The sequence below is a fragment of the Alphaproteobacteria bacterium genome (assembly GCA_016124955.1).
In the GTDB taxonomy this organism is placed as follows: Bacteria; Pseudomonadota; Alphaproteobacteria; order UBA9219; family RFNS01; genus RI-461.
On sequence record WGMR01000005.1, the window covers coordinates 223,489 to 281,159 of the forward strand.

The window sequence follows — 57,671 nt, forward strand, 5'->3', positions numbered from 1 at the left end:
CCGGGTGCTGGAACGCGAAAAGCCGGATGCGTTGTTGCCCACCATGGGCGGCCAGACGGCGCTCAACACCGCCATGGCGCTTGCAAAGGACGGCACGCTTGAACGGCTGGGGATCGAGCTGATCGGTGCAAACCGCGCCGCGATTGAAATGGCGGAAGACAGGCTGCTGTTCCGGGAAGCGATGGACCGCATCGGTCTCAGTTCCCCGAAAAGCCGCCTGATCAAATCCTTGCCCGAAGCGCAGGAAGCGCTGGCCGATATCGGCTTGCCTGCGATCATTCGCCCCAGCTTTACGCTCGCGGGCACCGGCGGCGGCATCGCCTACAACCGCGACGAATATATCGATATCGTCGCCAGCGGCATTGAAGCCAGCCCGGTAAACGAAGTGTTGGTCGAGGAGTCCGTGCTCGGGTGGAAAGAGTACGAAATGGAAGTGGTGCGCGATTGCAAGGACAACAGCATCATTATCTGTTCGATCGAAAACGTCGATCCCATGGGCATTCATACCGGTGACAGTGTGACGGTCGCGCCCGCGCTGACGCTGACGGACAAGGAATATCAGGTGATGCGCGACGCTTCGATCGCGGTGTTGCGCGAAATCGGCGTCGATACCGGCGGATCGAACGTGCAGTTTGCGGTCAACCCGGAAGACGGGCGCATGGTCGTGATCGAAATGAACCCGCGCGTCAGCCGCTCAAGTGCGCTCGCGAGCAAGGCAACAGGCTTTCCAATCGCCAAGGTCGCTGCGCGGCTGGCCGTGGGCTATACGCTCGACGAACTTGATAACGATATCACTGGCGTGACGCCGGCTTCGTTCGAGCCGACAATCGATTATGTCGTTACCAAAATTCCGCGCTTCACGTTCGAAAAATTCCCCGGCACCGATCCGGTGCTTAGCACCGCCATGAAATCGGTCGGCGAGGCGATGGCCATCGGCCGCACGTTCCAGGAATCCGTGCAAAAAGCGCTGCGCTCCATGGAAACCGGCCTGACCGGCTTCGATGATATCAAGGTCGGCAATCCGGATGACAAAAAGGCGCTGCATGCCGCGCTGGCCAAGCCGGCGCCGGACCGCATGCTGGTGATCGCGCAGGCGCTGCGTCACGGCATGACGGTCGAGCAGATTCACGGTATCTGCAAGTTCGATAAATGGTTTATCGAACGGATTGCCGAAGTTGTGGCTGCGGAAAACGAAGTGAAGGCCAAGGGGCTGCCAAACGATCCGCAAGGCTGGCAGCATTTGAAGCAAACCGGCCTTTCCGATGCCCGGCTTGCGCAACTTACAGGCAAGAGGGAGCGCGAAATCGCGGAGGCGCGGCGCAAGCACGGCATCAAGCCGGTTTACAAGCGCATTGATACATGCGCGGCGGAATTCAAATCGCTGACCCCTTATCTGTATTCGACCTATGAAGGCAACGGGCTGCAGCCCGCCAGTTGCGAGGCCGAGGTTTCCGACCGTAACAAGGTGATCATTCTGGGCGGCGGTCCGAACCGGATCGGGCAGGGGATTGAGTTCGATTATTGCTGCGTCCATGCCGCTTATGCCCTGCGCGAAGCGGGGATCGAGACCATCATGGTCAATTGCAACCCTGAAACCGTTTCGACCGATTATGACACGTCGGACCGTTTATATTTCGAACCGCTGACCGCCGAAGACGTGATCGAGCTTGTGCGCATCGAGCAAGCGAAAGGCAAATTGCTTGGCTTGATCGTCCAGTTCGGGGGGCAAACGCCGCTCAAGCTTGCGAATGCATTGCTGAATGCCGAAATTCCCATTCTTGGCACCTCGCCTGACGCCATTGATCTTGCCGAAGATCGTGAGCGGTTCCAGAAATTGTTGCAGAAGCTGAACCTGAAGCAACCGGCCAACGGCATTGCCCGCAGCGTCGCGGAAGCGGAAAAGATCGCCGCCGAAATCGGCTATCCGGTCGTAATACGCCCGTCCTATGTGCTGGGCGGCCGGGCGATGGAGATTGTACACGACCAGGCATCACTGCATCGTTATATGGGCAGCGCCGTGCAGGTTTCGGGCAAGAATCCCGTGCTGATAGATCTGTACCTGCAGAATGCCACCGAGGTCGATGTCGATGTGCTGGCCGACAAGAACGATGTTTTTGTCGCGGGTATCATGGAACATATCGAGGAGGCGGGCATCCATTCCGGTGACAGTTCGTGCACGCTGCCGCCACATTCGCTGCCGCAAAAGATTATTCAGGAAATCACCCGCCAAAGCGAGATGCTGGCCCGCGCTATCGGTGTTGTCGGTTTGATGAACGTGCAGTTCGCGGTGAAGGGGGAAGATATCTATATCCTTGAGGTCAACCCGCGTGCCAGCCGCACTGTGCCGTTCGTGGCGAAGGCAACCGGCAACCCCATCGCCAAGATTGCGGCGCGGGTGATGGCGGGCGAAGCGCTTAAATCCTTCAAGCTCTGCAAGCTTGCCTCGAAGCATGTTGCGGTGAAGACGCCTGTATTCCCGTTCGCACGTTTCACCGGCGTTGACGTATTGCTTGGCCCGGAAATGAAATCGACCGGCGAAGTGATGGGTATCGATAACGATTTCGCCCTGGCCTTTGCCAAGGCGCAGATAGGCGCGGGGACAATGTTGCCGACCTCCGGCACTTGCTTCATCTCGGTGCGTAACGCGGACAAGGAAAGCGGCGTGGAGCTGGCGCGTAAGTTGACAGCGGGCGGCTTTAGCCTCGTGGCCACCAGCGGGACGGCAAAATACCTTACAGAACAAGGCGTAAAGGTTAAGCGCATCAACAAGGTGTATGAGGGGCAGCCGCATATTGTCGATGCGATCATCAATGATGAGATTGATCTGATTATCAATACAACCGAAGGAAATCAGGCGCTTGCTGACAGTTTCAGCCTTCGCCGCAATGCCCTGATGTGCAAAGTTCCTTATTTTACAACCATGTCGGCAGCCAAGGCTGCCGTGGGAGCGATTTTGGCGCTGCAAACCGGAACCCTTGCACCCCAGCCGCTACAGGCGTACCTTAAGGGTTCCTACTGACAGTGTCTTATGTGGTTGACGCACGTTGCTGCGCCAATGTCGGTCTTTGCTATTTTTCCGCTAAGGCCGGGTAGGAATCAACTGAAACCGAAGCAAGAGCACGTCGATGATCGATAAAGTTCCTATGACCCTTTCGGGCCATACCCGTCTTGAAGAAGAATTGAAGCACCTCAAGAGCGTCGAGCGCCCCTCTATCGTCAAGGCGATTGCCGAGGCACGCGAACATGGCGACCTTTCGGAAAACGCCGAATATCATGCCGCGCGCGAACGCCAGAGCTTCGTTGAAGGCCGTATCGAAGAGCTTGAAGACAAGATCAGCCGTGCCGAAGTGATTGACGTTTCCAGCCTGAATGGAAAGTCGGTGAAGTTCGGGGCCTGGGTGACGCTGGTCGATGAGGATACCGACGAGGAAGTAAAATACCAGATCGTTGGCGAGGATGAGAGCGACATCAAGGACAAGCGCATTTCCGTTGGCTCGCCGCTCGCGCGCGCGTTGATCGGAAAAAGCGTGAATGATTCGGTCGAGGTCACGACTCCCGGCGGCACCAAGTCATACGAAATAACAAAAGTCGCCTTTAAATAACCGCTTTTTCTGCACATATTTTTTAGGAAGCAAAGCTGGGCGAACCGCGCGCGGTTTACCTTAAGCCTTTGCTAACCCTTCGCCCGGTATACCGTAACGGTAGCCCCACCAAGTGTGCATTCATGGACCCAACGCAGGCCGTTACCGTAGTCGATGAGGTCATGACGCTGGGCGTGCCCGAACTTGTTCGTCTGCATGGCGACTGGTTCTACCTGATCACCTTCATATGGACCATGCTGGAAGGCGAAACCTTCGTCATCTTCGCCGGCATGGCGGCGTTTCACGGCTATCTCGAGCCGCATTGGCTGGTTCTTTCTGCCTGGCTCGGCAGCTTTGCCGGCGACCAGGTTTGCTTCTATCTCGGGCGCCGGTATGGGGCGCGTGCCCTGGATAAATTTCCCAAATTGCAAAAGCCCCGTCACGCCCTCATCAAATGGATAGAAAAACATACCACCGCATTTATCCTGAGCTACCGGTTCATGTATGGGCTGAGAAATATAAGCGCCATTATGCTCGGTATGACATCCATATCATGGGCGCGTTTTGCCGCGCTCAATTTCGCGGCTGCGTTCCTTTGGTCGGTTTCATTCGTGGCTATGGGCTATATTTTCGCCGATACCGCCAAGGATATTGTCGAGAGTTCGGCGGTCGGCATTACGATTGCCATCGTTCTGGTTTTTGCCTTTGCGCTGACAGTGCGTGCGGTAACGCGCCATGTCATGGACAAGGTAATTAGCAAATCAGACGGCGCTGGCTAGCACCTGCGGCCTTTGTTTTTCATGCTGCTCGAATTGCAGCGTCGCCAGCCTGGCGTACAACCCGTTTTGTCCGATCAGTTCATGGTGCGTGCCCGTGGCCACGAGCTTGCCCTGATCGATGACCGCAATTCTGTCGGCATTCATCACGGTCGCGAGCCGGTGGGCGATGATCATGGTCGTGCGGCCCTCCATGAGCTTGGCCAGCGCTTCTTGCACATAGCGCTCGCTTTCCGCATCGAGCGCTGAGGTCGCTTCATCCAGCAACAGCAGGGGGGGGTCGCGCAGGATCGCGCGGGCAATAGCAATACGCTGGCGCTGGCCGCCCGAAAGTCGCACACCTTTTTCGCCAAGAAAACTATCGAGCCCTTGCGGCAATTGTTCAAGGAATTCGAGCGCGTGCGCGGCGCGGGCCGCTTCCAGTATCTTTTCCTTGCTGGCGCCGGGCATGCCGTAGGCGATGTTGTCCCACGCATTGGCCGAGAAAATGACAGGGTCTTGCGCCACAAGGCCTATGCGCAGCCTGATCTGTGCCGGGCTGGTCATACGCAAATCGATGTCATCGAAAGAAATGCTGCCTTGCTGGGGGTCGTAGAAACGCAATAGCAACTGGAATAATGTAGTTTTTCCGCCTCCGCTTGGCCCCACAATCGCGAGCTTCTCGCCCGGCTTTACGTCAAGCGAAAGCCCGCGGATTGTCGGGTGATCCGGCCGGGAAGGGTAAGCGAAGGTGACATTGCTGAAGCTGACATGCCCGGTGGCGGGACGCGGGAGATCAGCCGGGTTTTCCGGCGCCTTGATGTGTGGCGTGGTCACAAGCAGATCAAAAATGCGCTCAACCGCGCCCGCCGCGCGCTGCACATCGCCAATCACCTCGCTGAGGGCGCCGACGGCGCCGGCAACAAGCACGGCATAGAAAACGAAGGCGGAAAGCTGGCCTGCGCTTATCTGCCCGTTCAAAACATCATGCCCGCCGACCCAAAGGATCAGGCTGATAGCGCTGAACACAAGCGTGATTACGATCATGGTCAGCAACGCGCGCGCGCGGATGCGCTTGATTGCGGCCGTCACGGCGGCAAGGACATGCTTGCCGAAATTTTCCCGTGCGACATCTTCATAGGTATAGGCCTGTATGGTTTTGATGCCGTGCAGCGTTTCATCGGCATAGGCGTTGATGTCGGATATGCGGTCCTGGCTGATGCGGGAAAGGGCGCGAACCTTGCGGCCGAATATGATGATCGGCACGATTACAAGCGGCACCACCAGAAGCACCATGCCGGTCAGCTTAAAGCTGGTTACGGCAAGCATGACCAGCCCGCCGATCAGCAAAAGCGTGTTGCGTAGCGCCATGGAAATGGATGAGCCGACAACATGTTGCAACAGCGTCGTGTCTGTTGTGAGGCGGGCGAGTATGTCGCCGGTGCGGGCGGTTTCGAAATAGGCGGGGCTAAGCCGCAAGATGTGGCCGTAAACCGCCGTGCGCAGATCGGCGACCACCCGTTCGCCTATCCATGACACGAACGAAAAACGCGCGAAGGTTGCGATCGCAAGCACGATGATGACACCCATGAGCGTAAGCAAGGTCTGGTTCAGCATATCGGCGTTGCCGGCGATCAACCCTTGATCGATCACCGCCTTGAGTACGGAGCCGATCGCAAGCACTGTCCCGGCCGCGACAATAAGCGCGAGCGAAGCCAAGGCGATCTGGCGCCAATAGGGGAGCAGATAGGGCATAAGCTGCCGCAGAGCCCCCATGCCGGGTTCGGAGGTATTTGGGGCCTGATTTTGTTGCGTTGATGTCATGGGGCCATGTTCTAGCAGAAGGGCAGGGAATATTACTAATATATTGAAATATAACAACTAATATCAAAAGTTATAGTATGTGTAACATTTTCTGGTAGCAAATATCTAATATTTAGGCTGTTATGCCGCGCCTGTAGGGGCTGGACAGGCAGGGGCGCAAATAATACAGAAGTGCCTCCGTCCCGGCGGCTGATTCCCGCTTCTGGTCGAAGGCCCCGATAGTGCCGGTCACAACCGGTATATGTCATCAATTTAGGAAAGGTTTCTCGCATGAGTGATGTTGCTGAACGCGTTAAAAAGATTGTCGTCGAACATCTCGGTGTCGAAGCGGCAAAGGTAACCGAAAACGCCAGCTTTATTGATGACCTGGGCGCAGACAGCCTCGACACCGTCGAGCTGGTCATGGCGTTTGAAGAAGAATTCGGCGTTGAGATCCCTGACGATGCGGCGGAAAAGATCCTGACCGTCAAGGATGCGATCGACTTCATCAATCAGCGCAAGGCCGCTTAACAGCCCGCCGTTTTTCTGCTTTTTTTGAAACGCGACCGCTTGGCTGCTATGATGGCCAGATGACGGTGTGCGTTAGAGGGGCATTGGAGAGCACATGTTAAGGCGTGTGGTCGTTACAGGCATGGGGATCGTTTCGCCGCTTGGCAGCGGCGTCGATCATAACTGGCGTCGTCTGATCGCCGGCGAAAGCGGTATCGACCGGATCAAGGGTTTTGAAGCAGAAGATCTTGCTTGCAAGGTCGCGGGGCAAGTGCCGCGCGGTACCGGTGCTGGCGAAATGGACCTCGATTCCATCATTCCTCCCAAAGACCAGAAGAAGATGGACGCCTTTATCCATTTTGCGGTCGCGGCGGCGGCCGAAGCGGTTCGGGACAGCGGCTATGTTCCGGCCAATGACGAACAGAAGGAACGCACGGGCGTTCTGATCGGTTCCGGCATTGGCGGGCTGCCGGAAATATACGATACATCGGTGACGCTTAAGGATCGCGGCCCGCGCCGCGTCTCGCCGTTCTTTATCCCGGCCAGCCTGATCAACCTCGCGTCCGGGCAGGTTTCGATTGTTTACGATTACCGTGGTCCCAACCATTCTGTCGTCACCGCCTGCGCCAGCGGCGCGCACGCGATCGGCGATGCCGCGCGGCTGATCGGCCTCGGGGATGCCGATGTGATGGTCGCGGGCGGGGCTGAATCCGCAGTATGCCGGATCGGGATTGCCGGATTTTGCGCGGTGCGCGCGCTTTCCACATCCTTCAACGACCAGCCGACCAAGGCTTCGCGCCCCTATGACAAGGACCGCGATGGTTTCGTCATGGGCGAAGGCGCGGGCATCGTGATGCTTGAGGAATATGAGCATGCCAAGAAGCGCGGCGCGCGTATCTATGCGGAACTAATCGGCTACGGCATGTCGGGCGACGCCTACCACATGACGGCCCCGGCTGAAGACGGCAATGGCGGTTTCCGTGCCATGCGCTCCGCCCTGCAGTGGGCCAAGATTGCCCCCGCCGATATCGATTACATCAATGCTCACGGCACATCGACGCCACGCGGCGATGAAATTGAAGTCAAGGCGGTCAAGCGTCTGCTTGGCGATGCGGTTGGCAAGGTTTCAATGTCTTCAACCAAATCTTCGATAGGCCATCTGCTTGGCGCCGCCGGCGCGGTGGAGGCCATCTATTCAATCAAGGCCATCAATGACGGCATAATCCCGCCCACGCTGAACCTTGAAAACCCGTCGGAAGGCGTGGAAGGCATCGACCTCGTGCCCCATAAGGCCAAGGAAAAGAAGATGCGCATCGCGCTTTCCAATTCGTTCGGTTTCGGCGGCACCAATGCCAGTCTGGTTTTCAGGGAAGTTCAGTAGCGCCCTTGGTGCGGCGGCGGCACGGGCTTCAGCATAGTGCCTGATGCGTCATATTTCGCCAATATGCGGTCTATCACACCATCGAGCATCAGTTCGTCCAGCGCGGTGTTGACCATATTTTGCAAACGATATTCCCCGGCGGGAATGGAGAAGGTAAGCGGCACGAGCCGGACGGGCTTGTTTGTTAGCGCCCTTAGCTTTCCTGGATTGGTTTTCTCGAACGTCGTGAAAGAAGGCATGTCGGTGAAGGTTACATCAGCCTTGCCGGTCATGACATTCATAAGAAGGTCGCTGGCGTTGCTGGAAGCGGGTAGCTCAACCGCAGCGGCCTTGGGATAGCGGCGCGCCTGGATCATGGCCGAGGTTTCGCCATCAATGACGGCTACCTTCACTGCAGGATCGTTGATCCATCCGAGCTCACCTTGCCTGACATCTTCATTGCGGACAACCGCGACGATGGAAAAATAGCCGTAAGGTTTGGAGTATTCGATATATTTACCGCGCTTGGCGTTTGGCCAGCCGCCGGTACATTCGATGTCATAGCGGCCGTTGTTCAGATCCTGCATGTATGTCGCAAGGTTGAATTCCTGCTGCATGACGAGTTTAAGTTCTAGTGCGGCAGCAAGGGCCTGCGACACCTCATATGTGACGCCGCCGAATTCCCTGGTGTTGATATCCTTCGTTACCATGGGCGGCCAAACGATATAGCCGCAGCCCAGCTGGCCGCTGGCGATAACGCGATCATAGGTTTTGTTGGAAGCCGCTTCGCCAGCATGTGCCGGTAAGGTCCAAAACCCGAATGCCAGTAAAAGAATAACGCTGTTGGCTGAATTGAACTTCTTCATGGCGGCCTTCATTATCAGACTTCAAACTGTTCTTGCAGCATGCGCTCTTCCAGGTTGGCTTCCGGGTCGAACAGGACCGTGACGGCCATATCGTCCACCTGTCGCACGTCCACGCACCTGACATCGCGCACTTCGGTAAAATCGGCCACCGCACTGACCGGGCGTTTTTCGGGTTCCAGAATATCGAAGCGCAGCGTGGAGTCCGCCGGCAGCACAGCACCGCGCCAGCGGCGCGGGCGAAAAGCGCTGATCGGCGTCAAGGCCATCACATTGGCAGTAAGCGGCAAGATGGGGCCGTGGGCAGAAAGGTTATAGGCCGTGCTGCCTGCCGGGGTGCTGGCAAGCACGCCGTCACATACCAATTCTTGCAGCCGCGTGACTCCATCGACCGTAATCTTGATGTGCGCGGCTTGCCGCGTTTCGCGCAACAAGGAAACTTCGTTGAAGGCATAGGCTTCGGCCTTACCGCCATCGTTGCTGTGTGCGATCATATGCAGCGGGTGAAGTTCAACCATTTGCGTACGGGTCAGGCGGTCGGGTAAATCGGCCCTATCGTAGGTATTGAGCAAGAAGCCAACCGAACCGTGCCGCATGCCGTAAACCGGCTTTTGCAGTTTATGGGCCTTATGCAGTGTTTCCAGCATGAAGCCATCGCCGCCCAGCGCCACGATAATATCCGCCTTTTCCGGCGTTTGTTGGCCATACAGCTTGGTCAGCTCGTTCAGCGCAACTTGCGCCTTGGGCTGTTCGGCGGCGAGGAAGGCTATTTTTTCTGACATATCCACAGCTTTCATAAGCTCTATGGGCCGAAGCGTTAAAGATTTCGTAACCAGTGTCAACGCAGGATTAATATACAGAGAATTCAGGAGTTTCCATGCAAATCGATATCCGGGTGGTGGAGCTGTTGTCCTCCAAGATATGCCACGACCTGATCAGCCCGGTCGGTGCGATCAACAACGGCGTTGAGCTGGTCAATGATGTCGGCGGTGGCGTGGTGGATGAAGCCATGAAGCTCATCGGCGATAGCGCGGGGCAGGCATCGCGCAAGCTGCGCCTGTTCCGTCTTTGTTATGGCCGCGCCGGAAGCGAAGGTAACCTTACGGTCAAGGACGCACGGAGCGTTGTCGAGGAATACCTCGAGCACGGCAAGATCAAGCTTAGCTGGCCTGCCGGAACACCGAGCGAGATGTTTGTTCAGAATCGCGGCGCGCTGAAGCTGCTGATCAACACAATCATGCTGGCGGAAGAAACGCTGGCCTATGGCGGGTCCATAACCGTGGCCGCGCCGGAAAACCCGGGCGACGTCTCATGCAAAGTGGAAGCGGCGGGCAGGGGCGCGACGGTCCAGCCCGTAACCGTGGCTTGTCTGGACGGCAAGACGCCGGTCGAGGAAGTAACGCCGCGTACGGTCCATGCCTATATCGTTTCCCGCTTCTCCGAACATTTTGGCATTAAGCTGAAATATAATACCGGGGTATCTGAAAAGGTTACGTTTGTATTATCTAAATCGATATAATTCATAAGAATATTGCCTTCCGGTAAGGCCTTATTAATCATTGGTAACCACTATAGGGGGCAAGGATTCCACACCCCCTTCCTTGTGCCTGATTCAGGCGATAGCGTTCCATTGAGGCTGCCATGGATGATCTGCTTAGCGAGTTTCTGACCGAAACCAACGAAGGCGTTGCACAGCTCGACGTGCAGCTTGTCGAATTAGAACAAAATCCTTCGAAGGAATTGCTTAGCAGCATCTTTCGCCTCGTGCACACCATCAAGGGTACTTGCGGGTTTCTCGGATTGCCGCGTCTTGAAAAAGTGGCGCATGCCGGTGAAAACGTGCTTGGAAAATTTCGCGATGGCGAATTGCCGGTTACGCCGGAAGCCGTCAGCCTGATTTTTCGCTCCATGGATACGATCAAGGGTATCCTGAGCGCACTTGAACAAACTGAAAAAGAACCGGAAGGCGATGATACGCAACTGATCGCCGATCTTAATGCGATGGCAGATGGTAAAGCCGCTGCCGCTCCGGCAACGCCTGCCGAACCTGCTGCCGGCCATGCGCCGGTTGTGGAAGAAAGCGCCGAGCCCATGGCCGCTGCGCCTGCGGAAGTAACCGAACAGCAAGAAGCCGCCGTGCCCGCGGTTGCGGAAACTCCGGCAGAAGTGCCGCCGGAAACAGTCAAGGCGGCAGCGCCGCCTGCGGCCGCCGCTGAAGGCGCGGCCAAAGAGTCCAGCCTCGCGCAATCGATCCGCGTGAATGTGGATGTGCTCGAAGATCTGATGACCATGGTGAGCGAGCTTGTGCTGACCCGCAACCAGCTTTTACAGATATCGCGTATGCAAAAGGACAGCGAATTTACGCCGCCGTTGCAGCGCCTTAACCACGTGGTTTCGGAACTGCAGGAAGGCGTTATGAAGACGCGCATGCAGCCCATCGGCAATGCATGGTCGAAGCTGCCGCGTATCGTGCGCGACCTGTCGATCGAATTAAAAAAGAAGATCGACCTTCAGATGCTTGGGGCCGATACCGAACTTGACCGCCAGGTTCTCGAAATGATCAAGGACCCGTTGACGCATATGGTGCGCAATTCGGGGGATCACGGTATCGAAGGGCCCGCCGACCGCATCAAGGCCGGCAAACCGGAAACGGGCCGCATTACGCTGAACGCTTATCACGAAGGCGGCCATATCATCATAGAAATATCGGATGACGGTAAAGGTTTGCCGATCGACATGATCAAGAAAAAGGCGGTCAAGAACGGTCTTGCGACGGAAAGCGAACTTGAAGCGTTGAGCGATCAGCAGATTATGCAATTTATCTTCAAGCCGGGTTTTTCGACAGCAGCGCAGGTCACCAGCGTTTCCGGCCGTGGCGTCGGCATGGACGTGGTAAGAACGAATATCGAAAAAATCGGCGGCACCATAGATATGAATTCTGTCTATGGCAAGGGTTCGCGCTTTTTGATCAAAATTCCGCTGACACTGGCGATCGTTTCGGCGCTTATTGTCGAATGTGCCGGCGAACGTTTCGCCGTGCCGCAGCTTAGCGTGATCGAGCTGGTGCGGACATCTGCACGCAGCGAATACAGGATTGAGCATATCAATAATGCTTCCGTCCTGCGTCTGCGCAACCGCCTGTTGCCGCTTATTTCGCTGCGCGAACTTCTGAAGCTTGAAGACAACAACGCGGAACGCAAGGAAGACGAATGCTTTATCGTGGTGGCGCAGGTCGGCGCTTCGACCTTCGGCATCATGGTTGACCGGGTTTTCGATACCGAGGAAATCGTGGTCAAGCCGGTTTCGCCCATTCTTCGTCATATCAACATTTTTTCCGGCAACACCATTCTTGGCGACGGCAGCGTCATCATGATCCTTGATCCGAATGGCATTGCCAGCAATGTCGGCGAGATCCAGGGCGCCGCACTGGATGGCGCGGACGCGCAGGCAAGCCAAAAATCCAAACAAGGTTCGCGGCAGGCATTGTTGCTGTTCCGTGCGGGCAGCAAGGCGCCAAAAGCGGTGCCACTGGCGCTTGTCGCACGGCTTGAGGATGTCGATATGGAAACCGTTGAACTTTCGAACGGCAAGCCGGTCGTGCAGTATCGCGGGAAGCTAATGCCGCTTGTCCCGATACAGGAAGGTTATGAAATCAAGCGAACGGGCAACCAGCCGGTTCTGGTTTTTGCGGATAACGAGCGTTCGATGGGCCTGATTGTCGATGAGATTGTGGACATCGTCGAAGACAATATGAATGTCGAGCTTTCCACCGACAAGACCGGTCTGATGGGGAGCGCGATCATTTCAGGCAAGGCCACGGACGTGATCGATATCGGGTACTACCTCGATCTCGCGTTCCCCGACTGGTTCGGGGTCAAGGATGAAGATACGTTTGGAGAAGAAAAGACGAACAATATTCTTCTGGTTGATGACAGCCCGTTCTTCCGTAATCTTCTGACCCCGCTGCTTACCGTTGCGGGTTATAAGGTAACGACCGCGGAAAACCCGCTGCAGGCGATCAAGCTGATGGAAGGCGAACAGCTTTACGATGCGGTCGTCAGTGATATCGAAATGCCCGGCATGAACGGCTTTGATTTTGTGACCAAGCTTAGGCAGGACGAAAAGTGGCGCGCCACGCCCGTGATCGCCATGTCTTCGCATACCACGCCGCGCGATCTTGAGCGCGGCCGCCAGGTCGGGTTCACGGATTATGTCGCCAAATTTGACCGCGAAGGGTTGCTGCAAGCGCTGCATCATTCGCTGAAGGTGGGAGGCACGGCATGAACATGCAACTTCCTGCCACCGAAGTTAAAAGGGGCTCTAGCCCGACGGTGATCGAACGCAACGATTTTGTGACGATGACAATAGCGGGTCAGCTGTTCGGCATTCCCGTTCTGCAGGTGCAGGATGTTTTGTCGCCGCAGAAAATCACAAAAATTCCGTTGGCGCCGCCTGAAGTTTCCGGCTCGCTGAACCTGCGCGGGCGGATCGTGACCGCGATCAATCTGCGCACCCGCATGGGCTTGCCGCCAAGAGAAGGCAAGGGCGATGGCATGAGCGTTGTGGCCGAGTTCAAGGACGAACTGTATAGCCTGATGGTCGATCAGGTGGGCGAGGTTATGAGCCTCAATAGCAGCGATTTTGAACAAAGCCCGCCCACCCTTGATCCTCGCTGGAGAGAAGTTTCCACGGGCATCTATCGCCTGGACGGCAAGTTATTGGTTGTGCTGGACGTTTCGCGGCTTCTAAACTTTATTAAGTCCGAAGCCGTATGATACCATGGGACGATAGAGCAAGGGCAAGCCCGCATGAAATCCTGTCTTATTGTCGATGATAGCCGCGTCGTCCGTAAGGTCGCCCGCAAGATATTCGAGGATTTGGGTTTCACCTGCCTTGAGGCGGAAGACGGCCAGCAAGCGCTGACGGAATGCCAGAAGCAGCTGCCGGAAATGGTGCTGCTTGACTGGAATATGCCTGTTATGAACGGGCTCGAATTCCTGCTGGCCATGCGCAAGCTTCCGAACGGCAACGGGCCGGTGGTTGTGTTCTGCACGACCGAGAACGATATGAGCCATATTCAGAAGGCTCTTGCGGCCGGTGCAAACGAATACATCATGAAGCCGTTCGATAGTGACATCATCCAAAGCAAGCTTTCCCAGCTTGGTTTGGCGGCGACATAGCTGGGCATGATGGAAACAGGAGCTAGCAACACACAAGTGCAATCAGCTGTGCATGCCGGAGCAGGAAAGCCCACAGGCGGTTTACCTTACCGTGTTATGGTGGTCGAAGATTCGATCGTTATTCGTGGCCTGATTTCACGCGCACTTGAAAGTGACCCCGATATCAAGGTCGTTGCCTCCGCTGCCGATGGCGAGATCGGCATCCGCATGCTCAAGAAAATGCCGGTTGATGTCATCGTGCTTGATATCGAAATGCCTGTCATGGACGGCATGACCGCGATCCCGCATTTGCTGGGCGTTGATCCGGCGGTCAAGATCATCATGGCATCCACGTTGACGCTGAAGAACGCCGAGATCAGCATGAAGGCGCTTGAGCTGGGCGCTTCCGATTATGTGCCCAAGCCCGTGACTTCGCGCGAATTGACAGCGGCAGTAGATTTCAAGCGCGAACTTGTCGATAAGGTCAAGGTTTTGGCCGTGGCTGCACGCAGGGCGGGTGTGCGCCGCGCCGAACCCGAAGCTCCCGCCTTTCGTGCATCGCAGCCGGGCGCACAACCGGCCGCAGACCAAGACACAAGAAGCGCATTCAAGGATAAGCCCGCCCCGCCAGCCAAAGTCGTGACGTTGCGCACGCACCCGATCATTAAACCCGATATTATCGCGATCGGCAGCTCGACCGGCGGTCCGCAAGCGCTTTTTAAGGTCATCAAGGATCTTGGCGCGGATTTGCAGCAGCCTATCGTGCTGACGCAGCACATGCCGCCATCCTTCACGACCATCCTTGCCGATCATATCAACAAGCATTGCGGCGTGCCGTGCAGCGAAGCCAAAGATGGTGACGTGCTGACGAAGGGCAAGGTGCTGCTTGCGCCAGGCAATTACCATATGACCATCGTCAAGAACCCGGCCGGGCAGCATGTTGTGAAGCTGAACCAGGAACCGGCAGAAAATTTTTGCCGCCCCGCGGTGGACCCCATGCTGCGTTCCCTGTTGCCGTTGTTCGACAAAAGAATACTGGTCGTCATCCTTACGGGCATGGGGCAGGACGGGATGAAGAGCAGCGATTTGATCGTGCAGGCGGGCGGTAGCGTTATTGCGCAGGATGAAGCCACCAGCGTGGTGTGGGGGATGCCCGGCGCTGTCGCGATGGCGGGGCTTTGCTCGGCGGTTCTGCCGCTTAATGACGTGGGCGGCTATGCGCGGAAGATCGCTTTGGGGATGAAGCCATGAGGCCGGAAGATTTCGACCTTTTCTCGACCATCGTGAAGCAGCGTTCCGGCCTCGTGCTGACGCCCGAAAAAGCCTATTTGCTTGAATCGCGCCTGATGCCGGTCGCGCGCAAATGGAACCTTAAAAACCTTGACGATCTGGCGGCTTCGATCCGGGCCAAGCGGGAAGAAGCGCTTCTGCGCGATATGACGGAAGCGATGACGACAAATGAATCATCTTTTTTCCGCGATCAACGGCCGTTTGACCAGTTCCGGCAAGTGGTATTACCCAAATTGCTGGAAACGAGGGCCGGCAAGAAGCACATTCGCATTTGGTCGGCCGCTTCTTCGAGCGGGCAGGAAGCCTACACGCTGGCCATGCTTTTGAACGAAGACAAGGCCCGGCTTGCCGGCTGGCGGATAGAAATTGTGGGCACCGATCTTTCCAGCGAAATGGTCGAGCGTGCCCGCAGCGGCATCTATACGCAGTTCGAAGTGCAGCGCGGTCTGCCTATCACCTTGCTTGTGAAATACTTTACGCAGCAGGGCGACAAGTGGCAGATCAATCAGGATATCCGCAACATGGTCAGTTTCAGGGAAATGAACCTGTTGCAGGATTTCGGCCCCATAGGGGTCTTTGATGTCGTGTTTTGCCGCAACGTGCTGATCTATTTCGATGCGCAGACCAAGGGTAAGGTCCTGGAATCGATCAGCCGCGTGATGACGCCCGATGGCGTATTGTATCTGGGCGGAGCCGAAACCGTTCTGGGGATTACCGATAAATTCAAGCCGTTGGAAGGCCAGCGTGCGCTCTATGTCCAGTCAAGCGCTTCGGCGGGTCTTTATGGGGCTCCGGCTGGCGCCGCACCTGCGCAGCCAGCCACAGGCACAGTGGCCCGTTAAATTCGATATAAAAGGTACCTGGAAGGTTAGCCCGCAACCGCCGCGCTTGTTTCGCTCGGGGATTTGCCATCGCTGGCGGCATTCGGGTCGCGCAGCACGTAGCCACGGCCCCATACCGTCTCGATGTAGTTGTCGCCCCCGGCGGCCGTCGCCAGCTTTTTACGCAGCTTGCAGACGAACACGTCGATGATCTTCAGTTCCGGCTCGTCCATACCGCCATAAAGGTGGTTCAGGAACATTTCCTTGGTCAGCGTCGTGCCCTTGCGAAGGCTCAGAAGCTCAAGGATGCCGTATTCCTTGCCGGTAAGGTGGAGGGGCTTGCCGTCCACTTCGACCGTACGGGTATCGAGGTTGACCATCAGCTTGCCGGTGCGGATCACGCTGTCCGAATGGCCCTTGCTGCGGCGGATGATCGCGTGAATACGCGCAACCAGTTCGCGGCGGTCGAAAGGCTTGGTCAGATAATCGTCGGCGCCGAAGCCAAGACCCTTGATCTTGTTGTCGAGTTCCGACAGGCCCGACAAAATTAATATCGGTGTCGAAACTTTCGCGGCGCGAAGCCTGCGCAGAACTTCATACCCGTCAATGTCGGGTAACATGAGATCGAGTACGATGATATCGTAATCGTAGATCTTGCCGATCTCGAGGCCGTCCTCACCGAGGTCGGTCGTATCGACAATGAAACCTTCGGCTTGCAGCATGAGCTCGATGCTTTTTGCGACCGAGGTATCGTCTTCAACGAGCAGAACGCGCATGGCACCCTCACTATGGTTATCTGCTTTAATTATTACGTCACGCGTATGAGCAGGCGAGGAGCCAAGACTCGCGTAACACTCTTTAACAATTTACACTAATTAACCAAAAATGTTAACAAAACATGAAAATTATTAATATTTACACATGTTTATTAAGTTTATTTCTCGTTTACCAATAAAGTCATACACTTAGTTAAGGGAGCGAATCTGCCGTGGGAATAGATCAAAACCGCCTTGTGGCAAATATCGAAGCCATCTCATCGACGCGCGTTTTCGGACGCGTGGCCGCGGTGCAAGGCTTGCTGATCGAAGTTGCCGGGGTCGAACGCCACCTTTCGGTGGGGGGGCGCTGCAATGTGATCGCGCGCGGCGGGCGCAAGGTTCTGTGCGAGGCCGTAGGCTTTCGTGAAAACCGGGCACTGTTGCTTCCCTATAGCGTGATCGACGGCATCGGGCTTGGGTGCAAGGCGGAGGTGGCGGATGCGCAGCCTGTCGTGTATCCGAGCGAAGCGTGGCTTGGCCGGGTTATCAATGCCCTGGGCGAACCGATTGACGGCAAGGGACCGTTACCGCGTGGCACCGTTCCTACGCCCATCCGCAACACCCCGCCTTCGGCCCATGCGCGGCAGCGGGTTGGGGAAAAGCTCGATCTTGGTATCCGGGCCATCAACAGCTTCCTGACATGTTGCCGCGGACAGCGCATGGGTATTTTCGCCGGTTCCGGCGTCGGTAAATCCATTCTGATGTCGATGGTGGCACGCTATACGTCGGCCGATATATCGATCATCGGCCTTGTGGGCGAACGCGGGCGCGAGGTGCAGGAATTTATCCATGACGATCTGGGGCCCGAAGGCCTTGCGCGCAGCATCGTGATTGTCGCCACATCAGACGAAGCGGCGCTGCTGCGCCGGCAGGCGGCCTATATGACGCTGGCGCTCGCCGAATATTTCCGCGACGACGGCAAGCAGGTGCTGTGCCTGATCGACAGCGTGACCCGTTTTGCCATGGCGCAACGTGAAATCGGCCTCGCGGCCGGCGAACCGCCGACGACAAAGGGCTACCCGCCCACGACCTTTGCCGAATTGCCCAAGCTGCTTGAACGCGCCGGGCCGGGCGAGGCGGGCAAAGGTGCGATCACCGGCCTTTTCACCGTGCTTGTGGACGGCGACGATCATAACGAACCGATTGCCGATGCCGTGCGCGGCATCCTTGATGGGCATATCGTGCTGGAGCGCGCGATTGCCGAGCGCGGGCGTTACCCCGCCATCAATATCCTGCGCAGCATTTCGCGCACCATGCCTGCTTGCAACAGCGACCGCGAGAACGAGCTGGTGACGCGTGCGCGCCGTTACCTTGCGGCCTATGAAAACATGGCCGAGCTGATCAGGCTCGGCGCCTATCGCCGCGGCAGCGACCCGGAAACCGACGAGGCGATCCAGTATTACCCGGTGGTCGAGGATTTTCTGCGTCAGGACAAGGCCGAGCGCGATAATCTGGGGGAAGGCTATGCCAAGCTGGCCGGGGTGCTCGGCGTGCAATGGCCATAACGCGCCATGAAAAGCATCGCCACGCTCATCAAATTGCAGAAAAGCCGGGTCGATGAACAGCGCCAGATTCTGGCGGAACAACAATCCATTCTCGATCGCATTGAACAGGAAGTCGTGCAGCTTGCAACCCAGCAGGCAATCGAACAGGAAGCCGTGCGCGCCGCGCCGGAAACGAGCAGCACATATGGCGCTTTCGTAAAATGGGCGACCGAACGCGCCCGGCAACTGGAAGTTGCGCGTTTTGCGGCGGTTGCGGCCGTGGAGCAGGCGCGCGAGGTGCTTGCCGAACTGTTCGAGGAACAGAAGCGCTATGAAATCGTTGCCGCCAACCGTGCCGCCGAGGAAGAGAAAGAAAAGTTGAAGCAGGAGCAGGGCGAGCTGGACGAAACCGCCGTGATGAACTATGAGCGCAAGCAGAGGGAAGGAAAATAACCCGGCATGCCAGACAAACAACGCATCATGATGTGCGCGCCTGATCATTATGAGGTCAGTTACGTTATCAATGCCTGGATGGAGGGGCAGATCGGCCGGGCGGACCGCACGCTGGCCGTGCGCCAGTGGAACGATTTGCATGCCATTATCGCGCGCTATGCCGATATTGTGCTGCAACCTCCGCAGCCCGGCTTGCCCGATCTCGTATTCACGGCCAATGCCGGTTTCGTGATCGGCGATATTGCTGTGGTCAGCCATTTTCGCAATACCGAGCGCAAGGGCGAAGAAAAATACGACCACGAATTTTTTAAATCAGCCGGTTTCAAGATCGCCGATTGGCCGAAGGACGCGCTGTTTGAAGGCGCGGGCGATGCGCTGCTTGATCGCGGCGCAAGGCTGATATGGACGGCCTATGGCCTGCGTTCCGATGCCCGTGCCGCCACGCTGCTGGGACAGGTTTATGGGCGGGAAGTTGTGACGCTTAAGCTCGTCAACCCGCACTTCTATCACCTCGATACCTGTCTGTGCCCGCTTACGGGCGGCTATGTGCTTTACTACCCCGATGCCTTCGATGCCGAAAGTCGCGGCAAGATTGAGTCTGTTGTGCCGGCGGGCAGGCGTATTGTTGCCAGCAAAGAGGATGCTTTTGCCTTTGCCTGCAACGCCGTTGACCTTGCGCCGCGTGTTGTGATGGGTAATGCCAGCGAAGGGCTGCAACAGGCGCTGCGCGCCAAGGGCTTTGATCCCATCGTCACCCCGCTGGGCGAATTCATCAAGGCGGGGGGCAGTGCCAAGTGCCTTACGCTTAAGCTGGTTGAGGAATAAGTTTAAGCCAGCCGGCCATAACCCGGATTTTTCTTGATTTTACCCCGATTTCCGTCATTTTAGCGCCAGACAGATATTCCGGGGGTAAGCATGCAGGTACAGGAACTCAAGGGCCAGACAATCGCTTTCGCCGCATCCGGCGGGCTCGATAGCTGCACGATCACGCATTGGCTGACATCGCTGGGCGTCAAGGTTGTCGCCTTCACGGCCGATCTTGGCCAGCCGGACGAGGTGGATTTCGGCGCAATCGAGAAGCGCATGCGCGCCAGCGGCGCGGTCGATTATGTCGCGGTGCCGCTGCAGGAACGGATGGCGGAAGCCGGGCTTGAGGTCGTGCAGGCGCAAAGCACCTATGAAGGCCGTTACTGGAACACCACCGGCATGGGCCGCGTGGTAACCGTAAGTGGCTTGCTGCCCGAAATCGTGAAGCGCGGGATCAAGATATTCAGCCACGGCGCGACCGGCCGCGGTAACGACCAGATCCGCTTCCAGCTTATGACCAACATGCTGCAACCGAGCATGGAAGTGTATGCCCCGTGGCGTGACGAAGAATTCCTGAAGCGTTTCCCCGGCCGCCAGCAGATGATCGCTTATTGCGAACAGCAAAATGTGCCGATCACGGCCACGCGCGAGAAACCCTATTCGACCGATGCCAACATGCTTGGCCTTACGCACGAAGGCGGCAAGCTGGAAGATATCACCACCGCACCGGATATCGTGACCCCGGGCATGGGCGTGTGGGCCAGCGATGCGCCCGCAAAACCCGAAGAAGTCGTGATCCGGTTCGAGAAGGGCCGCCCGGTCCAGATCAACGGCGCCAAGGTGAACGGGTTGCAAGCAATGCTGCAAGCCAACCAGATCGCCGGCAGGCACGGCGTGGGCATCGGCGCGCACCTGGTCGAAAACCGCTTTATCGGCGTTAAATCGCGCGGCGTGTATGAAGCGCCGGGCATGGAATTGCTTGGCACGGCTTATGCGTATCTGGTTCAGCTCGTGCTCGATCGCCGTTCGCGCGAAATCTTCGATCAGCTCGGGCTGCTGTATGCCAAGCAGATTTATCAAGGTTATTACTACGATCTGTGCTCGCAGATGATCAGGGCTTCGCTTGAACAGGTTACGCGCCTTATTACGGGTACGATAACCTTGCGGCTGTTGCGCGGCGTTGCCCAATATGTAAAGGCCGAAGCGGCGCCGCATTCGCTCTTCACGCTGGACGGTTCGATGGAAGCGGAAGGCAGCTTCAACCACGCGGATTCGGAAGGGTTCCTGCGCGTGCTGGCCGTCAATGCCCGCGCCATCGCGGCGACCAAGCAGCTGAAAGGCTAGGCCAGCGAAACCGCTTCGTGCGGCGCATTCAGGAATCCTATCCAGTTCCCGCGCCCGTGCTGGAAATTTATATTTCCGGCGTAATTGATCAGCACAAGCGCGTCGCTGAACGCGCCCTGCAGGTCGCGCTCCAGCCCCCGCCCAAGATCGCGATCGCTGCGGATAATCAGATCAAGCTTTTTCGGCTGCACGAAGCCATCGAGCTGCATCGCGCCAAGACGCGTGAAAGTCACGTCGATCAGGAAACGCGTTTGCTGCGCTTCCTTTTTGTCCTCGGCCGTTTCCTGCCCGGCTTTGTGACGATCGCGGTGCACATACAAATTCAGCGCACTCATGCCGAATTGATCGAGGAAGGGCAGGTGGTAGTGCCGCCATTCGCCTACTACCGGGTCGGTTGCGGTGCGGACGCCGCCGCGCAGCTCATCCGACAGCAACTTGAGCAGCGCATGCTTGCCTATTTTATCGAGTGCTTCGCTCGCGCGCTGCCCCAGCAACCCGCGCACATCGCCCTGGTTCAGGGCCGAAAAGAGAAACAGCATCGCGCTGCTCATTTGCTGGCCGGGCTGGGGGATACGATTTTGCACGATCTGCTGGCGCAGGCCGGGGTCGATGCTGCCGAGGGCATCGAGCACCTGCTTCAACGCCGGCCATTCGGCACCTTCGGCCAGTGTCGGCAGCGCTGTATCGGGCCGGGCCGTTGCAATGGTGCTTAAAAGCAATTGCGTGCCCACGGGCCAATTGGCGGCCTGCCGCACGAAAAGCGTGTTTTCCCCGGCATTGACCACGACCTGCCCACCGGGTGTGTTGGCGATCACGGTCGCGAGGATTTTATCGCCCGTTGCTGTCAGCTTGGCTTGTGCCCCGGCGGCCACGGCATTCAGGTGGAAATTGATGTTCTGGCCGGGCTTGAAGGTGATGGCGGTGCCTGCCGTTGCGTTGAGCGTACCGGCAGCATTTTGCTGACCTTGCGGCAGAGATGTGGGTGCACGCGCAGCCACTTCACTTTGCGCGGCAGGGTGAAGAATGCTGCCAGTGGTGTTTTGCAGATAGCTGACCGATTGCTGCGTGAAATTTCTAATTTGCTGCAAAAGCCCGCTGGTTGCCGTTTGCAAGGGTTGCTGCTGAATGGTTTGCTGCGCGGCGGGGGCGAATTGCTGGAATAATTTGCTGGCGTCCTGCGGTAGAACGAAGGCCGTCAGGTTTTGCCCCGGCTTTATGGCGGACGAGGCGGCAGAGTTCGTTGCCGCCGCTTGCGACCGTGTTTGCACGGGCTGGTTGACATAATCGACCAGAAGCGTGGCCTTGGCCGGCGGGTTGCCCGGCTGAAGCTGGATATAGGCGTTGCTTTTATCGGCCTGCAGCACGCTAAGCAGCTGTTGCAGCTGCTGGCTTTTGATTTGCTCGAACAGCGTTCTGGGAAGCACGAGCTGCACATCACCCTGCGGGGTGCGGATTTGCGCCTGACCGGCCTCCAGATTCGTCGTGAGCGTGCCGCCAAGCAGGAGCTGGCGTTCAAGTTTTATGAGCTGCTGCGGCAACTGCTTGACAATGGTTTCAATGGCGGCGATTTGCTGCGCGACCGTGACGGGCAGCGCAAGTTCGGGCGGCAGTGCGGCCGGGATGATATCCACCATGGCCGTCGCCTTTCCGGGCTACCCGAGAATTTCTTTGGCGATTGCCTGCACGTCGCTTGCGGCATCGGAGACGGGCGAGCGGACAAGCAGCGAGGTTTGGGCGCGGATCGCATCGCGCACCTTGGCGTCGCGCCTTATGATGCCGGCCAGCGGCGGCGTGTATTGCAGGAAGCTTTCGCAAGCCTTCTTGATAGTTTCGTATGTTTTTTGTCCGTCTGCCTTGTTGGTTGCCATATTGACGATCACGCGCATGTCGGCCTTGGGGTTGGCGGCGCGACCGAGCTTGATGAAGGCGTATGCGTCCGTCAGGGAGGTCGGTTCGTCGGTGATGACGACAAGCGTCGTTGCCGCAGGCCCGGCAAGCTGGCGTACCGAACGATCCACCCCGGCGCCGAGATCGACGATAACCCGGTCATAGTTGTTCGCAAGAGTCATCAGATCGTTGCGCAATTCAGCGAGGCGCTGGGTTGCAAGTGTCGCAAGGTTGCCGGAACCCGAACGGCCCGCCAAAACATCGAACCCGCCTTCTTCATAGCGGGTAATCGCGCCGGGCAGGGTGGTTTTGCCTTCGATGACCGCGCCGAGATCCAGTTCGGGCGTAAGGCCGAGCTGGATATCCACGTTCGCGAGCCCGAGATCGCCATCGAACAGCAGAACGCGCTTGCCGGCTTTGGCGAGCGCGCTGCAAAGGGTAATCGAAAACCATGTCTTGCCGACGCCGCCTTTGCCGCTGGCGACCGCGAGCATGTTGGGCGCTGTAAGCGGGGCGGGGGTGGCACCGCTGCCTGCGTGAGGTGTGAAGGAAATCGGGTCGGCCATGGTCATTCTCCGCCTTATGCGTGGGTTCCGGTTGGTTTGTTGCTGGTTGCGCCTTGCTGCTTGCTTTCGGCTTCGGGAAGCAAAAGACGAGCGGTGGAAACAGGGTTGAGCGATTCAAGCGGCTTCGTGACGTCCGGCGAGCGGCTGATGCCTGCCAGCGGCAATTTCGTTTCATGCGCTATGCTCAGCGCGCTGCCGAAGCGGCGCGTCATGTCGCCGCGGGTAAGCAGGATGCTGCTCGCGCCCAGTTCACGGAAGGCGGCGGCAAGGTCGCTTCCTTCCTGTATTTCATAGCCTGCGGGCATGACCAGCACGGCTTCCACGTCGTTCTTGGCCAGCATATCTTTAAGGTCTTTTCTGTCCTGCTTATCAAAAGGGTTGCAGCCGGCGGTATCGATCAGCACAAGATTGCCGCCGCCATGCACGCTAAGCGTATCACGCAGCGCCCCCGCATCTTCAATTTCAAGCAGCTTCAGTTTCAAAAGATTGGTGAAGGCCGCAAGCTGGCTAATGCCGCCCGCCCGCACTGTGTCCGTCGTGATAACGCTGACGGGCTGGCCAAGCATTTTGGCGGCCGTTGCCATTTTGGCGGTGCTCAGGGTTTTTCCTGCGCCAGGCGGGCCGATCAGCATAAGCGGCTTGGTCGCCTTGCCGTCCAGGATCGGGCGGAACTGCATATGGGCGTCGAATGCGGCCGCGAGCGCGAGCACAGGGTCGTTCGCAGCATAGTGCACAGCCGTGGCCAGAAGCTTTTCCGAAAGCACGGCGGAAAGGCCGTGCTTGTAGAAACAATCAGCGAGCCCTTCAATCAGGTCGTTATCTGTATCGGTATCGGGGACCATGGCGGCGGCGCGCGCCATGCCATTGGCCTTGACCGCAACTTCGTCAACCGCGGCGGTCACGCGGACGCCGCCCATATCGTCGTCGCGCGTGGCAACGATGATCGCATGATCGCCGAGTGCATCGCGCACCTGACGCATGGCGTCTGTCATGTTTGGACCGTGGAATGAGCGTAACCGCATATTAAATCTGGCCTAACGTTTTAATTTTTGCTTTTGGATGAATTTCATTCTGCGACAGGACAATCGTTGCCGGGCGGAAGCGCTCGATTATTGAGCGCACATAGGGACGGACGCCGGGGCTGGTCAGCAGCACGGGAGAATCGCCCATCTGGGCATGCCTGTCATAGGTTTCGCGCACGCCGCGAATAAATTGCTGCAACTTGCTGGGCGGCATCGCGAGCTGCTTTTCTTCGCCATTGCCCACAAGCGATTCGGCGAACGCTTGCTCCCATTCGGGCGAAAGGGTCAGGATGGGCAGAAAGCCTATATCATTGGTGTGCGAATCCGATATCTGCCGCGAAAGGCGGGAACGCACATGTTCTGTAATTGCCGTCAGATTGCGGGTGATGCCGGCGGCTTCGGAAACGCCTTCGAGTACGGTCGGAAGATCGCGGATCGATATGCGTTCGGCCAACAGATTTTGCAGAATACGTTGCAGCCCGCTGATCGTGATCTGGCTCGGGATAACGTCGGCGACCAGTTTTTGTTGCTCGGTGCTCAGCTCGTCCAGCAACTTTTGGGTTTCGCTGTAGGATAGAAGCTCGGACATGTTGTCCTTGATGCTTTCGGTCAGATGCGTTGTGATGACCGTAGGCGGATCGACAACGGTATAGCCCTTGAACAAGGCTTCTTCGCGATATGTCGCATCGACCCACATGGCGGTAAGGCCAAAGGTCGGTTCCGTGGTCGCTTCGCCGGGCAGGGCTATGGCTTCGCCGCGCGGGTCCATCACCAGCAGCATGCCGGGGCGCAGCTCGCCGCGCCCGGCTTCAATCTCTTTGATGCGGATCACATAGGTATTGGGCGGCAACTGTAAGTTATCCTGTATGCGCACCGAGGGCATCACAAAGCCCATATCGCCGGCCATCTGGCGGCGCAGGCCCTTGATCTGGTCGGTCAGCTTCTGCCCGGCTTCACTGTTGATAAGCGCGAGCAGGGCGTAGCCAAGTTCAAGCCGGATAAGATCGATAGACAGGGATTTGCCGATCGGCTCTTCATGCATAGCCGGCGGGGCAGCCATGGCCGCCGCACTTTCCGCCATGGCCTGCGCTGCGGCTTTCTTTTTCTCGCTGGCACGGAAACCGGCATAGCCGATCACGCCACTAAGCAGCATAAAGGGCAGCATCGGCATACCCGGTACGAGCGCCAGCGTCATCATGGTGATCGAGGTAAGGCCGAGCGCGGCGGGGTAACCGCCTAGCTGGCCAAACATAGCTTTATCGGTTGTGCCGGTCATGCCCGCTTTGGAAACCAGCATACCGGAAGCCACGGAAACCAGCAGGGCGGGGATCTGTGTTACGAGGCCGTCACCGACCGTGAGCTTGACGTAGGCATCTGCCGCTTCCAGGACCGGCATATCGTGCCGAAACGTACCGATGGTGATGCCGCCGATAATGTTGATCAGCGTAATGACGATGCCGGCGATGGCATCGCCGCGCACGAACTTGGCGGCACCGTCCATGGAGCCGAAGAAGTTACTTTCATCTTCCAGCTCCTTGCGGCGCAGCTTGGCTTCCTGCTCATCAATCAGGCCGGACGAAAGATCGGCGTCGATCGCCATTTGCTTGCCGGGCATGGCATCCAGGGTGAAGCGCGCCGCCACTTCGGCGATACGGCCCGAACCCTTGGTGACCACGATAAAATTCACGAGCGTGATGATAGAAAAGACGATAACGCCGATGATAAAATCGCCGCTCATGACGAAGCTTGAAAAGGCCTTCACGACCTGCCCGGCGGCCTCTTCGCCGTTATTGCCTTCGCTCAGGATCAGACGTGTCGTGCCAAGATTGAGCGAAAGCCTGATCAGGGTGGCAACCAGAAGCACGGTCGGGAAACTGCTGAATTCCAGCGGCTTGCCGATAAAAATGACCGTCATAAGAATTATGACGGCGAAGGTGATGGAAAGCGACAAGCCTATATCAACCAGAAACGGCGGAACCGGCAGCACGAGGGCGCACAAAATAACAAGCAGGCCAATGGCAAGCCAAATGTCGCCGCGTGTAAGAAGGGCGCCGAACCCGCCCGAGGCGGAATCGCCGGTGCCGCCGCCCGCTTCGCCGCCGCCGGAATCCGTGGTCGCAACGCTGCGCTGCGTCGGCATCGTGGCCGGCACGGTTGCGGTGCTCGCCGTGGTGGTTATTGCGGTGGGCTCAGCCATTTTTCACCTGCGGTCAGGATGCCGCGCGTTCTTCGCCCGAAGGCGGCGGTGGAACGGGCGCACCCGATTCACTGTACTGCTTCAGCTTGTTGCGCAGCGTGCGGATCGATATGCCGAGAATGTTTGCCGCATGCGTGCGGTTGCCAAGGCAATGATCGAGCGTGTTGAGGATAAGATCACGCTCCACATCGGCAACCGTTTTGCCGACCAGTGCGCCCGTATCGCCCTGGCCGTCGGCGCGGTCGGCCGCGATCTGGGCGGCGATGCCGGCGGGCGTGGGGCTGCCGTTCGGCGCGAAGCTTTGGCCGGAAAGCAGGATGCCTTCCGGTTCAATAACATTGCCCTTTGCCAGCAACACGGCGCGATGCATGGTGTTTTCAAGTTCGCGCACGTTACCCCGCCAATGATGCTGCTGCAGCATTGTGGTCGCGGCGGGCGAAAGACTGCGCGGACCTAGCCCGTTGGCTTGCGCGTATTTCTGGATGAAATGTTCGGCCAGGGCGCTGATATCCGTAGGCCGTTGACGCAGCGGCGGCAGAATAAGGTTGACGACATTAAGCCGGAAGTACAGATCTTCGCGGAAGTTCTTGGCTTTGACTTCGGCTTCAAGATCGCGGTTCGATGTGGCAATGAGCCGGATATCGACCCTGATCGGCTGTGTGCCGCCGACGCGGTCAATTTCGCGCTCCTGAATGGCGCGCAGCAACTTGGCCTGCAGGCGCAAATCCATCTCGCTGATTTCATCAAGCAGAAGGGTGCCGCCATTGGCTTCTTCGAACTTGCCTATGCGGCGCGCGACGGCGCCGGTGAAGGCGCCCTTTTCATGGCCGAACAGTTCGGATTCCAGGAGGTTGTCCGGGATAGCCGCGCAATTCACGGAAACGAAGTTGTTGTTGGAACGCTTGCTCTTGCGGTGGATGTAACGGGCCATGACTTCCTTGCCGGTACCGGACTCGCCCGTGATTAACACGGAAGCATCGCTCGGGGCGATTTTGTCGGCCAGCTCGACCACCGGGACCATCGCCCTGTCGCGGGCAATGACGAGATTGCTTTCTTCGGCAACCGCTTCAAGGACGGCCGCGATAAGTTCGGCATCCGGGGGCAGGGGAACATATTCCTTCGCACCGGCGCGGATAGCGCGCACGGCAGCGCTGGCATCGGTGCCGATGCCGCAAGCGACGACGGGAACGATAATACGCTCGGATTTAAGGTTTTCGATCAACTTGGCGATATCGAGCTTTATGTCGCACATCACCAGATCGGCGCCCTTGCCGTCGCGCAGCGCGTTCAGCGCACCATCGATGCTGTCGATATGCGCGACCTTGGCGCCGCGCGTGACGGCAATACGACCGGCTTCGGTGATGTATCCTTCAAGATGACCGACGATAAGAAGACGCATAATGTTTCCTCGTTTCCGACTAACTTGTTACTGGGCCTCGGCCTTGATGATTTCTGTCATCGTGATCCCGAGGCGGTCTTCAACGACCACAACTTCGCCGCGCGCGACCAGGCGGTTGTTGACATAGATGTCGATGGCTTCGCCGACCTTGCGGTCAAGTTCGATCACGGCGCCGCGGCCAAGTTTCAGCAAATGGCTTACGGGCATTTCCGATTTGCCAAGCACGGCCGAAACCTGAACCGGGATGCCGTAAACCGCACCCAGGTCTTCGACCGTGGCGGGGTTGCCATCGACCATATCCGTGCCGCCCGAATCCAGCTCGGTCAGGGTCAGCGAATCCTTGGCATCGTCTTTGCCGGTGCCGGGGTTTTCTGTATCAGCCATTTCGTGTCTCCTACACAGTTACGTTAGTTGCAGATGGATCGGGTTCGTTCGTTTCGGCGGCTTCGCCGGTATCGTGTTGCGGGGTCGTCTGTTCGGCCGGAATAGATTGGCGTGCGTGGGCCACGGCACGGTCGATCTGCTGCCAGATCAGGTTCACATCGCGCTCTATGCCGCCATCGGCCCACTCGACCTTGCAATCGGATGCCGCAAGATCGTTATCGCCAAGCAGTACGACCTTGCCCGCAAAGGCGGTTTGCTCAGCCAGTTTTGCAAGCTGCGCATTCAAGTCATCAAGCCGTTCTTCGGCAACACGCACGACAAGGCGCGGTTCGCGCGAAAGTTCGGAGAGCGCTTGCTGCAAAATAGCTTCAATCTCGTTCATGCCGTTGCGGGTGATATAATCGGGGATCAGTTTGCGCACCATATGCGTGGCGATCTCTACGGTATCGGAAAGCTGTTGCTTGCGCGCTTCAACCACATTGCCGATGATGGCCGCGAGTTGCTGTTCCACCCGGCCCAGCATGGCTGCCGTATCGCTTGCCTGTTTCTCGTTGGCGGTGTGCTGCGCGTCGGCAAAGCCTTGTTCATAGGCTTCATCCTTGGCTTTCTTAAGCTGTTCACCGGAAAAACTGCTTTTTTCCTCAGGCTTGCTGCTTTGATCGAATGAGCGATCAAACAGAAATTTGCGCATCTGTGTATCGGTTGTTGCGGTCATCAGTAAATCATCTCATCCTGGGTTTCATTACCCTTGTTGATTACAATCTCGCCCTTGGCAGCCAGGTCCTTGGCGCTGGCAACCAAAGCCTGCTGCGCTTCTTCAACGTCACGGACGCGGATCGGCCCCATCGATTGCATATCGTCCTTAAGCAACTTGGATGCGCGTTCAGACATATTGCTGAAGAACAGATCGCGCATTGTTTCCGAAGCGCCCTTGAGCGCGACAGGAAGCTTGGCCTTGTCCACCACACGAAGGATCGCCTGGATCGCGGCGCCCTCGAGCTTGCCGAGATCTTCGAAGGTGAACATGAGGCTCTTGATTTTTTCTGCGGAGTCGCGGCTGCGTTCTTCGAGCGAAGACAGAAACTTGCTTTCGTTGGTGCGGTCGAAGCTGTTGAAAATTTCGGCCATAAGTTCGTGCGGATCGCGCTTGTTGGTGCGCGCGAGGTTGCTCATGAACTCGTTGCGCAATGTGCGTTCGATATCGTCAAGCACATCCTTCTGCACCGATTCCATGCGCAGCATGCGGGTCACGACTTCAAGCGAGAAGCTTTCGGGCAGCTGGGTCAGAACGCGCGCGGCATGGTCGGGTGTGATCTTGGTGAGCACGACGGCGACCGTTTGCGGATACTCGTTCTTGAGATAGCTGGCGAGAACGGCTTCGTTTACGTTCGCGAGCTTGTCCCACATCGTGCGGCCGGCGGGGCCGCGAATATCTTCCATGATGCCGTCAACGCGGCCCTTATCGAGGACTTTGGCGAGCAGGCGTTCGGTGGATTCAAGCGTGCCGACCAGCGAGCCGGTCGAGGACATCTGTTCGGCGAATTCGACGAACAGACGCTCAACGAGGTTTGAACTGACATTGCCAAGATTGGCCATGACCTGCGAAAGCTCTTTGATCTCGTCGTCATTCATGTGGGAGAACAGACGCGCGGCCTGTTCCTCGCCAAGCGACAGGATCACGATGGCGGCCTTTTCGGTGCCATTCAGGCTGCGAATGTCTTCACGGACGCGTACACCCACGGCTTGCTCCCTCTATTAACGGTTTTCCTGGTACATCCAGTTGCGCAGGATGCCAACGGACTCTTCAGGATGCTTATCAACCAGCTCGCCGACCTTGCGGATGGACGAAGCCTTCACCCGGCCATCCACGCGGCCGATATCGATCATGCTATCAAGCGCGCTTTCTTCATCATCGCCGCCGCCCATCGGGCCGGAAAGTTGCGCAGGCGAGCCGCCCGCGGCTATCGCGGCTTGCTGATCGCCCCCGCCGCTAAACGAACCGGCGGATTCCATGGCGCGGCGAAGCAGGGGGCGTACAACGAGCAACAGCACGAGCACGCCAACGATTGCAAGCACCACAATCTCGATCAGGCGGAACAGATCTTCCTTCGGGAAGCCGAACATCATATCAAGCTGCGGCAGGCCGGATTCGACGGTTTCTTCCGGCTGCATAAAGCGCATGTTGGTGACTTCCAGCGTATCGCCGCGGCTGGCATCGAAGCTGATGGCGGAGCGCACGAGCGCTTCAATCTGCTTCATTTCTTCTTCGGTGCGCGGCGTATAGGCCATTTTTTCCTTGTCATTTTCGTCGGGGGCATAACTGCCATCGACAACAACGGCGACCGAAAGGCGGCGCACCTGGCCGCTTTCGCGCACCTGGCTGCGAATGGTCTTGTTGATCTCGTAATTGATGGTCTGTTCCGTGCGGTTTGATGTATTGCCGCTGCCGCCACCCGCTTCGGGTGCGAGGCCGGCGGGAATGTTGCTCGTGATGCTCGCGCTGCCGCTTGCATTGTTAGAGCTGGTGGTGTCTTCCGAAGTGTTCTGCTGAGAGCGGACGACCTGGCTTTCCGGATCATAGATTTCGGATTGTGTCGTGATGCGGTCGAAATCCATTTCGGCGGAAACCTGCGCACGAACGCGCCCGAAGCCGATCGATTGCGCCAACAGGTCTTCGATTTTGCGGGCCTGCGCGCGCTCGAAATTCAAACGAATATCATCTTGCGAGGCGCCCATCGCGAGGGTGTTGTCGCCTTCCATCGGCCGTGCGAGCAGGTTGCCGCGGTCGTCGATGATGGAAATCTGGTTGGTTTGAAGCTGCGGTACGGCGGCGGCAATCAGGTTCTGGATTGCGGAAACCTGTTCCTTGGTCAGTGTGGCGGCGCTGCGCATTTTAAGGAAGATGCTGGCGCTGGCCGCCGTCTGGTTGCGGCTGAACAGTTCGCGTTGCGGCAGCACAAGGTGAACGCGGGCGCTGCTGATGGGGGTTAGCGTGCTGATCGTGCGGGCTAACTCGCCTTCAAGGGCGCGCAAGTGGTTGACGTTCTGAACGAAAGTAGTGGTGCCGAAACTTTCCTTTTGGTCGAAAATTTCATAGCCGATCGAGCCGCCCTTGGGCAGACCTTCGGCCGCCGCCGCCATGCGCGCGCGGCCGACCATGTCAGCGGGGACCTTGACGCTGCGCCCGTCGGGCGTGACTTCGAAGGGGATCTTCATTTGATCGAGCCGGGCGGCGATGGCGGAAGCATCCTGTTGCTCAAGTTCGCTATAGAGCAGGGACATCGGCGCATGCGTCATGCGCGAGGTCAGAAAGCTGAAGAAGCCAAGCAGGGCGATCACGACGATGCCGATCGCGGCAAGCCGCATAGGCCCGAGGTTGCGGAGTGTTTGCAGGAATCCGTTCACGTTGTGCTCCCCAAAACATATGGCGCGGTTGCGCCAGAAAAACCGTACCAGCAACGCTCCCCAGCGCCTGGAATTAACCAAGAATGTCTAGAATTTTATGAAAATCTGATTAATACCCGGCAAAATTTTCCCACACCGATAGGGTGAGGGAGGAATTTTTTGCCGAACAGTGGGTTAGCGCCTTCCGCAATTTCAGAAAGCCCAGTAAATTAAGGAAAAATTAGCCATATCGGCAGGGTCTATTCGCCTTGCCCAGCCGAAAAACCCGCCTTGCCGTCGAAAGTACGGAGGGATTCGGTCTTCATAAGGTCGAGCCCGGCGGCCACAACCTTGCCCTGCAGCGCCAGTATTTGTTCGGGCGTCACTTCGGCGCCATCCTTACCCATATAGCGGCAACGCCAGTGATCGGTGCAAAGCGTTTCGGGGAAGCCGCCCGGCCATACCTTTACGCCCCGGTTGCTGATCAGCATCAGTTCCAGACCGTCTATGTTACAGGCCTTGGCCTTGGCGCCGATCTCGTCCGGGCTGGAACCCGTCCAGCCGATGAAGATATCGACGCCAACGGTTTTTTGCTTGGTCTGGCGGCGCAGTTTGATAGGTGGTACGGCCATGGCGCCGCCGGTGTTTGCATAGCTGGCGGGCGTGAATTTAAGGGGTGTCTGGCCAAGGCGGGCGATAACGGCATCGGCGAATTCCTGCGTGCCTGCCTTCTGGCTGCTGATGCTTTCCTTATAAATGTCGCCGGTGTGGATGCCGTCTTCGATGGCCTTGTACCAGGCGTTATGGATCTTGGTGGCGATATCGCCCTGCCCAAGATGCACGAGCATCAAAACCCCGGAAAGCAGCAAACCGGAAGGGTTGGCGATATTCTGGCCAGCAATATCGGGGGCGGATCCGTGGATGGCTTCGAACATGGCGACATGTTCGCCGATATTGCTTGAAGCGCCCAGACCGACCGAACCCGTGATTTCAGCCGCGACGTCGGAAATGATGTCGCCGTAAAGGTTGAGCGTGACGATAACATCGAAGCTTTCGGGCTTGTCGGCCAGCTTGGCCGTGCCGATATCGATGATCATCTGGTCGTTGCGGATATCAGGATATTCCTTGGCGATCCGGGTGAATATCTCCCGGAACAGGCCGTCCGCCTGTTTCATGATATTGGCCTTGTGGAAGCAGGTGACGCGCTTGCGACCCTGCGCGCGGGCGTAATCGAAAGCATAGCGTACGATGCGTTCGCAGCCCTGTACGCTGACGATCTTCAGGCATTGCACGACATCGTCCGATTGCTGGTATTCGATGCCGGCATAAAGGTCTTCTTCGTTTTCCCGCACGATCACCACATCCATCACAGGGTGCTTGGTCTTGATCGTGGGGTGGTAGGATATGCAGGGGCGGACATTGGCGAACAGGCCCAGCGTCTTGCGGATCGTGACGTTCAGGCTTTTATACCCTTCGCCGATGGGCGTGGTGATGGGGGCCTTGTAGAAAACCTTTGTGCGGCGAAGCGATTCCCATGCTTCCGGCGCGATCCCGGTGTTGACGCCGCTCAGATAGACTTTCTCACCGATATCGATCTTTTCGATCGCAAGCCGTGCGCCGGCAGCCTCCATGATCTTCAGGCAGGCCGACATGATTTCGGGGCCAATGCCATCGCCATGGGCAACTGTAATCGGAGTGGGTTTGAGCATGCGCTATCCTTGCTGGAATAAGCTGTAAGCCTTAGCAAACAACCCATTAAGGAAGGTTTAACCAACAAAAGCCCCGGTTGCGCCGCAATGCTGGGGCGGTCTTTGTGGCCCGATTGGCGTTGCGGTTCAGACCGGGAAGCCTGAAATTCGAACCAAAGCATTTCTATCAACCATATTTGTGGAAACGGACCCTTAAATTCTCTGGCGCAGAATTGATTTTATAGGGATTGATTCATTTTTTCAGGGGGAGATGGTTATGGCAGTAGTCATTAAACAGAAAGAACACGTCACCAAATTACAAGACAACATTAAGGCTCAGCTTCTAGCCTCTGTTTATAATGAATTTTTTGAAGTAATCCCGGCCTTCACGCCAAGCCAGAAAGCCGAAGGCTATAACCTGCGTTACCAAGTGTTGTGTCAGGAGCGGATGCTTCTGAACCCCGAGGATTACCCGAGCGAGCAGGAATGCGACATGCACGATTTGCACGCCGCCCATTGCCTGCTTGTACACCGCCCGAGCGATATGACGGTGGGGACAATGCGGGTGATTTTTTCGGAAGGCGGCGACCATATGCTGCCCAGCTTCGCGCTTTACCCGACATTCACCGATCTGCTGGATATGAAATATACGGTCGAGCTTTCGCGGCTGTGTGTTTCACGCCAGATGCGCCGCCGCTGGAACGATGGCCCCTATGGCCGTGTAAGCGAGGGGGAAGGCATGGTGCCGGAAGGCAAGCGCAAGATCCCGCATGCGGCGCTGGGCATGTTTCGGGAAACGCTGGCGATGCTGCAGGGCAGGGATGTCACGCATGTCTGCGCGCTGATGGAACCGGCGTTGGCGATGATGCTGAAGCGGCTTGGGCTGCATTTTGCCGCCGCCGGCCCGGCGATCGATCATTACGGGCTGCGCCAACCTTGCTATGCGAAGATCAGTTCGCTCTTGCAACGGGTCGAGCGTGAAAAGCCCGCCATCTGGGCCTTCATCACAGATAACGGCCGCCTGGCGCCGGATTAAGCCAGATACCTTTTCTTTCCTGCCGGTTGTGCGATATAAGCCATGCGTATGGTTTATCGCATCGGCATAGATATCGGTGGTACAAAAATGGCGGCGGCGGCGCTTGACGCCGGGGGCAACATCGTTGCCGAAGGCCGCATGCCCACGCCGCGCGAATACAAGGCGCTGCTGGCCAACTGCCGTACGCTTGTGGCGCAGCTTGAAGGGGAGGTGAAGGAAACCTGCTCCGTCGGTATTGGCATTCCAGGCTATATCGTCAAAAGCACCGGTCATTGCTATGCGCCGAACACGCCTGCGCTTATGGACAGGAATTTTTCCGCAGAACTTAGCGTTGCCCTTGGCGGGCGACCGCTGCGCGTCACCAACGATGCCGATTGCATGACGCTTTCGGAAGCGGTCGATGGCGCGGCGCGCGGGCATAACATAGTGTACGGCGTGATCATGGGTACCGGCGTCGGCGGTTGCCTTGTTGCGAACAAGCGCATTGTGACGGGTGGCAACGGCTTTACGGAATGGGGGCATTTGCCCTTCCCGTGGCGGGAAGGCGGCGACGGCTTGCCGGTCAAATGCGGGTGCGGCAAGACGGGCTGCATCAACGCTACGACAAGCGGGCCCGGTCTCGCTTACCTGCATAAATTCAAGACCGGCAAGGATACGAGCGGGGAACAGATTGTGAAAATGGCGGAGCAGGGCGACGCCGCCGCGCTTGCGACGCTTGACCATTTTTATCGCATGGCCGCCAAGACCATGGTGCTGATCATCATGATGGTCGATCCCGACATGATCGTGATCGGCGGCGGGCTGAGCCAATTGCCGGGGCTGCGCGACAAGGTCCAGAAATATTCGCGTGACTATGCGCTCAGCGGCATCGTCGAAACCAAATTCGCGGTCGCGAGCCATGGGCCGGCGAGCGGTGTGCGCGGCGCGGCTTGGCTCTGGAACGATTGATTACTTCACAATCTCAAGTTTGCGTCCGAGCATGCGCACGGCATCCTTGATGCTGGATGTGCGCTTGAGAAGCTTCGTGCCTTCATAAACAACAAACTCCGTGCCGCGCGATGTCGTTTTGGCGATGCTGAAGAGCGGCTTGTCGAGGCTGTTGCGATAGACCGAAAACACGGCCGAGCCCGGCAGATGGTCGATTGCATAGTCGCGCCATGCGCCGTCGGATACCCTGTGCGCGTACAGGTCGAGGATGGCGGAAAGCTCGCTGCGCGTGAAGGTCACGGGCCCGCCTGTCCGCCTGCGACCGGATGAGCGCGAAGAAGGGGCTTGGCGGGGTGGCATGGAATGGCCTTTATTGTGGCTATTAGTGGAAAACTTGCCTAGTTTTTGACATTTCTTTATGACCTTATGTCCCGGACAAGCTAACAGGATCACCAGCCCATGGCGACAGATAACAACCTTATCCGTGAGATTGACGAAGATCTGCAGCGCCAGCGCACCCACGATCTGTGGAAGAAATACGGCAAGTGGATTATCGGCGGCGCGGTTCTTATCGTTCTTGGTACGGCCAGCTATACCTCGTGGCAGGCCTATCGCCTCAGCCACGATCAGGAGGCGACGGGCGCGCTTTTCGCCATGCTTTCGGCGCCCGATGCAAAGGAAGCTGCAGCAGCGGACAAGCTTGCGGCCTTTGCCGCGCAGGAAAAGGGCGAAAGCCAAAGTATGCTCGCGCGCTTTTACGAAGCCGAGGTGAAAAAACAGAACAAGCAGGAAGCGCAGGCGCTCGAGATATACGAATCCATCGCCGCCGATGGTGCGGCCGATCCGAAATACCGCGATCTGGCTTCCTTGCTTTGGGTGCAGCAACAGCTGGACAACGGTGATATCGAAGCCCTGCGTACCAGGCTTGGACCGCTCGCGAAGGAAGGTGCGCCATGGCGCTACAGCGCGACCGAATATCAGGGTTTGCTCGCGGTCCGGGCGGGAGACAATCAAAAGGCGGCCGAAATTTTCACGGCGTTGTCGCAAGATCCGTTGGCTCCTGTTGATCTGCGTGGCCGCGCGCAGGACCTTGCCCGTTATTACGAGAGGCGCTGATGAAACGCGTTCTTGCGGTTGCTGTTCTGCTGGCTGGCCTTACGGCGTGCGATACGTTGAACGATGTTTTCAAGAGCAGTGCCCTTGAAAAAGGCGCAACGCCGGGGGACCGCGCTTCCGTGATTGCGGATGACAGAAAGCTCGAGCCCGATGCAAGCCTTTCGGCGAAATCCATAAGCCTGCCGCCCGAGGTGGCTGATGCTGACTGGCCCTTCGCGGGTGGCGGCAGCGCCAATGTGGCCGGGCACCCCGCCTTGCCGGAAAAGCTTGAGCGGGCATGGTCAACAAGCATCGGCAGCGGTTCCGGGTCCGGCACCAAGCTGTTGGCGCGTCCGGTCGCAAGCGGCGGCAAGGTTTATGCGATGGACGCCGAAGGCAATGTGGCGGCGGTGAACGCGAAAGACGGCGATTTGCTGTGGGAGACGGAAACCGAGCCGGAAGATGCCGATGATGATGCGATGGGCGGCGGCATTGCCTTCGCCGACGGCAAGGTGTTCGCGACCACCGGCTATGGCGAAGTGCTGGCTCTTGATGCGGCGGACGGCAAGATTTTATGGCGGCGCGGGCTCGGTAACCCGTTCCGCAGCGCGCCTGCGGTCAGCGACGGGCGGGTCTATGTTGTCGGCATCGACAACGAAACCCATGCGCTTTCCGAAAAAGACGGCACGATCATATGGCGCCATGCCGGGATCAGCGAATCCACCTCGCTGATGGGTGCATCGAGCCCCGCAGTGCTGGGTGATACGGTGGTGGTGGCTTATACATCGGGCGAAATTTTTGCGCTGCGCGCACAAAACGGCCGCCCGGCATGGGGCGATGTGCTGGCCGTGCCGCAACAGGTCGGTGCGTTACCGGCGATGGCGGATATTCGCGGTATGCCCGTGGTCGATCGCGGCGGCGTGTTCGCGATGTCGCATAGCGGCCCGCTCGTTGCCATTTCGCAGCGGCGGGGGGAGCGCGTGTGGGAACTTGATGTCGGCGGGATCAACACGCCCGTTGTCGCCGGCAACATCGTGACGGTGCTGACGAACGATAACAAGCTGGTCACAGTGACGGTCCAGACCGGGCGTGTGGTGTGGGTTCGCCAGCTTGAGAATTTTGAAGACCCGGAAGACAAGCAGGAATCGGAGCGTATTGTGTGGAGCGGGCCGGTGCTTGCGGGCGGGCGCATGTTCCTTGTGAATTCCTTCGAGCAACTTCTCGAAATTTCGCCTTTCACGGGCGAAGATATCAAGACTTACGAATTGCCTGACCGGGCCTATGTGCCGCCGATTGTCGCGGGGCAGACGCTTTATGTCGTCACCGACGACGGCGAACTTGTAGCGTACAGATAGCGCAGGCCGGGCATGCCGCTTACCGTCGCGATTATAGGCCGGCCCAATGTCGGAAAATCCACGCTGTTCAACCGGCTTGCCGGAAAAAAGCTGGCGCTGATCGACAATGTGCCCGGCCTGACGCGAGACCGGCGCGTGGCGCCGGCGCAAATTCTCGATCTTTCCTTCGATCTGATCGATACCGCGGGTTATGAGGTTGGTGACAGCAACATACTTGCGGTGCGCATGTGGGCGCAAAGCGAACGCGCGATCAAGGACGCCGATGTCAGCATCTTTATGGTGGATGGCCGCGCAGGCCTTACGGCGGTTGACCGGCAGCTTGCCAAGCTGTTCCGTAAATACGGCAAACCCGTCATTCTGCTTGTGAATAAGTGCGAAGGGCGCAAGTTGCCGGATGGTTTTACCGAGGCCTATGAGCTTGGCTTTGGCGAGCCGGTGGCGATTTCCGCCGCGCATAACGAAGGCATGGACGAATTGCGGGAGGCGCTTGAGCGCTATGCCCCGCGCGCGCCTGAGGTGCCGGAAACCAAGGGTGAGGCAGGCGAAAAAACTTCCGTGGATGATGTGCCGGAGGAAGAAGAAAACAAGCCGCTGCATGTCGCCATCGTCGGACGCCCGAATGCGGGTAAATCGACGCTGATCAACCATCTGACGGGCGAGGAGCGTATGCTGACGGGCCCCGAACCCGGCCTGACGCGCGATGCCATTCATATCCGATGGGAATATGGCGGGCGGGCGGTGCGGCTGGTCGATACCGCGGGTATGCGAAAAAGGGCGCGCGTACAAGACAAAATCGAGCAAATGAGCGTGCAGGAATCGTTGCGCGCCATACGGCTGGCGCATGTGGTCGTGCTGGTTGTTGATGCCACGCAGGCGCTCGATAAGCAGGATCTTCTGATCGCCCAGCATGTAACGGATGAAGGCCGCGCGCTCGTGGTCGCCATCAACAAGTGGGATCAGGTGGATAACAAGAAGGCCACGCTGGATAATATCCGCGACAAGATCGAACGTTCGCTGGCGCAGGTTTCGGGGCTGGGTTTTGTGACCATGTCGGCGCTCAAGGATCAGGGGCTCGAAGCGCTTATGCAGGCGGTTTTCCGCGCCTACGAAACATGGAATATCCGCGTGCCTACGGCACAGCTAAACCGCTGGCTCGAACATGTTCTGGAAAAGCATTCGCCGCCCATCGTCAAGGGCACGCGTATCAAGCTGCGCTACATGACGCAGGTCAAGGCCCGCCCGCCCACCTTTGCCATTTGGGTCAACAAGCCTGTCGATCTGCCCGGCAGCTACTTGCGGTTTCTTACCAACGGGCTGAGGGAATCGTTCGGCATAGAGGGGGTTATGATCAGGTGGATTCTTAAGAAAGGGAACAATCCATTTGAAAAACATAAGAGATAAAATCAATCTGTCACGCGCCATGGCTGCGTGATATGGTCATGCCAACCCGGAGCGCCCATGCAGCAGCCTGGTTTTGGTATCATGATCAAAAGCGTCGCAGCGCCGCAGGAAGCGGTGAAAGCGATCGCGCTTCTGTACCGCGATGATGGCCGCGCCAACATCATTCCTCATTTTTTTCGCATTGTCGGCGACCGTTCAGGAAACGTGCGCGCGTTGCTTGAGCGTGTGGGCGACGAAGGCGCGGGGCAGCTTGGCCTCGTTTACGCCAGCGAGAAATACGAATTTCTTTTCGTCGTGAATGTACTGCGCCACGATTTGGGTCATCAGGATCAGGCCAGCGCGACGGCCTGCGGCATTCTGATCGATGCGCTTCTGAAAGCCTGCCTGCTTACCACGGCGGAGCATAAAAGCTGCAGCGCCGTCATTGCCTTTAAGCGGGAGGAGGAATTCAACCTTGCTTCCGGCCGTGCGGGGCAGGATAGGGTGCGGAAATATCTGCGCTACCTGAAGTTGCCCCCGTCAAGCCTAGGCGGCCAAGAACACAGCCAGCAGCAGACGTCAGAGCAAGCGGGTTTTGATCTTGCAATCCCGGAAAAGCCGTTGCCCGCAACCTAGTCGGCATCGGGCCAGGGTCAATGATATCCACGCTTATGTTTGTCTTGGCGGTTTCAAGCGCATAGCATTGTGCGAACCGTTCAAGCGCTGCCTTGCTGGCGGCGAACCCGCCCCAATAGGCTTCGGCCATGCTGCCTTGCGAGCATGTGATGAATACGGCGCGCGCCGCTTCGCTTTGGCGCAACAGCGGATCAAGGCTGCGGATAAAACGGTAATTCGCGGTGGCGTTGACGGTCATGACTTGCTGCCATGTTTTCGGTTCCAGATGTGCGGCGGGCGTCAGCACGCCCAGCGTTGCCGCGTTGGCGAAGAAGAAATCGAGCCTGCCGTAGCGCTGGTGCAGTTCTGCGCCCAGCGCGTCGATTGCATCGATGTTTTTTTCAAGGTCGAAAGGAACGATCGTCAGCGGGTGGCCGCCTGCTTTGCGCACTTCGTCATCAAGCGCCTCGAGCGCGCCGACGGTGCGGGCGGTCACGATACAATGTATGCCCATGGCCGCAAGCTGGCGGGTCAGTTCGGCCCCTAGTCCGCGCGATGCGCCGGTGACCAGCGCGAGCCGCGCTGTGCTATGCCCTTCGCCTGCCGGCATTATTCGCAGGCCTTGGCGGCGAAGGAAAGGATGCCCTGATCGCTTTCAAGATCGGTTAACGGGACGGGGTAATCGCCGCTGAAGCAGGCATCGCAGAACTGGGGCTGTTCGGTATTGCGGCCGGGTTCGCCCACCGCGCGGTACAATCCATCGAGCGAAATAAAGGCAAGGCTGTCAGCGCCGATGAATTTCGACATCTGCTCGACCGTGTAGTTATGCGCCAGCAGCTTTGCCTTCTGCGGCGTATCGATGCCGTAGAAACAGCTATGCTTGGTCGGTGGGCTTGAGATGCGCATGTGCACTTCCTTCGCGCCCGCCTGCCGGATCATTTCGACGATCTTGGTGGATGTCGTGCCGCGTACGATGGAATCGTCCACCAAAATCACGCGTTTGCCCTCGATATAGCTGCGGTTCGCGTTATGCTTCAGCTTGACGCCGAGATGGCGGATCCGGTCTGTCGGCTGGATGAATGTGCGGCCGACATAGTGGTTGCGAATGATGCCGAGATCGAACGGAATTTTGCTTTGTTCGGCATAGCCGATGGCCGAGGGAACGCCCGAATCCGGAACCGGCACAATAATATCCGCATCGACCGGGAATTCCTTGGCCAGTTCCATGCCGATGCGTTTGCGCGCTTCGTAAACCGAGCGGCCTTCCATGTGGCTGTCGGGCCGCGCGAAGTAAATATATTCGAATACGCAAAAGCGCGCTTTCTGTTGCTCGAAAGGCTTCAGGCTTTCAAGGTTGTTGCCGCGCAGGATCACGATTTCGCCCGGTTCAACATCGCGCACCAGTTCGGCGCCGATGATATCAAGCGCGCAGGTTTCGCTGGCCAGTACATGCTGGCCATCAAGCTTGCCGATGCAAAGCGGGCGCACGCCCCACGGATCGCGCACGCCAATAATTGCGTTGCTGGTCATGGCGACGAGGGCGTAAGCGCCATCTATCTGCTGCAGCGATTCTACCAGCCGTTCGACCGGGCCGCTGGCCTTGGCCGTAGCCATCAGATGAATAATCACTTCGGTATCGGAAGTGGAACGGAACAGGCAGCCCCGTTTGACCAGTTGCCGGCGCAAAATATGAGCGTTGGTCAGGTTGCCGTTGTGGGCGAGCGCGAAGCCGCCGAATTCAAAATCGGCGAAAAACGGCTGTACATTACGCAGCGCGGTTTCGCCCGTGGTGGCGTAGCGAACATGGCCGATACCGATATTGCCCATCAGGCGCTTGATGACATCTTCGGAATTGAAATTCTCGCCCACATGGCCCATGGCGTGGTGGGAGTTGAACTGCTCGCCGTCAGTTACCACGATGCCCGCGGCTTCCTGCCCGCGATGCTGAAGGGCATGCAGCCCCAAGGCGACCTGCGCTGCGGCGCTTTCCCCGCCGGCTATACCGAATACGCCGCATTCCTCCTTCAGTTTATCGTCATCGAACGGGTTGGAGGTCAGCAGGGCGGTCATTCGTTGGCCTGCTTTTCGATCAGTTGTTCCAGACTTTGCCGCTCATTGGCGTCATAGGCCGGCTGGCTGCCCTTGTTCGCGCCCGGCTTCGGAATGGTAAGCTGCTGCAGGAAACTATTGGCGTTATCGAGGTTCTTTTTGGTCTCCTCGGCCTTCTGGATCGCGACCTTGGCTTCGTTCTGCGAATATTCGGGGATGAAGGATTTGATCAGCCCGGCACCCGCTTCAAGCAGCGGCCTGGTTTTGGCCGATGCGATCCAGTCCGGCTGCATGTCGGGTTGCGGCCATACCACGAGCGCGCCCAGATACATCAGGCATGCCACCAGCATGCCGCGCAAAAGCCCGAACACGAAACCGAGTGATCGATCAATCGCCGTCAAAGTGTTGCCCTTGACGATGTTGGCGATCATGCTGCCGATCGGTATCAGGATGATAAGTGCGACACAGAAAAGCGTTACGGCCGTGGCGCCGTCAGCGATGATCGCCTTGTCGATCTGTGTTCTCATCCAGGGCTGGACGACAGGATAAAGGTAGATCGTGGCGAAAAAAGCGCCGGTCCATGTGGCCAACGAAACCGCTTCGCGCAGGAACCCGCGCATGAAGGCGAGTATGGCGGACAGCAAAAGAATAACGGCGACCGATATGTCGATAATGCTGATACCGGCAGAGTGCTGCGCCGCTTCTTCCATCGCCTTGACCTCGCTTTGAAAATCGCAGCGATTTTCTAGCACATAATTGCTTGAAAAGAAGTAAGGCTCATTGCCTTAAGCGCCTAACCTCGGCAACGGGCTGAAAAAGCGGCAGTAAGTCATTGAGTTGATTTAATTCTGTGCGGTTTATAGCCATATCCGGCTTGATTTTGGCGTGCTTGCTTTTGGGTAAAATCGCCTGCGTAAAACCGAGCTTGGTGGTTTCCTTGAGTCGCAGGTCCGGCTGGCTTACCGGCCTGATTTCGCCCGACAGGCCGATTTCGCCAAAAACGACGCATTCGGGCGGCACAGGGATACCGGAAAGGGAGGAAAGCAGGGCGGCGGCCACGGCAAGGTCGGCTGCCGGTTCGTTGATGCGCAAGCCGCCCGCCACGTTCAGATAGACATCGTTGGCGCCGATCTGGATGCCGCAGCGCGCTTCAAGCACCGCGAGCACCATCGCGAGCCGCCCGCTGTCCCAGCCGATGACGGCGCGGCGCGGCGTACCGAGCGCGGAGGGGGCGACCAGCGCCTGTATTTCGACCAGCACGGGCCGCGTACCTTCAAGCCCCGCGAACACGGCCGCGCCCGAAACATCGCCCCGTCTGTCGGCAAGGAACAGCGCGGAGGGGTTGGCGACCTCGACAAGGCCCTGATCGGTCATTTCAAAGACGCCGATTTCATCGGTAGGGCCGAAGCGGTTTTTAACGGCGCGGAGAATGCGGAAATGATGGCCGCGTTCGCCTTCCAGATACAGCACGGTATCGACCATATGTTCGAGCACGCGCGGCCCGGCGATCATGCCTTCCTTGGTCACATGGCCGACGAGGATGAGCGTGATGCCGCGCTTCTTTGCGATGCGTATAAGTTCCTGCGCGCTGGCGCGCACCTGCGCCACGGTGCCCGGTGCGCTATCGAGCGTATCGACATACATGGTCTGGATGGAATCGATGACCGCGACGGCGGGCGCCTTCGGCTGATCAATTGCGGTGATGATATCGCGAACGGATGTGGCGCTCGCGAGATCGCAGCGCGCGCCGGAAAGACCAAGCCGCCTAGCGCGCAGCCGCACCTGTTCGACCGCTTCCTCGCCTGATATGTAAATGCATTGCTGATCTGTGCCGAGACGGCAGACCGCTTGCAGAAGCAAGGTGGATTTGCCGATGCCCGGGTCGCCGCCGATCAGGATAACCGAGCCCGGCACGAAACCGTTGCCCGCAACGCGGTCAAGTTCGCTGATGCCTGTCATGCGCCGGGGGGCGGGGGCGCTTGTGCCGCCAAGGTCAAAAAATTCGATCCGGCCGGAAGATTTTGCGCCGCCCTTGCCGCCAAGCCCCTTGGGTGGGCCGCTGGCGATGGGCTCTTCGACCATGCTGTTCCACGCGCCGCAGCCTTCGCATTTGCCCGCCCATTTGGGGAAGCCGGAAGCGCAGCTTTGGCAGACAAATTGGGAGGTCGCTTTGGCCATAGGGATAAATGTTCCCTATTTGTTCCGTTCTGTCAAGAAGCCATTTTTTGCGGCCTAAACGGCTGCCCGGTTATAGCCGAGCACCTGCATCTTGATCGGCCCTTCGGCGCGGCCGTGGATGAATTGATCGACATATTCGTTGTTGGAAAGATCAATTTCGTAGCGGGGGCCTTCCCAGATGATCTTGCCTTCGTAAAGCATGGCGATGCGGTCCGCGATCTTGCGGGCGCTGGCCATGTCATGCGTAATGGAAACGGCGGTCGCGCCCAGTTCGCGCACGCATTTGATGATCAGGTCGTTGATCACGTCCGCCATAATGGGGTCGAGGCCCGTGGTGGGCTCGTCGAAGAAAATAATCTCGGGTTCCGCCGCGATCGCCCGCGCAAGCGCGACGCGCTTTTGCATGCCGCCGGAAAGCTCGGCGGGGTGAAGTTCGGCAACGTCCGCATTCAGGCCGACCTGCGCCAGCTTGGCGATAGCGATTTCCTTGGCCTGCTTGCGGTCCATGCCCTGCGCCTGAATGAGTTTGAAGGCGACATTGTGCCAAACGCGCAATGAATCGAACAGCGCGCCGCCCTGAAACAGCATGCCGAATTTGGCCATATGCGCTTCGCGCTTGCTGCCGTGGGCATGCGTGGTGTCTTCACCGTCGATCAATATCTTGCCCGCATCCGGTTCGTGGATGCCAAGCAGGCATTTCAGCAAAACCGATTTGCCGGTGCCCGAGCCGCCGATGATGACCAGCGATTCACCCTTGTTGACCTTAAGGTTGATGCCGCTCAGCACCGTTTTGGGCCCGAACGACTTTTTTACGTCCTGCAATTCGATTTTCGGTGCGGTCTGGGTCATGATCAATCCGAAAAGAAAATGCCGGTCAGCAGGTAGTTGCTGACGAGGATGAGGATCGAGGCGGAGACGACCGCATTCGTAGTCGCGGTGCCGACGCCCGCCGCGCCGCCCTTCGAATTGTAACCGCAATGGCAGCCCATGAGCGCGACGATAAAGCCAAACACCGAAGCCTTGACGAGGCCGGAGGTCACGTCGATGGGTTCAAGATATTCCCATGTCTGGCTGATATAATTGGCGGCGTTGAAGCCGAAGCGGTAAACGCTGACGATAAAGCCGCCGAAAATGCCGATGATATCCCCCACCAGCACGAGGCAGGGCAACATGATGACGCCGGCGAGCAACCGCGGCATCACAAGGTATTTGAGCGGGTTGGTGGAAAGGGTTGTGAGCGCATCGATCTGTTCGGTCACGCGCATGGTGCCGATTTCCGCGGCGATGGAGGCGCCGATACGCCCCGCCACCATCAGCCCGGCAAACACGGGCGCCAGTTCGCGCGTGATCGAAAGCGCCACGACGGTCGCGATCGCGCTTTCGGCATTGAGGCGGGAGAAGCCGGTATAGCTTTGCAGCGCCAGCACCATGCCTGCGAACAAGGTGGTGAGGCCGACGACCGGCAGAGAGTAATAGCCGATATCGAGCATCTGCTTGAATATTTGCGAAAAGTAGAAAGGCGGGCGCACCACATGCGAAACCGAGCGCCCGGTAAAGAGCGCGAAGCGGCCGGTGGCGCGCACAAAATCGATAAAGGCGCGGCCGAGAAGGGCGAGTGGGTTTGTCATGGTCTGGTGCGCAGGTCGGCCTTCAGGAATAGATTCGCCGGATACGGGACCCCAGCGATGTAAGGATTTCATAGCTGATCGTTTTAGCTTCTGCAGCAATTTTATCAACCGGGCGGCTGGGGCCGAATATTTCGGCCAAAGTGCCGGGTTTTACGCTGTTTTCCGGCAACCCGGTGATATCGACGGTAATCAGGTCCATCGAGACCCGGCCAATAACCGGGGCCGCTACCCCGTTTATCCATACCGTCCCGGTATTGCCAAGGGTCCGGTGGTAGCCATCGGCATAGCCAAGCGCAAGCGTGGCTGTGCGGGCGGGCCGGGCGAATTTATGGGTTGCGCCGTAGCCAATGGTCATGCCTTCGGCCACATCGCGTACCTGGATCACGGGGCTATAGAGCGTAACAACGGTCTGCATGGGGTTGGGCTTTCCGGGCAGGGGGTTGCCGCCATATAGCGCGATGCCTGGCCTTGTCATGTTGAAATGCGCATCCTGCCCGAGGTAAATGCCGCATGAATTTGACATGCTCGCCGGTGCGGCCGGCAAGCGCGCAAGCGCGGCGCGAAAACTTTCGATCTGCCGCCGGTTCATGGGGTGGCCCGCTTCATCGGCGCAGGCGAAATGGCTGGCCCACATGACGGCGTTGATGCCATCGAGCGCATGCGGATCGGTGCACAACGCATCCATCTCGCCGGGCGTGAGGCCGAGCCGGTTGATGCCGGTATCGATATGGATGCAGGCCGGCAGTTTTTTGCCGCGCGCGGCTGCAAACGCCTTCCATTGCGCTATCGCCCCCGGGTCGTTGAGAACGGGCACGATATTATGCGCAAGCAAATCTTCCGGCGCGGCATCCGATACGCCGTGTAGCGCAAAGAACACGGCATAGGGCGCGATGGCGCGCAACCCTATCGCTTCGCTCGCGTAGGCCGTGAAGAATGTTTTGCAGCCTTGTTCGGAAAGTTTCTGTACCACCGCTTCGGCGCCAAGGCCGTAGGCATCCGCCTTGACCGCGGGGGCGGTTTCGGCGCGTGCGGCCTCAAGCTTCAGTGTTTTGTAATTGGCGGCAAGTGCCGCCAGATCGACCCGCGCGAAAGGCGCAATGATGCGCGACGGATCAGGCATTTCAGCCGTTGTCGGGCCCGGCCGGGGTGAGCGGGTTTTCATAGCGCTTTTCGAGATCGGAGAAACGGGTGAAGCGACCGTCGAAATGTAGCTCAACCGTTCCCGTGGGGCCATGGCGCTGCTTGGCCACAATCACCTCGGCGATATTGCGGATTTGCTCGCCGCGTTCCTGCCAGCGGGAATAGCGCGTGTTGAATTTTTCCTGCGGCTCGTCCTCGCGCTGCTTGGGCTGGTGCATCGCGTGATAGTATTCGTCGCGGTACACGAACATCACGACGTCGGCATCCTGTTCGATCGACCCTGATTCACGCAGGTCCGAAAGCTGTGGATGCTTGTCTTCGCGCGATTCAACGTTACGTGAAAGCTGCGAAAGCGCGACGACCGGCAGATCAAGCTCCTTGGCCAGCGCCTTAAGCCCGCGGGTAATTTCCGAAACTTCAAGCACGCGGTTTTCATCGCGGCGGCTGCCTGACCCGTGCAGAAGCTGGAGGTAATCGATCAGGATCATGCCAAGGTGCGGTACTTGCCGCTTCAGGCGGCGCGCGCGCGTGCGGAGCGCCGAAATGGAAAGTGCGGGCGTATCGTCGATATACAGCGGTGCGGAGGAAAGGAACTGCGAGGCTTCGAGAAATTTGTTGAAGTCGTCGGACTTGATTTCGCCGCGGCGGATTTTGTCGGACGGAACCTGCGAATATTCACCGAGCAAACGCGTGGCCAATTGCTCCGACGACATTTCGAGCGAGAAGAAGCCGACGGCGGAGCCTTCCTTGCCCGTCGTGTCGTGGTAGGCGCGGGCGGCGTTGAAAGCGATGTTGGTTGCAAGCGCCGTTTTGCCCATGGCGGGGCGGCCGGCGATGATGACAAGGTCTGATTTCTGGAAGCCGCCAAGCTTGCGGTCAAGATCCTTCAGGCCGGTGGTCACGCCCGTGACGTGGCTTTCGCGCTTGAAGGCAGCTTCGGCCATGCGAATGGAGCTGCTGAGCGATTGCGTTAGCTTCGTGAAGCCGCGTTGCAGCTCACCGCTGGTCGCGAGATCGAAAAGACGCTGTTCGGATGTTTCAATTTGTTCGGTGGCGCCGCGTTCGATTTCCTGCTGGTAGGCGTCGTTGACCATATCCTCGCCCAGCACGATAAGCTGGCGGCGCAGGTACAAATCATAGATCAGGCGCCCGTAATCTTCGGCGTTGATAACGGTGACGACGTTGGCGGCAAGCTGCGCGAGGTAATTGGCGCCGCCGACAGCCGTGAGCGCCGGGTCATTTTCAAACACACCGCGCAGGGTGCGCGCGTCCGCCACTTGCCCGCGGTTCACGAGCGCGGCGACGGCGGCATAGATACGCCCGTGTGCCGGGTCATAGAAATGTTCCGGCTGCATGAAATCGCCGACTTTTTCGTAAGCGATGTTGTTGGTGAGAATGGCGCCCAGAAGGGCCTGTTCGGCCTCAAGATTGTGCGGGGGGCTACGCGGCACGGCCTGCTGCGCTACGGGGAAGTTGCGGATGTTTGCGGGCAAGGTTGTTTGTTCGGCCATGCGTATGCTCTATCGCGAATCGTTCGTCGGCCAAAACACTATAATGTCCTGTGGATATCCGTGTTGTGAATAATGGGGAAAACTTTGATAATCAGATAATTATTATGGTTTATTCGTTTATATTCTGAAGTTTATTAAGCCGCGCGTCCCATGCCGTTGTGGCTGGCGGTCGTTACCCGGCCAATGCCACGACGATGCGGCGGTTCTGTTTGCCCTTACTTTCGATCTTCACGACCTCAACCTTGCCTATTTCCCCGGTATTTTGCACATGTGTGCCACCGCAAGGCTGGAGATCGATGCTTTCCCCTATTTGCAGCAAACGTACGCGCCCGGCGCCCACGGGCGGCTTGACCGACATGGTTTTGACCAGCTCGGGCCGTGCGGCAAGCTCTTCGTCCGTGATCCAGCGTTCCTGTACGGGGTGATTTTCCGCGATCAACTTGTTCAACCGCGTTTGCAGGTTTTCCTTGTCCGCAACCTCGCCCGGAATATCGAAATCCAGACGGCTTTTATCAGTCCCTACCTGTCCGCCGGTCACGGGGAAGGGCACAAGGGCGGAAAGCAAATGCAGGCATGTATGCATGCGCATATGTTTGTGCCTGCGATCCCAATCGAGCAAAACTTCAACCTCGGTTCCCGGTGGCGGGGCGGCTGCATTATCGTCAAGGACATGCAGCACATCTTCGCTGCCGGGGCTATCGGGTTGCCTGAATTTCCTGCTTTCCTTGATGCGGGCTTCGCCGCCCGACCATTTCATGGTGCCGCTGTCGCCCGGTTGCCCGCCGCCAAGCGGGTAAAATACGGTACGATCCAGCCGCACGCCCTGTTCATCGGCATGTGTCACCGTGGACTTGCAGCCTTTGGCATAGGGATCGGTGCGGAATAAATAATCGGCCATGAGGTAGCATATAGGCCTCATCGGCTTACAATCAAGGGGAGCGGATTTAATCTTTATGGATTTTTCCGTCCACGATCGTGATGGTCCTGTCGGCCATAGAGGCAAAATCATTGTCATGGGTAACGGCGACCACGGCGCGGCCATGTTCATGCGCAAGTTCGCGCAATATCTTCTGCACCGTGGTGCTTGAGGCGGTATCAAGGTTGCCGGTCGGCTCGTCCGCGAGGATCAGGATGGGTTCGTTGGCAAGTGCCCGCGCGATGGCGACGCGCTGCTGCTGCCCGCCGGACATTTTCTTCGGAACCTTGTGCGCCTGTTCGGCCATGCCCAGATCGGCCAGCAGCTTGTGGCCGCGCGCATCAATTTCGTCCGGGCCGAGCTTGCCGAGCCGCTTCATGGGCAGCGTGACGTTTTCCAGCGCCGTGAATTCCGGCAAAAGAAAGTGGAACTGGAAAACGTAGCCAAGCCGTGCGAGGCGGAAATCCGCGAGGCTTTCTTCGTCGTAGGTCGAGGTATCGATATCGTTGATCCATATCTTGCCGGCCGTAGGCGTATCGAGCAGGCCGAGCAGGTAGAGCAAGGATGATTTGCCCGAACCGGAAGGCCCCATAATGGCAACAAATTCGCCGCGCTTGATCTCAACGCTTGCGTCCTGCACCAGCGTCACGGGCACGTCGCCCGTAAGTTTGCGGGTTAGATGCTCTGCCTTCAATATGGCGCTCATTGTGCACCGCCGCGCAGAATTTCCACGGGCTGCACCTGCGCGGCTTTGCTGGCCGGCAGCAAGGCCGCGACCATGGCGGCAACGATGGCAAAGCCGCCCGCGAGCGCGAATTGCTCCCAGCTCCAATCAAGCGGCATGGCGATCTTTTCCGACGTGAACGGCTGCTTGAAATGCACCTGCCCAAGCCCGAGCATCATGGCCACGCCAAGGGGCAAGCCGGTGGCCGCCCCCATACAGCCGAGCAAGATGCCCTGAATAAGAAAGATGACCTTGATGTCCCTTGCATGGAAACCCACGGATTTCAGGATCGCGATATCGCGGTGCTTTTCCATTACCACGGTCGAAATGATGTTGTAGATGCCGAACGCCGCGACAATCAGCACGGCGCTGACAACCGTGTACATGATGATGTTGCGGATCGCGATCGTGCTCATGAAATCCTCGGTCGCTTCCTGCCACGATACGGTTTTGTAGGCGTACCGATTTTCAATATTTTGTGCGACCGCGCGAGCCTGATACGGGTCATCGAGCTTAATGATGATGCTGTTGGCACGGTTGGGGCGGTTCATCAGTGCTTGCACGCGCTTGATATCGGCGAAGGCTTGCCCGCGGTCATAGCTGTTACGGCCCGTCCGGAAGATGCCCAGCACCTTGAAGGCGCGGACCTGCCCCGTGGTGGTGGCGACCGTGATGTTATCGTTCATATTCACGGAAAGCCGCTTCGCGAGTTCGGCGCCAATAATGATGCCATCGCGGTTCGCGATCAGGTTATCGACGCCGCCTTCGAGCATATAATCCTCGATCGTCGATACGCCGGTGATTTCGGTCGGTTCCATGCCGTTGAGGGAAATTGCGATATCGCGCCCCGCGAAGCTGACAAGCGCCTGCCCGTCCTGCGTGGCCGCCGCGCGCACGCCGGGGATCTGCTGGATGGTGTGCAATATCTGTTCGTAATTCCGAATGCCGCGAATTTCGGTTAATGGCGTAACGTTGCGGATTTCGATGGCGCCATGCTTGTTCAACATTTCAACCGGCTGACGGTTCGGTTTGCGGAATTCATCGGAAACGGTGATATGCGGCGAATTATCGACCAGCCGTTCGATCAGATCGCGCTGCGACCCTTGCATGATAGAGGAAATAGCAAGAAAGAACGCGACGCCGAGCACAATACCCATCAGGGACACGATGCTCTGGCGCTTGCGATCCATCAGGTGCTTGATGCTGATGAAGATCAGGAGGCGCATCAGGGCTGCTTCTGTTCTGTCATGTTTGTGCGGGTGCGCGCGCCGTCTTCAAGCGCCTCCCCGGGGTTGACGACGATAACGTCATCATCGCCGATGCCGGCCTTTATCTGGGTTTGCGTGGTGCCGATGGCGCCGGCTTCCACATCCTGTTCGGCCAGCCTGCCGTCACGCACGACCCATATATTGCCCTTGCGCAGCGCGGTGGACGGAACGAGCAGGGCGTTTTCGTCTTCTCCGACGATAATGTTCGTTTCGGCCGTCATACCGATCATCAACGGTGTTTCTTCGGGCAACGCCACGCGTACGCGATAGCTGCGGGCGATCGGGTCGCCCTTGGGCGTTATACTTTGCACCGTGCCTTCAAAAACCTTGTCCGGGAAGGCATCGGCATGGATCAGCACTTTCTGGCCCGGTTGCACGAGCGCGATGTCTTCTTCGTTCACCTCGGTGCTGACCCGTAGCGGCGCGCAGCATGAAAGCCAGAACACCGGCTGGTTGGCGGGGATAAGCTCACCCACTTCGCCATCGCGGCGAATAACGGTGCCGTTTGCGGGCGCGACAAGTTTCATGAAATTGATCTGGCTTTGCGCGCGGGAAACTGCGGCCTTAGCGGCATCCCAGTCGGCCTTGGCCTGATCGCTCGCTTCCTTGGTGGCGTAGCCGCTTTCAAGCAGCTTGGCTTTACGTTCGTAATCCAGCTTGGCGTTCAGTTCGCGGGCTTGCAGCTCCTTGAGCGAGCCTAAAAGATCGTCGCTTTCAAGTTGCGCCATCACTTCATCTTTTTTCACCTTGCTGCCTTCGTCGGCATTCAGCTCGACCAGCCGTGCGCCGCTGCGCGCGGCGATGGGCAGCATCACGGTGGCCTCAACGGTGCCGGTGGCATAAACCGCCTGAACCGCCGGGCCGCGAACCGGCTTGGTGACGTCAACGACAGGCGGCAGCAACGTGCGCCCGGCAAATAGCGCGATGACGATAACGGCGGCAGCGAGGCTGCCAATGAGAGCTATGCGTTTGACCATGTGATGCCATCTAGTGCGTTATTTTGGCCAGATTAAGGCATTTTGCTGCTATAGCCAGCATTTTGTTGGGCTATATCAGCGGCGCGCCGGCCTGACTTGCCATGAACTTTTCGCGTACTTCGCTGTGGCGCAGCGCCAGCCATTGCAAAGCGATGATAGCGAGTGCGTTGCGCAGCTTATCCTGTTTCAAAAGCTCGAACGCTTCCTTGCAGCTTACAACGGTCGCTTCGATATCCTCGTTTTCCTCGGGCAGCCCGTGTACGGCGCGGGCCGGCATCTCGCTCGTATCGACGTGGCCGATGAACAGCGTAATGCATTCGCTGGCGATGCCGGGCGTCGGGTAATAGTGCAACATTTTTTGCAGGGCTATGATTCTGCACCCGGCCTCTTCTTCGGCTTCGCGCCGCGCGGTCTCTTCGGCGGTATCCTTGCCGTCAATAACGCCGGCGACGATTTCCGTAATCCACGGATCGTCGTTGCCGTTCGCGATAGGGCCGGGGCGAATTTGCCGGTTGAGCACAACCGCATCGCGGACCGGATCATAGGGAAGAAGTGCGGCGACTTGTCCGCGATCAAGCGTTTCACGCGTATAGGGCGCCGACCATCCGCCGCCGAACAGTTCATGCCGGAACGATAACTTGTCCATGCGAAAATAGCCCTGAAACAGGGCTTCGCGACCGAGTATTTCGAATTTCATCTTTGTCATGGCGCTTCCACGCGGTGGGCGATCATAAAATCAGACGGCGGACACGCAAAAATGGCTCCCCGGGACGGGTTCGAACCGCCGACACGGTGATTAACAGTCACCTGCTCTACCGACTGAGCTACCGGGGAATGTGCAAGGCACAGGGCCGCTTTTCTAGCGGTTGGCTGCGCTTATGGCAAGCCCTGATTGGATTTAACGTTATTTGCCAACGGCATGGCGGATGTGCTGAATTAACCTGGCGTCGCGGGCATGGCGGAACTGGTAGACGCACAGGACTTAAAAGCCAGTCAGAATATCATCGTGTTCAAAATAGTAATGTAAAATCAATAACTTCGTGCTAATCTGGTTTTGGAAAATGCTAGCGCATGGCTAGCACAAAACGGCGGCTTAGCACACGGTTTTGCAGGCATGGACACGACGCGGCATTTCCTTCTGGACGACAAAGTTCAGCTCTACATGCGACCGAAAAGTCCGCACTGGCAGTGCGCCTGTTCGGTCGCCGGAAAACAGCGCCGCACAACCACCAAAGAAGAAAGTTTATCGCGCGCGAAGGACGTGGCGCGCGACTGGTATCTCGGCTTGCTCGGAAAGTACCGGGCGGGTGAGTTGAAGGAGGGCAAGACCTTCAAATACGTCGCCGAGCGCTTCATGGACGAGTTCGAGGTCATCACCCAAGGCCAGCGCAGTCCGGTCTATGTCAAAGGTCACAAAGACCGTATCAGGAATTACCTCAATCCATTTTTCGGCGAGAAGGTCGTAACTGAGATCACACCCGGCACCGTTCAAGACTACCGCATCCACCGGATGAAAAATGGCCGCAGGGGCAAGCCGCCCGCGCGCAGCACCCTGCATCAGGAGATTGTCTGCCTCCGCCAAGTGCTGAAAACGGCGCAGCGCCACGGCTGGCTGCCCTACCTGCCGGATATCTCCGCGCCCTACAAAACCTCCGGCAAGATCACGCACCGGGCGTGGTTCTCTCCGGCTGAATATAAGCGGCTCTATCAGGCCACGCGGGAACGGGCCCAGAATCCAAAAAAGAAACGCTGGCGCACGGCCAGCGAAAACATGCACGACTTCGTGCTGTTCATGGTCAACACCGGGCTCCGGCCCGACGAAGCCCTGCGCCTCGAATTTCGAGATGTCGCCATCGTCACCGATGAAGCGACAGGCGAACGCATCCTCGAAATCGAAGTGCGCGGCAAGCGCGGTGTCGGCTTCTGCAAGAGCATGCCGGGTGCGGTGCTGCCATTCCAGCGCTTGAAGAAGCGCAACAACGGTCAGCCGACCGACCGCCTGTTTCCAAAATTCCAGCGCGAAATGTTCAACGCTATTCTCGCAGAACTGGACCTGAAGATTGACCGCGACAGCCAGCGCCGCACGGCCTACAGCCTCCGGCACACCTATATCTGCATGCGCCTTATGGAGGGCGCGGACATCTACCAGATCGCCAAAAACTGCCGGACGAGCGTCGAGATGATCGAGAACTACTATGCCTCACACATCAAGAACACGCTGGATGCCTCGGCGATCAATGTCCGCAAGGTGAAGCGGACGAAGCGCAAGGTCGAAGGGGAAGGGGAAGGGGCGGACGCCTAGCCTTACGGCCTTGTGCCTAGTTTGTTCTTGGCGACTCGTTGCCTTGCCACTATAGATTTAGGGCTACGTGGGCGTGGCGAAACTGGTAGACGCAACGGACTTGATTCGACATTGAGTGCTCCCCGGGAAACCGGGGATGCAGAACTGCTCAAATTCGGGGAAACCTGTCACATGGCAATCCCGAGCCAAGCCCGGAAACGGGAAGGTGTAGAGACTAGACGGGCAGCACCTAACCTCCGGCGCGCCGGAGCATGGTGAAGGGATAGTCCAGACTACGAACGCATCGCTGCGCATCCGTGCGGCGCGCGCGGCGGCGAAAGCCGTAGTGGTATGAAAATCCGTAGGACAGAAATGTCTGTGGGGGTTCGAGTCCCCCCGCCCACACCAATGACTTGCGCATCGAGCTGGGGGAAGGGTATGGGGGCGGTCAGCATTGTCATTTCTTTGATCGCCGTCGCCATTTCCGCTACGACGCTGTGGCTCACATATTTGCGTCGTGGTCGTCTCGCAATGACGAAACCAACGCTTGTTTTCTTCGGACACGACCCTGTTCCGAGGACTCCAGAAAAAATTTTCCTTCGGACCCTGCTATACAGCACTGCTACGCAAGGCCAGATGATTGAAGGCATGTACGTGAAGCTTCGCCGCGAAGATTCCGAACAGACATTCAGCTTCTGGGCGTACGGAGAGTCGGAGAAGCTAGTTGCCGGAGGCGGCTTGCACGTTGGTAGGGCCGGGTTTTCCGCCAATCATCATTTCGTGCTTTCAGTTCACTGCCCTAGTTACGAGTTCTTGCCGGGAGACTACACGATTGATGTTTATGCCCATGTCGTCGGCAAGAAATCTGCCTCAAAGCTCAAGCAGATCAATCTCACCCTGACTGATGAACATGCAACTGCGCTCACTCGCCGCGAAGGAATTTTCTTTGAATGGGAGCCTGATACCCAAGTCTATGTCGGGCACCAAAAGAATCCGCGCGAAACGCCTTATACAGCGAACGCAGTGCCGATGAGCGATTAGTGCTCAAGCAATACGGTATCTTTTGCGTTTGTTCCTTCGCTTGCCCGATCTCCCCGCATTCCCTCTTTCCCCATCCGTCCTCGCTTCAAGGGCACAAGCTGGAGCCTTGCGCGGCGGGTTCAACGGGAATTTTCCCCGTGACCTTGCGTCACTTCCTCGCGAACGCGTTGCTCCAAAATTCCCGTATCGCCAAACGGCTTGACCCCGCCTCAGCCTCATCGCCTTGAACAAGGCGGGCTGCTGCGCGGCTCACCGTGGCGACAGACGCGTTTCTGTATCAACCCGAACTGCGCCGCAAGCTGATCGACAGCGTTTATGATTACGCCATGAACCAACTCGACGCGAAGCTGCGCGAGAACGGAATTGAGAAAACGCGGCAGACGGTTACATGGGCCGATCTGATCGAGAACCGGGAAAAGCTCGGCGTGCTCCGCGCCAAGCGCCCCGAGCCGAAGGGCAAGGCGTCAAACGCTATACCGGAGCCATCATAGTGTTGCCCCGCTAATTCAGCCTGCCCGTAAAATCCACGAGGAAGGCAATAGCCGTGTCGTATTGCCGGGCATCGACTTCTTCGATCTTCGTGGCGTTGAACAGCGCACAAAGCCGGTCCGTGACCATGCTTTCCGGCAAATCGGTATTCGCCGCCGCGTAAGCGACAAGCGCGCAAATGCTCGTGATCTCAACCTCGTTCAGCTTACGCCCCGAAGGTTGCGCGGCGGCCCTTCCTTCTACGCCTCTGTCGCCTTTGTTTAGGTACTTGTCTGCCAGTTCAAGCAGGCGTGCATAGTGCGGGCTTTGCTGCACGGGCTTCTTCCTCCTCCGGCCCATTACCGCGCGCTCTGGCGCGCCCTGATTTGCTGCTGCCCGTCCGCTTGCGCCTGCCGTTCCTCGTCCAGCCTGTCGAGCGCTTCGTAAGCGCGCTTTAGCCGTTCTTCCTCGCTCAAGGCCAGCCAAGTTTGATCGACCTGCACCCGCGCCATTTTTTCGACCGACATCAATATGTCTATCGCCATCGTATGACCGAACTTTTTCACCATTTCCGAGAACGTCATGGTCGCCCCCTCATAATATACATTTGAAAGTAATGATTGAGTGGAACGAAGTAATGCATATTGTGTATATTGTGGTCAATTCAATAATACAGTTAATGCATTATATTTATATTGAGATTTCAGGAATGTTATTATGTATGAGCATATTAAAGAAGCTGCGGGAGCAAGCCGGGCTTAGCCAGGCCGCTTTGGCTGACAAGCTTGGCTGGAACCAGGTTGACGTGCACCGGCTCGAAACGGGCAAGGTCGGCATGACCTTGGATAAGGTCAAAAAGCTGTCCAAGGCCTTGGGCGTTCCGGCGTCTGCTTTTGTCGAGGACGTTGCCATCGTCCGGCCCCCCTTGCGCTATCCGGGCGCGCCATCGGCGGCGGACGCGCCCATTGCCCATTCGCTCTACGAGATCACGGCGGACGCGGGTGGCAAGCTGAAGATGGCCGAATTCCTGCAACTCATGGCCATGATCTATAACTGGGCCGCCACGCAGGAAGCCATGGGCAGGAAGGTTACGGCGGCGCAGGCCAAGAAACAGGTCGAAGCCTTCAAGCGCTTGCACTTTCCCGACAAATCCAAGCAAGAGCTGCGCGAGCGCAACAGGAAGAAGCGCTAGCCGGTGCGCTCAATGCAGATCGTTCCTCGGGTCGCGGTTCGCCAATTCTTCCCATTCCTTGAACGTCATCCAGTCTTCCTCATAGCCCACAAAACCGGCCATGCGGATGGCACGCGCGCGAATCAAATCCCACCTGTCTTCGATACACATCATGTCGCTAAGGTCACCCGGCACGAAAGTCAGGCACTCAAGCAGGATGAGCAGGCAATCGGCCTCGGACCAGCCGATCTTGCTCACCAATTCGTTCCAAGGGCAGTCGATGAAAAGCTTGCGGGGTTCGCCGTCATCGCAGCAGGCAGTGCCCTTTGACGGCGC

General features: G+C 58.0%; 56 protein-coding genes and 1 tRNA gene (2 of these 57 only partly in view). 25 read left to right on the top strand and 32 right to left on the bottom strand.

Annotated elements, in window-relative coordinates:
• The 3 genes from carB to GC131_04190 form a co-directional block, all read left to right on the top strand.
• Positions 1-3,019, top strand: the 3' portion of a protein-coding gene (carB, locus tag GC131_04180; protein MBI1273265.1) for a carbamoyl-phosphate synthase large subunit. It extends 224 nt beyond the left edge of the window; the window shows 3,019 of its 3,243 coding nt (coding positions 225-3,243); the start codon falls outside the window, past its left edge; its stop codon occupies positions 3,017-3,019.
• Between the two features lie 109 nt (positions 3,020-3,128).
• Positions 3,129-3,602, top strand: coding sequence for a transcription elongation factor GreA (gene greA / locus GC131_04185; protein MBI1273266.1), 474 nt, complete (start codon positions 3,129-3,131; stop codon positions 3,600-3,602).
• Between the two features lie 122 nt (positions 3,603-3,724).
• A complete protein-coding gene (locus GC131_04190; protein ID MBI1273267.1) occupies positions 3,725-4,360 on the top strand; it encodes a DedA family protein in 636 nt (211 codons plus the stop codon).
• Here the strand turns inward: GC131_04190 and GC131_04195 are convergent.
• On the bottom strand, positions 4,343-6,160 hold the full coding sequence (locus tag GC131_04195; protein ID MBI1273268.1) for an ATP-binding cassette domain-containing protein: 1,818 nt from the start codon (positions 6,158-6,160) through the stop codon (positions 4,343-4,345). The genes GC131_04190 and GC131_04195 overlap by 18 nt on opposite strands.
• A gap of 270 nt (positions 6,161-6,430) precedes the next feature.
• Between GC131_04195 and GC131_04200 the strand changes: the two genes are divergently transcribed.
• Together GC131_04200 and fabF are read left to right on the top strand one after the other, a co-directional pair.
• Positions 6,431-6,670: an acyl carrier protein gene (locus GC131_04200; protein MBI1273269.1), complete on the top strand. Its 240-nt coding sequence runs from the start codon at positions 6,431-6,433 to the stop codon at positions 6,668-6,670.
• A gap of 94 nt (positions 6,671-6,764) precedes the next feature.
• Positions 6,765-8,030 carry a beta-ketoacyl-ACP synthase II gene (fabF, locus tag GC131_04205; GenBank protein MBI1273270.1) on the top strand — a complete coding sequence of 422 codons (1,266 nt, stop codon included), beginning with the start codon at positions 6,765-6,767 and terminating at the stop codon, positions 8,028-8,030.
• On the opposite strand, the gene GC131_04210 is transcribed toward fabF, so the two are convergent.
• Together GC131_04210 and GC131_04215 are read right to left on the bottom strand one after the other, a co-directional pair.
• Positions 8,024-8,887: a transporter substrate-binding domain-containing protein gene (locus GC131_04210; GenBank protein MBI1273271.1), complete on the bottom strand. Its 864-nt coding sequence runs from the start codon at positions 8,885-8,887 to the stop codon at positions 8,024-8,026. The genes fabF and GC131_04210 overlap by 7 nt on opposite strands.
• 2 nt (positions 8,888-8,889) lie before the next feature.
• A complete protein-coding gene (locus tag GC131_04215; GenBank protein ID MBI1273272.1) occupies positions 8,890-9,654 on the bottom strand; it encodes an NAD kinase in 765 nt (254 codons plus the stop codon).
• A 95-nt stretch (positions 9,655-9,749) separates the two neighbouring features.
• On the opposite strand from GC131_04215, the gene GC131_04220 reads away from it, so the two are divergent.
• The 6 genes from GC131_04220 to GC131_04245 all read left to right on the top strand — a co-directional run bounded on the left by GC131_04220 (position 9,750) and on the right by GC131_04245 (position 16,163).
• The gene (locus GC131_04220; protein ID MBI1273273.1) at positions 9,750-10,391 is read left to right on the top strand and encodes a hypothetical protein; all 642 of its coding nucleotides are present in this window, start codon (positions 9,750-9,752) and stop codon (positions 10,389-10,391) included.
• Between the two features lie 122 nt (positions 10,392-10,513).
• Positions 10,514-13,156, top strand: a complete 2,643-nt coding sequence (locus GC131_04225; GenBank protein ID MBI1273274.1) for a response regulator — start codon at positions 10,514-10,516, stop codon at positions 13,154-13,156.
• Positions 13,153-13,647, top strand: a complete 495-nt coding sequence (locus tag GC131_04230; GenBank protein ID MBI1273275.1) for a chemotaxis protein CheW — start codon at positions 13,153-13,155, stop codon at positions 13,645-13,647. Before GC131_04225 ends, GC131_04230 begins: the two co-directional genes overlap by 4 nt.
• Positions 13,648-13,680: 33 nt before the next feature.
• Positions 13,681-14,052 (top strand): response regulator, encoded by a 372-nt coding sequence (locus tag GC131_04235; GenBank protein MBI1273276.1) that lies wholly within the window; start codon positions 13,681-13,683, stop codon positions 14,050-14,052.
• A 96-nt stretch (positions 14,053-14,148) separates the two neighbouring features.
• Positions 14,149-15,282 carry a chemotaxis-specific protein-glutamate methyltransferase CheB gene (gene cheB, locus GC131_04240; GenBank protein MBI1273277.1) on the top strand — a complete coding sequence of 378 codons (1,134 nt, stop codon included), beginning with the start codon at positions 14,149-14,151 and terminating at the stop codon, positions 15,280-15,282.
• Positions 15,279-16,163, top strand: coding sequence for a methyltransferase domain-containing protein (locus GC131_04245; protein ID MBI1273278.1), 885 nt, complete (start codon positions 15,279-15,281; stop codon positions 16,161-16,163). The genes cheB and GC131_04245 overlap by 4 nt, the downstream gene beginning before the upstream one ends.
• 26 nt (positions 16,164-16,189) lie before the next feature.
• Here GC131_04245 and GC131_04250 read toward each other — a convergent pair whose 3' ends face one another.
• On the bottom strand, positions 16,190-16,918 hold the full coding sequence (locus GC131_04250; protein MBI1273279.1) for a response regulator: 729 nt from the start codon (positions 16,916-16,918) through the stop codon (positions 16,190-16,192).
• 212 nt (positions 16,919-17,130) lie between these two features.
• Here GC131_04250 and fliI point away from each other — a divergent pair, with 212 nt between their 5' ends.
• The 4 genes from fliI (at position 17,131) to argG (ending at position 21,048) form a co-directional block, all read left to right on the top strand.
• Positions 17,131-18,465: a flagellar protein export ATPase FliI gene (gene fliI, locus GC131_04255; protein MBI1273280.1), complete on the top strand. Its 1,335-nt coding sequence runs from the start codon at positions 17,131-17,133 to the stop codon at positions 18,463-18,465.
• Positions 18,466-18,471: 6 nt separating this feature from the next.
• Positions 18,472-18,897, top strand: coding sequence for a hypothetical protein (locus tag GC131_04260; protein ID MBI1273281.1), 426 nt, complete (start codon positions 18,472-18,474; stop codon positions 18,895-18,897).
• A gap of 6 nt (positions 18,898-18,903) precedes the next feature.
• Complete coding sequence (locus GC131_04265; protein MBI1273282.1) at positions 18,904-19,722, top strand: nitrate reductase; 819 nt, start codon at positions 18,904-18,906, stop codon at positions 19,720-19,722.
• Between the two features lie 90 nt (positions 19,723-19,812).
• Complete coding sequence (gene argG, locus GC131_04270; GenBank protein MBI1273283.1) at positions 19,813-21,048, top strand: argininosuccinate synthase; 1,236 nt, start codon at positions 19,813-19,815, stop codon at positions 21,046-21,048.
• On the opposite strand, the gene GC131_04275 is transcribed toward argG, so the two are convergent.
• The 10 genes from GC131_04275 to GC131_04320 form a co-directional block, all read right to left on the bottom strand.
• Positions 21,045-22,682 carry a hypothetical protein gene (locus GC131_04275; protein MBI1273284.1) on the bottom strand — a complete coding sequence of 546 codons (1,638 nt, stop codon included), beginning with the start codon at positions 22,680-22,682 and terminating at the stop codon, positions 21,045-21,047. The two genes, argG and GC131_04275, sit on opposite strands and share 4 nt — an antisense overlap.
• Positions 22,683-22,700: 18 nt before the next feature.
• Positions 22,701-23,501 (bottom strand): P-loop NTPase, encoded by an 801-nt coding sequence (locus GC131_04280; GenBank protein MBI1273285.1) that lies wholly within the window; start codon positions 23,499-23,501, stop codon positions 22,701-22,703.
• A 14-nt stretch (positions 23,502-23,515) separates the two neighbouring features.
• Positions 23,516-24,523 (bottom strand): GTPase, encoded by a 1,008-nt coding sequence (locus GC131_04285; GenBank protein MBI1273286.1) that lies wholly within the window; start codon positions 24,521-24,523, stop codon positions 23,516-23,518.
• 1 nt (position 24,524) lies between these two features.
• A complete protein-coding gene (gene flhA / locus GC131_04290; protein ID MBI1273287.1) occupies positions 24,525-26,663 on the bottom strand; it encodes a flagellar biosynthesis protein FlhA in 2,139 nt (712 codons plus the stop codon).
• Positions 26,664-26,733: 70 nt separating this feature from the next.
• Positions 26,734-28,119, bottom strand: coding sequence for an AAA domain-containing protein (locus GC131_04295; GenBank protein MBI1273288.1), 1,386 nt, complete (start codon positions 28,117-28,119; stop codon positions 26,734-26,736).
• A gap of 27 nt (positions 28,120-28,146) precedes the next feature.
• Positions 28,147-28,503 carry a flagellar motor switch protein FliN gene (fliN, locus tag GC131_04300; GenBank protein ID MBI1273289.1) on the bottom strand — a complete coding sequence of 119 codons (357 nt, stop codon included), beginning with the start codon at positions 28,501-28,503 and terminating at the stop codon, positions 28,147-28,149.
• Positions 28,504-28,513: 10 nt separating this feature from the next.
• A complete protein-coding gene (locus GC131_04305; protein ID MBI1273290.1) occupies positions 28,514-29,218 on the bottom strand; it encodes a hypothetical protein in 705 nt (234 codons plus the stop codon).
• Positions 29,218-30,243, bottom strand: a complete 1,026-nt coding sequence (gene fliG / locus GC131_04310) for a flagellar motor switch protein FliG (protein ID MBI1273291.1) — start codon at positions 30,241-30,243, stop codon at positions 29,218-29,220. Before fliG ends, GC131_04305 begins: the two co-directional genes overlap by 1 nt.
• Before the next feature lie 15 nt (positions 30,244-30,258).
• Positions 30,259-31,908: a flagellar M-ring protein FliF gene (gene fliF, locus GC131_04315; GenBank protein MBI1273292.1), complete on the bottom strand. Its 1,650-nt coding sequence runs from the start codon at positions 31,906-31,908 to the stop codon at positions 30,259-30,261.
• A gap of 239 nt (positions 31,909-32,147) precedes the next feature.
• Positions 32,148-33,596 carry an NADP-dependent isocitrate dehydrogenase gene (locus GC131_04320; GenBank protein MBI1273293.1) on the bottom strand — a complete coding sequence of 483 codons (1,449 nt, stop codon included), beginning with the start codon at positions 33,594-33,596 and terminating at the stop codon, positions 32,148-32,150.
• A 250-nt stretch (positions 33,597-33,846) separates the two neighbouring features.
• Here GC131_04320 and GC131_04325 point away from each other — a divergent pair, with 250 nt between their 5' ends.
• Together GC131_04325 and GC131_04330 are read left to right on the top strand one after the other, a co-directional pair.
• The gene (locus GC131_04325) at positions 33,847-34,611 is read left to right on the top strand and encodes a PEP-CTERM/exosortase system-associated acyltransferase (GenBank protein MBI1273294.1); all 765 of its coding nucleotides are present in this window, start codon (positions 33,847-33,849) and stop codon (positions 34,609-34,611) included.
• A 42-nt stretch (positions 34,612-34,653) separates the two neighbouring features.
• The gene (locus GC131_04330) at positions 34,654-35,559 is read left to right on the top strand and encodes an ROK family protein (GenBank protein MBI1273295.1); all 906 of its coding nucleotides are present in this window, start codon (positions 34,654-34,656) and stop codon (positions 35,557-35,559) included.
• Here GC131_04330 and GC131_04335 read toward each other — a convergent pair whose 3' ends face one another.
• A complete protein-coding gene (locus GC131_04335; GenBank protein MBI1273296.1) occupies positions 35,560-35,898 on the bottom strand; it encodes a DUF2794 domain-containing protein in 339 nt (112 codons plus the stop codon).
• A gap of 99 nt (positions 35,899-35,997) precedes the next feature.
• On the opposite strand from GC131_04335, the gene GC131_04340 reads away from it, so the two are divergent.
• Genes GC131_04340 through GC131_04350 form a run of 3 tightly spaced genes read left to right on the top strand, consistent with a single transcriptional unit; the run spans position 35,998 to position 39,389 of the window.
• Complete coding sequence (locus GC131_04340) at positions 35,998-36,654, top strand: tetratricopeptide repeat protein (protein MBI1273297.1); 657 nt, start codon at positions 35,998-36,000, stop codon at positions 36,652-36,654.
• Positions 36,654-37,988, top strand: a complete 1,335-nt coding sequence (locus GC131_04345; protein ID MBI1273298.1) for a PQQ-binding-like beta-propeller repeat protein — start codon at positions 36,654-36,656, stop codon at positions 37,986-37,988. The genes GC131_04340 and GC131_04345 overlap by 1 nt, the downstream gene beginning before the upstream one ends.
• Before the next feature lie 12 nt (positions 37,989-38,000).
• Entirely contained in the window at positions 38,001-39,389 is a 1,389-nt protein-coding gene (locus GC131_04350; protein MBI1273299.1) for a ribosome biogenesis GTPase Der, read from the top strand.
• Positions 39,390-39,837: 448 nt separating this feature from the next.
• On the opposite strand, the gene GC131_04355 is transcribed toward GC131_04350, so the two are convergent.
• From GC131_04355 to GC131_04420, 14 genes are all read right to left on the bottom strand, one after another.
• Entirely contained in the window at positions 39,838-40,593 is a 756-nt protein-coding gene (locus tag GC131_04355; protein ID MBI1273300.1) for an SDR family NAD(P)-dependent oxidoreductase, read from the bottom strand.
• Complete coding sequence (locus tag GC131_04360; GenBank protein MBI1273301.1) at positions 40,593-42,044, bottom strand: amidophosphoribosyltransferase; 1,452 nt, start codon at positions 42,042-42,044, stop codon at positions 40,593-40,595. The genes GC131_04355 and GC131_04360 overlap by 1 nt, the downstream gene beginning before the upstream one ends.
• Before the next feature lie 5 nt (positions 42,045-42,049).
• Positions 42,050-42,784: a CvpA family protein gene (locus GC131_04365; protein MBI1273302.1), complete on the bottom strand. Its 735-nt coding sequence runs from the start codon at positions 42,782-42,784 to the stop codon at positions 42,050-42,052.
• Positions 42,785-42,809: 25 nt separating this feature from the next.
• On the bottom strand, positions 42,810-44,210 hold the full coding sequence (radA, locus tag GC131_04370; protein MBI1273303.1) for a DNA repair protein RadA: 1,401 nt from the start codon (positions 44,208-44,210) through the stop codon (positions 42,810-42,812).
• A gap of 54 nt (positions 44,211-44,264) precedes the next feature.
• The gene (locus tag GC131_04375) at positions 44,265-45,059 is read right to left on the bottom strand and encodes an ATP-binding cassette domain-containing protein (GenBank protein MBI1273304.1); all 795 of its coding nucleotides are present in this window, start codon (positions 45,057-45,059) and stop codon (positions 44,265-44,267) included.
• A gap of 2 nt (positions 45,060-45,061) precedes the next feature.
• Entirely contained in the window at positions 45,062-45,838 is a 777-nt protein-coding gene (locus GC131_04380; protein MBI1273305.1) for an MlaE family lipid ABC transporter permease subunit, read from the bottom strand.
• Between the two features lie 22 nt (positions 45,839-45,860).
• Positions 45,861-46,958 carry an alanine racemase gene (gene alr, locus GC131_04385; protein ID MBI1273306.1) on the bottom strand — a complete coding sequence of 366 codons (1,098 nt, stop codon included), beginning with the start codon at positions 46,956-46,958 and terminating at the stop codon, positions 45,861-45,863.
• Position 46,959: 1 nt separating this feature from the next.
• The gene (locus GC131_04390) at positions 46,960-48,489 is read right to left on the bottom strand and encodes a replicative DNA helicase (protein ID MBI1273307.1); all 1,530 of its coding nucleotides are present in this window, start codon (positions 48,487-48,489) and stop codon (positions 46,960-46,962) included.
• A gap of 172 nt (positions 48,490-48,661) precedes the next feature.
• Positions 48,662-49,387 (bottom strand): alanyl-tRNA editing protein, encoded by a 726-nt coding sequence (locus GC131_04395; protein MBI1273308.1) that lies wholly within the window; start codon positions 49,385-49,387, stop codon positions 48,662-48,664.
• A gap of 46 nt (positions 49,388-49,433) precedes the next feature.
• Complete coding sequence (locus tag GC131_04400) at positions 49,434-50,111, bottom strand: ATP-binding cassette domain-containing protein (GenBank protein ID MBI1273309.1); 678 nt, start codon at positions 50,109-50,111, stop codon at positions 49,434-49,436.
• Positions 50,108-51,355, bottom strand: a complete 1,248-nt coding sequence (locus GC131_04405; protein MBI1273310.1) for an FtsX-like permease family protein — start codon at positions 51,353-51,355, stop codon at positions 50,108-50,110. The genes GC131_04400 and GC131_04405 overlap by 4 nt, the downstream gene beginning before the upstream one ends.
• Positions 51,355-52,374: an efflux RND transporter periplasmic adaptor subunit gene (locus GC131_04410; protein MBI1273311.1), complete on the bottom strand. Its 1,020-nt coding sequence runs from the start codon at positions 52,372-52,374 to the stop codon at positions 51,355-51,357. The genes GC131_04405 and GC131_04410 overlap by 1 nt, the downstream gene beginning before the upstream one ends.
• A 70-nt stretch (positions 52,375-52,444) precedes the next feature.
• Positions 52,445-53,080, bottom strand: a complete 636-nt coding sequence (locus GC131_04415; protein ID MBI1273312.1) for an NUDIX domain-containing protein — start codon at positions 53,078-53,080, stop codon at positions 52,445-52,447.
• Positions 53,081-53,132: 52 nt separating this feature from the next.
• Positions 53,133-53,208, bottom strand: a tRNA-Asn gene (locus GC131_04420).
• A 280-nt stretch (positions 53,209-53,488) separates the two neighbouring features.
• Between GC131_04420 and GC131_04425 the strand changes: the two genes are divergently transcribed.
• The 4 genes from GC131_04425 (at position 53,489) to GC131_04440 (ending at position 56,187) form a co-directional block, all read left to right on the top strand.
• Entirely contained in the window at positions 53,489-54,676 is a 1,188-nt protein-coding gene (locus GC131_04425; protein ID MBI1273313.1) for a tyrosine-type recombinase/integrase, read from the top strand.
• Positions 54,677-54,703: 27 nt separating this feature from the next.
• A complete protein-coding gene (locus GC131_04430; GenBank protein MBI1273314.1) occupies positions 54,704-54,934 on the top strand; it encodes a hypothetical protein in 231 nt (76 codons plus the stop codon).
• A gap of 159 nt (positions 54,935-55,093) precedes the next feature.
• Positions 55,094-55,696 carry a hypothetical protein gene (locus tag GC131_04435; protein ID MBI1273315.1) on the top strand — a complete coding sequence of 201 codons (603 nt, stop codon included), beginning with the start codon at positions 55,094-55,096 and terminating at the stop codon, positions 55,694-55,696.
• Between the two features lie 254 nt (positions 55,697-55,950).
• Positions 55,951-56,187 (top strand): hypothetical protein, encoded by a 237-nt coding sequence (locus GC131_04440; GenBank protein ID MBI1273316.1) that lies wholly within the window; start codon positions 55,951-55,953, stop codon positions 56,185-56,187.
• Positions 56,188-56,197: 10 nt separating this feature from the next.
• On the opposite strand, the gene GC131_04445 is transcribed toward GC131_04440, so the two are convergent.
• A complete protein-coding gene (locus GC131_04445; GenBank protein MBI1273317.1) occupies positions 56,198-56,500 on the bottom strand; it encodes a hypothetical protein in 303 nt (100 codons plus the stop codon).
• A gap of 23 nt (positions 56,501-56,523) precedes the next feature.
• Entirely contained in the window at positions 56,524-56,748 is a 225-nt protein-coding gene (locus GC131_04450; protein ID MBI1273318.1) for a hypothetical protein, read from the bottom strand.
• Positions 56,749-56,873: 125 nt separating this feature from the next.
• Between GC131_04450 and GC131_04455 the strand changes: the two genes are divergently transcribed.
• Positions 56,874-57,356 (top strand): helix-turn-helix domain-containing protein, encoded by a 483-nt coding sequence (locus tag GC131_04455; protein MBI1273319.1) that lies wholly within the window; start codon positions 56,874-56,876, stop codon positions 57,354-57,356.
• Between the two features lie 9 nt (positions 57,357-57,365).
• On the opposite strand, the gene GC131_04460 is transcribed toward GC131_04455, so the two are convergent.
• A protein-coding gene (locus GC131_04460) for a hypothetical protein (GenBank protein MBI1273320.1) crosses the window boundary here: on the bottom strand, positions 57,366-57,671 show its 3' portion. The gene runs 27 nt beyond the window's last position; only the last 306 of its 333 coding nucleotides appear in the window; its start codon lies beyond the right edge, outside the window; it ends in the stop codon at positions 57,366-57,368.

Coding starts and splice junctions, on each gene's coding strand:
- GC131_04190 (MBI1273267.1), top strand. CDS start 3,725: ATGGACCCAACGCAGGCCGTTACCGTAGTCGATGAGGTCATGACGCTG.
- GC131_04195 (MBI1273268.1), bottom strand. CDS start 6,160: ATGACATCAACGCAACAAAATCAGGCCCCAAATACCTCCGAACCCGGC.
- GC131_04200 (MBI1273269.1), top strand. CDS start 6,431: ATGAGTGATGTTGCTGAACGCGTTAAAAAGATTGTCGTCGAACATCTC.
- fabF (MBI1273270.1), top strand. CDS start 6,765: ATGTTAAGGCGTGTGGTCGTTACAGGCATGGGGATCGTTTCGCCGCTT.
- GC131_04210 (MBI1273271.1), bottom strand. CDS start 8,887: ATGAAGGCCGCCATGAAGAAGTTCAATTCAGCCAACAGCGTTATTCTT.
- GC131_04215 (MBI1273272.1), bottom strand. CDS start 9,654: ATGTCAGAAAAAATAGCCTTCCTCGCCGCCGAACAGCCCAAGGCGCAA.
- GC131_04220 (MBI1273273.1), top strand. CDS start 9,750: ATGCAAATCGATATCCGGGTGGTGGAGCTGTTGTCCTCCAAGATATGC.
- GC131_04225 (MBI1273274.1), top strand. CDS start 10,514: ATGGATGATCTGCTTAGCGAGTTTCTGACCGAAACCAACGAAGGCGTT.
- GC131_04230 (MBI1273275.1), top strand. CDS start 13,153: ATGAACATGCAACTTCCTGCCACCGAAGTTAAAAGGGGCTCTAGCCCG.
- GC131_04235 (MBI1273276.1), top strand. CDS start 13,681: ATGAAATCCTGTCTTATTGTCGATGATAGCCGCGTCGTCCGTAAGGTC.
- cheB (MBI1273277.1), top strand. CDS start 14,149: ATGGTGGTCGAAGATTCGATCGTTATTCGTGGCCTGATTTCACGCGCA.
- GC131_04245 (MBI1273278.1), top strand. CDS start 15,279: ATGAGGCCGGAAGATTTCGACCTTTTCTCGACCATCGTGAAGCAGCGT.
- GC131_04250 (MBI1273279.1), bottom strand. CDS start 16,918: ATGCGCGTTCTGCTCGTTGAAGACGATACCTCGGTCGCAAAAAGCATC.
- GC131_04260 (MBI1273281.1), top strand. CDS start 18,472: ATGAAAAGCATCGCCACGCTCATCAAATTGCAGAAAAGCCGGGTCGAT.
- GC131_04265 (MBI1273282.1), top strand. CDS start 18,904: ATGCCAGACAAACAACGCATCATGATGTGCGCGCCTGATCATTATGAG.
- argG (MBI1273283.1), top strand. CDS start 19,813: ATGCAGGTACAGGAACTCAAGGGCCAGACAATCGCTTTCGCCGCATCC.
- GC131_04275 (MBI1273284.1), bottom strand. CDS start 22,682: ATGGTGGATATCATCCCGGCCGCACTGCCGCCCGAACTTGCGCTGCCC.
- GC131_04280 (MBI1273285.1), bottom strand. CDS start 23,501: ATGGCCGACCCGATTTCCTTCACACCTCACGCAGGCAGCGGTGCCACC.
- GC131_04285 (MBI1273286.1), bottom strand. CDS start 24,523: ATGCGGTTACGCTCATTCCACGGTCCAAACATGACAGACGCCATGCGT.
- flhA (MBI1273287.1), bottom strand. CDS start 26,663: ATGCCGACGCAGCGCAGCGTTGCGACCACGGATTCCGGCGGCGGCGAA.
- GC131_04295 (MBI1273288.1), bottom strand. CDS start 28,119: ATGCGTCTTCTTATCGTCGGTCATCTTGAAGGATACATCACCGAAGCC.
- fliN (MBI1273289.1), bottom strand. CDS start 28,503: ATGGCTGATACAGAAAACCCCGGCACCGGCAAAGACGATGCCAAGGAT.
- GC131_04305 (MBI1273290.1), bottom strand. CDS start 29,218: ATGACCGCAACAACCGATACACAGATGCGCAAATTTCTGTTTGATCGC.
- GC131_04320 (MBI1273293.1), bottom strand. CDS start 33,596: ATGCTCAAACCCACTCCGATTACAGTTGCCCATGGCGATGGCATTGGC.
- GC131_04325 (MBI1273294.1), top strand. CDS start 33,847: ATGGTTATGGCAGTAGTCATTAAACAGAAAGAACACGTCACCAAATTA.
- GC131_04330 (MBI1273295.1), top strand. CDS start 34,654: ATGCGTATGGTTTATCGCATCGGCATAGATATCGGTGGTACAAAAATG.
- GC131_04335 (MBI1273296.1), bottom strand. CDS start 35,898: ATGCCACCCCGCCAAGCCCCTTCTTCGCGCTCATCCGGTCGCAGGCGG.
- GC131_04340 (MBI1273297.1), top strand. CDS start 35,998: ATGGCGACAGATAACAACCTTATCCGTGAGATTGACGAAGATCTGCAG.
- GC131_04345 (MBI1273298.1), top strand. CDS start 36,654: ATGAAACGCGTTCTTGCGGTTGCTGTTCTGCTGGCTGGCCTTACGGCG.
- GC131_04350 (MBI1273299.1), top strand. CDS start 38,001: ATGCCGCTTACCGTCGCGATTATAGGCCGGCCCAATGTCGGAAAATCC.
- GC131_04355 (MBI1273300.1), bottom strand. CDS start 40,593: ATGCCGGCAGGCGAAGGGCATAGCACAGCGCGGCTCGCGCTGGTCACC.
- radA (MBI1273303.1), bottom strand. CDS start 44,210: ATGGCCAAAGCGACCTCCCAATTTGTCTGCCAAAGCTGCGCTTCCGGC.
- GC131_04375 (MBI1273304.1), bottom strand. CDS start 45,059: ATGACCCAGACCGCACCGAAAATCGAATTGCAGGACGTAAAAAAGTCG.
- GC131_04380 (MBI1273305.1), bottom strand. CDS start 45,838: ATGACAAACCCACTCGCCCTTCTCGGCCGCGCCTTTATCGATTTTGTG.
- alr (MBI1273306.1), bottom strand. CDS start 46,958: ATGCCTGATCCGTCGCGCATCATTGCGCCTTTCGCGCGGGTCGATCTG.
- GC131_04390 (MBI1273307.1), bottom strand. CDS start 48,489: ATGGCCGAACAAACAACCTTGCCCGCAAACATCCGCAACTTCCCCGTA.
- GC131_04395 (MBI1273308.1), bottom strand. CDS start 49,387: ATGGCCGATTATTTATTCCGCACCGATCCCTATGCCAAAGGCTGCAAG.
- GC131_04400 (MBI1273309.1), bottom strand. CDS start 50,111: ATGAGCGCCATATTGAAGGCAGAGCATCTAACCCGCAAACTTACGGGC.
- GC131_04405 (MBI1273310.1), bottom strand. CDS start 51,355: ATGCGCCTCCTGATCTTCATCAGCATCAAGCACCTGATGGATCGCAAG.
- GC131_04410 (MBI1273311.1), bottom strand. CDS start 52,374: ATGGTCAAACGCATAGCTCTCATTGGCAGCCTCGCTGCCGCCGTTATC.
- GC131_04415 (MBI1273312.1), bottom strand. CDS start 53,080: ATGACAAAGATGAAATTCGAAATACTCGGTCGCGAAGCCCTGTTTCAG.
- GC131_04425 (MBI1273313.1), top strand. CDS start 53,489: ATGGACACGACGCGGCATTTCCTTCTGGACGACAAAGTTCAGCTCTAC.
- GC131_04435 (MBI1273315.1), top strand. CDS start 55,094: ATGGGGGCGGTCAGCATTGTCATTTCTTTGATCGCCGTCGCCATTTCC.
- GC131_04450 (MBI1273318.1), bottom strand. CDS start 56,748: ATGACGTTCTCGGAAATGGTGAAAAAGTTCGGTCATACGATGGCGATA.
- GC131_04455 (MBI1273319.1), top strand. CDS start 56,874: ATGTTATTATGTATGAGCATATTAAAGAAGCTGCGGGAGCAAGCCGGG.